Here is a 44,355-nt window from a genome sequence, read left to right as displayed (position 1 = left end):
TTAAGACCGTTTATACCGGCTTTTGCGGGCGTGGCCTGCAAAAGCCGGCGTTTTAATAATTGAGTAAGGTATAAGCAATGAAAAAAACACAATTGAACCAAGGAATGCTCGTTGGGTTATTATTGGCGGCCTCGGCCGTTAATGCGCAGGATTATCCCGCTGCCGATTTCCAGCCGAAAGTGTTGTTCAGGGATGAGTCGGTTGTCGTTGAATCAGCGGTACCGGCCAACAGTGCGGCAGTTCCTTGTGTCAGTCAGGCTGATACAGCGAAGCAAGATGTTGTAGCGGAAGTAGATCCTAAATATCCGGCTAGCAGTTTTCAGCCAAAAGTGCTTTTTAGCGAAAGCAACTAAGAATAAAAATAAATGATTGTGGCCAGTTTTTGTAATGGGCGCGTTTGGTAATAAAGAAGGTGTAAACAACCCGGTGTTGTTGTGCACGACATTAATTCATTCAGGAGTATTCTCAAATGAAAAAAAACAGTTTGATGAATAGCTTATTTGGCATTTTGCCGCCCTTGTTTTTCGATAAACCGTCAGCGGGCGGTGCAGTCGAAGCAAGAGGCGCCGCTGCCAACGAAGAAGGCGCTCAATTGACTGGCGTTGCCCGCTATCTAAAAAAACTTGAGCAAACAGGCGTTGAACGGTATTTGGCGCAGCTGCAAGCGTTTGAAGATGCCAATAAGCCGGTTATTGAAGGGCCCGAGCCTGAACCCGAGGAAGAAATTCAGGTTGAAGAGGCTGTGTTGGAAGATGTCGAAGAAGACGTCGTCGAAGAGATTATTGAAGAGATTGTCGAGCCCGAAGCGATAATTGAGCCTGAGCCGAGCGGAGTTGAGAAATATCTATCTCAGCAAAGCGAAAACCCTATCACGCGGGTTGCTAAATATTTGTTGAAGCAATCGATTTTATCGCGCGAAATTCCGGTTACCGGCGTTGCTAAATACGTGACCAAGCAAGAATACGAGGGTCATGTGGTGACGGGAGTCGCCAAGTACGTGACCAAGCAAAGCATGCGCGAAAGCGCGTCGCCAGGTGTTACCGGCGTGGCTAAATATGTGCTGAAAAATGAATTGCAGGCAAAGGATGCGCCTCTAGCGACGGGTGTCGCCAAGTATGTCAGCAAACAAACCTTGCTTGCCAAGGATGCGCCAAAAGTTACCGGTGTGGCCAATTATATAAAATCGCTGGAAAAAATGGAGCAAGAACGGGTGCCGGCTACAGGGGTGGCCAAATTTGTAGCGCAGCAGGCTCTAGCGGCTAAAAAAGCTGCGGCGGCAGCGTTGGTGGCGCGTTATCGGGAACAGGAAGCCGGCATGCAAGCGGAACGAGCATTGCAACAAGCCGAGCAAGCCGAAAAGACACGGGATTTAGACGATCCTACCGAGGAGGTCTTTGAAGGCTCGCGTGTTGCTCAATATATAGCCAGACAAGCCGCCTCCGATGTTGCCAAGCCAACCGGAGTGGCTAGATATTTGGCCAAGCAGATTCAATTGCAAAGCCAGTTGGAACCCATGAGCGGTGTTGCCAAGTATCTGGCGAAGCAAGCAACTTTGGCCAGGCAACAGGCACCTCAAACCGGGGTGAGTAAATATTTGGCCAAGCGGATTCTGGTTGCCAAGCCGGTTGTGTCCGTTAGTTCTGTCAGCAAGTATTTGTTGCGCCAGGAGTTGCAAGATAAGGAAAGCGCTGAACTAACCGGCGTGGCCAGATACATGTCTAAGCAGAGTTTATTGGCTAAGGATGCCTCGCCCGTTTCCGGTGTTGAACGCTATGTAGTTAAGCATGCTCATGCCGACGATGCGGGGTTCGTTAGAACCACCGGCGTGGAAAAATATCTGCGTAAACAAAGCTGATATTCGCGGTAGTGATATTGAAAAAACCAATGCTCTGCGGAGAGCGTTGGTTTTTTTTTGCGATCAAAAAGATGGTAAATCCGCTTTAGAACCTGTTGCCATTCTCAAACTGGTTTATTATGTGTTTTCAATAAGACTTATCCAGGGATTCGAATGTTTCGCCAGTACGTGTTGAGTTTGCTATTTGTTGTGCCGGGCCTGGTCTGGGCGCAGCAGACGCTGGAAGAGCCGCCGGCCGTGCCCGAGCCGCCGGAGTTGCCTCCGCGCATTCAATCCGGAGAGGAAATGGAGCCGGATATTACTATCATACGTAAAGGCAAGGACACCATTCAGGAGTACCGCAGGAATGGAAAATTGTACATGATTAAAGTGCAGCCCCAAGTCGGGCCGCCTTATTATCTATTGGACAAAAACGGCGACGGCGTCATGGATGTGAAGAAAAACGATCTGGATAAAGGTACCGAGATCAATCAATGGCTGCTGTTTGAGTGGGATTGAATAGTCCTCGGCCTTTGGTCCTGAGTGCTATCGTATCAGGGCTGGCCGTGTAAAGCGGCTTTATTCGGATACTTTCAACAGCCAGCCGCCCTCGGTGTCGCATTTGCTGAATTTGGATTTAAGCGAGACCGAAATGCGCACCACGGTATTTTTAATCTCTGCCGGCAGTCTGCCTTTCACCAGATAAAAGGTGTCTTTATCTTCAAGCGTAACTTCGATGGGGTGTTGCTTGATGCTGACATGAATATGGCCGGGGCCGTTACTGCCGGAAGCCGCAAATGAGAATTCCGAACCCGGTGCCACGGTGGCTAAATGCTCAGGCGCGTTTCTGCTTATTTTGGCTTTTATGCAATCCGTACCGCTACCTCCGCCGCTGCCGCCATGGCCGCCGTGGCCTCCCGTTGATTGCGCCATGCCGATGCCGCTAAAGCTAACAGCGTACAGCGTCACTAAAATTTTGATAATTCGCACGAGGGCCTCCTGATGGTTTTTCTTTTAATAGTCCGGCCATTATAGGGTTTGGCCGGCCAACTTTGAAGCCTGTAAACGGTAACGAAAGAAGCTGTTGGTTCGGGTTTCTCGGCATTCCGGCAGGGATAAGTTTCGCAAGTATCAGGAATAGTTGATGTTTTTAGGTAATTTGATTACATTGGCCAAGCGGTGAAATCTTGCCGTATTCACAATAATAAAAACGGGATGGGTTTATGTTGTTTCTGGCTAAATTATTTGGAATTCTTACTTTGGTCTGGTTTTATCTGACGGCCAAGAATCATAATGCGCCTTTGATCAATTGGTCCGTAATCGGCTTGATCGGTTACTGGCTGACGTGGTGGTTGGCGAAAATGTTATTGGTGGTGCCCTTGGCGGATTTGGTGCCTAAGCACTCGGTCATGGAGTTTTTGTTAACGCAAATGCCTGTTGTTTGCGCGGTGGCTGCGTGTTACCTGATCAGAAAAAAGCTGATTGCCAGTTTGCCGAGCGCGGGATAAGCCCTAAAAATAATGCCTAAAATTGCGTTGGTTACCGGAGCGGCGAAGCGGATAGGCGCGGCCTGCGCACGCTTGTTGCACGCGCATGGTTACAATATAGTTTTGCATTGCCACAGGTCGGTTCACGAGGCAAGCCAATTGGTTGAGGAATTAAATGGCTTGCGAGCGGAGTCGGCTTATTTGGTGGCGGCAGACTTATTGCTGCTGGAGCAGGTTCATGCATTAGCCGAGAAAGCGCTATATGCATGGGGCAATGTGGATGTATTAATTAATAACGCTTCCTTGTTTTATTCCGGCTCATTGGGCGATATTGCCGAGCGCGATTGGGACGATTTGTTGGGCGGCAATCTTAAGGCGCCTTTTTTTTTATCCCAGGCCTTGGCGCCGTCCTTACGTCGGCGGCGGGGTTGCATTATCAATATTACCGACATACATGCGGAAAAAGGTTTGCCGGGGTTTCCTGTTTATAGTATTGCCAAAGCGGGACTGGTGGCGATGACAAAATGTTTGGCCAAGGAATTGGCGCCCGACGTCAGGGTCAACGCCGTGGCTCCGGGGGCTATTTTATGGCCGGATCGCGGCATTAGCGCTGAACAAAAGGCAGAGATCCTGCAAAAGGTGGCATTGCAGCGTTGCGGGGAAGTTGACGATATTGCCCGAGCGGTCGGGTATTTGAGCGATGATGCGCCCTATATGACCGGGCAGGTTTTGACGGTGGACGGCGGTAGAATGCTGTATACCTAGTGCCGGGTCGATTCGATTTTGGTTTGTTTCGCTTGGGATTTGTCGAAACGCCGCCAAAGGTCGGCATAGGTTTCGCCGGTAATGGGATGCTTTTCGTTGCCGGCTATTTCAGCGAGCGGTTCCAGCACGAAGGCATAGCGTTCAATTTCATCGCGAGGGATTCGCAGGCGGCCATCGTTAATGACTTGATCTCCGTACAGGATCAAATCCAAATCCAATGTGCGGGCCGAGAATTTTTGCGATTCCCGTGCGCGGCCGTGGTCCAGCTCAATTTGCCGCAATGTTTTTGCGATTTCCTTGGCGCTAAGGTCGGATTCGAAGCGCGCAATCAGGTTATAAAAACTATCGCCGACAAAGCCCACGGGTTCGGTTTCGTAAATGCTGGATAACACCAGTTTACCGAGCGCTTTCTCCAATGCTTTTAGGCTGGAGGGGATGTGGCTTTCTTTGTCGATGTTGCTGCCGATGCTGATATAACCTGTTGGCATGTTATTTTTGCCCGCGTTCTATGATGATGCCGACGTCGCGTGCCCGGCTAATAGCGCCTTTTTTATTCAGAACGATTTTTACCCACGGTACGGAAAATTCGTTCAGCAAAATTTTGGCGATTTCTTCGATCAGGGTTTCTACTAGATAAAACTCGCTGGCCTCTACAAAAGCGACAATGCGGTCGGAAACGGTTTTGTAATCCAACGTGTAGGCGATGTCGTCCGTGGCGGCGGCTTTCCGAATATCGAAAGCCATTTCAATGTCTAGGATAATTTTTTGTTTGATGCTGCGTTCCCAGTCGTAGATACCTATCACGGTGTCAATTTCAAGGCCGCCTAAAAAAATGATGTCCATTAGTGCTTTCCGGTTATTATATTTTTGTTATATCAGTATCGAGTAAATAGCTCGACTGTACAAGTCCCGATGAGAGAGGTTGATTGAATGTTGGAATGGTTGCTCGTGCCCTTGGCTTATTTAACCGGTTCGGTTTCCAGTGCGATTATTGTGTGTCGAATGATGGGATTGGCCGATCCAAGGGAGAACGGTTCGGGCAACCCCGGCGCGACGAATGTGATGCGCATCGGCGGTAAAAAAGCCGCGGCCATTACCTTGGCGGGCGATGCATTGAAAGGTTTGATCCCGGTCTTGTTGGCGAAGGTGTTGGGTGTGGATAGTTTGGTGTTGTCTTTTGTGGTATTCGCTGCGTTTTTGGGGCATCTGTATCCGCTGTTTTTTGATTTTAAGGGCGGCAAAGGCGTTGCAACATCTTTGGGTGTGACGCTTGGCGTGGCGTGGCCGCTGGGTTTAGCGGTCGCGGCAACTTGGTTTGTGGTTTACAAAGTCAGCAAGATTTCATCGTTGTCCGCGTTGGTGGCGGCAACATTGGCGCCGCTGTACGTGTGGCTGATTGTAGGCGATATTAATTTGATCGTAGTGTTTGCATTGATATCGCTGATATTGTTATGGCGGCATAAGGGCAATATTCAGCGGTTGTTGGCGGGCAATGAATCTTGAACTATGCGTTCAGCAATTCATTCATGGGCCAGCGGGGGCGGGCGAAAATATTCAGATCTTGAGTTTGGCCGGCCTGTAGCCGTCGGCAGCCGGCATAGGCAATCATGGCGCCGTTATCGGTACAAAACTCCGGGCGCGGAAAAAAAATATCCGCTCCAGCTTTTTCGCTCATCCGCTCTAGCTGGCGGCGAATTTCCTGATTGGCGCTAACGCCGCCCGCCACGACCAACCGGCTTAAGCCGGTTTGTTGTAACGCGCGTTTGCATTTGATGGTAAGCGTTTCGGCTATGGCCTGTTGAAATGCAAAGGCAATGTCGGCTTTGTCCTGTAGTGATCGATTGCTGGTATTGTAGGTGTTCAGGGTAAAGGTTTTCAGGCCGCTAAAGCTAAAATCCAGTCCCGGCCTGTCGGTCATGGGGCGCGGGAATTTAAAGCGCGGGTTGCCCTGTCGGGCCAAGTTGGACAAGGCTGGGCCGCCGGGGTAATCGAGCCCAAGCAGTTTGGCGGTTTTATCGAAGGCTTCTCCGGCGGCATCATCCAGCGATTCGCCTAACAAGCAATAACGGCCCATGCCGGATACTTCGATCAGTAAGGTGTGGCCGCCCGAGATTAGCAGCGCAACAAAAGGAAATCGTGGCGGTTGTTCTTCCAGCATGGGAGCGAGCAGGTGACCTTCCATGTGATGCACGGCAATCGCCGGTATTTGCCAGGTCCATGCCAAACTGCGAGCGGTGGCGGCGCCGACGAGTAAAGCGCCCATCAATCCCGGTCCGGCGGTGTAGGCAATGCCGTTAATATCGGTCGAACCCAATCGGCTGTCCCGTAAGACCCGGTTGATGAGCGGGATTAATTTTCGCACGTGGTCGCGGGACGCAAGCTCCGGCACGACGCCGCCGTATTCGTTGTGCGTCAGTATCTGGCTGTGCAGGGTGTGAGCTATTAAGCCTTTTTCGGCGTGGTAAATGGCAACGGCGGTTTCGTCGCAAGATGTTTCTATGCCTAAAACGTACATTAATTTTTTTGAATAAAAGTATTTTGTGGGTATAATCCGTCGGTTTTACAGGGCTGGTTTTTGCCTGACGATTTTTTAAGATACTAACATAATTCGGATTTTTGATAATGCCATCAGTTAAAGTTAAAGAAAACGAACATTTCGATATCGCTATTCGCCGTTTTAAACGCGCTTGCGAAAAAGCCGGCGTGTTGGCGGAAGTGCGTCGCCGCGAGTTTTATGAAAAACCAACTACGGAACGTAAACGTAAAGGTGCTGCGGCCGTTAAACGTCATTTGAAAAAATTGGCGCGCGAGCGTTATGCGCTGAAAAACCTGCGCCGCGGCCGTCCGCAAACTTAAGGCTGTCTGGAATGGATTTGTTAAAGGAGCGTATCAAGGATGATATGAAGGCCTCAATGAAAAATGGCGACAAAGCCAGGTTGGGCGTGATACGCATGATGCTGGCGGCCATTAAGCAGGTTGAGGTCGACGAGCGTGTTGAGTTGGGCGACGATCGGGTGCTGGTTGTGCTCGATAAAATGCTAAAGCAGCGCCGCGAGTCCATAAAGCAGTTTCGTGATGCCAATCGTATCGATTTGGCGGAAATAGAAGAAGCTGAGGTTCGGGTAATTCAGGATTTTCTGCCGCAGGCCTTAACCGAGGCGGAGATAGATGTCATGGTGGCTAACGCTATTGCCGAAGTCGGGGCGACATCGATTAAGGATATGGGGGCTGTCATGGCTATCCTGAAGCCGCAAATGCAAGGCCGTGCGGATATGGCTGTTGTCAGCGGAAGAATCAAGGCTGGCTTTTCAGCGTAAGCCTTCGTCTTTTGTCGGTTATATGTCCGGCAGAATCCCCAAGCAGTTCATCGATGATTTATTGGTGCGGGTCGATATCGTCGATCTGATCGATTCGCACGTGCCGCTCAAAAAAAACGGCAGCAACTATGTTGCCCGTTGTCCTTTTCATAACGAAAAAACCCCTAGCTTTTCCGTCAGCCGCAATCGGCAGATGTATCATTGTTTCGGTTGCGGGGTCAGTGGCAATGCCATTAGCTTTGTGATGGAGTACAGCCATTTGGGGTTTGTTGAGGCCGTGGAGGATTTGGCGGCATTTGTCGGTGTCGAGGTGCCGAGGGAAGATGGACATGATTCTGGCGGCGCGGATAAGCAAAGTGTGTCGCGGATCTATAGTGTGCTCGAACAAGTGGCTGCATTTTACGCGGAGCAGTTGTTCGGCGTCGAAGGTGAAAAAGCGCTCGACTACCTTAGGGCGCGGGGTGTGAGCGGCGAAGTGGCGAGGGATTTCGGTTTGGGGTTTGCGCCTCGAGGTTGGGACGGCTTGCTTGGGCGGTTTGATCGGCAGGCTTTGACCGATGCGGGCATGTTGGTCGTGCGGGATGACGGTAAGGTGTATGACCGGTTTCGCGGCCGGTTGATGTTTCCGATTCGCGATAAGCGCAAGCGCGTGGTCGGTTTTGGCGGACGAGTTCTGGACGATGGCTTGCCGAAATACCTCAATTCGCCGGAAACGCCGGTTTTTTCCAAAAGCAAAGAGCTTTACGGCTTGAATGAGCTGCTGCAAAAGAACAGTCGTCCGGGGCGTATTTTGGTCGTGGAAGGCTATATGGATGTGATTGCGTTGGCGCAATACGGTATTGGCAATGCGGTGGCGGCCTTGGGTACCGCGACATCCAAGGCGCAGGTCGATTTGCTGTTCCGATTTGCCGCGGAATTGGTGTTCTGCTTTGATGGCGATAACGCCGGGCGGCAGGCGGCGTGGAAGGCTACGGAGTCGGCCTTGCCGGCGCTGAAAGACGGCAGGCAAATTAAGATCATGCTGTTGCCGCAAGGTCATGACCCGGATTCGCTGGTTAGGGCGGAAGGGGTGTCCGGTTTTCAGGCAAGAATAAACGATGCGACGGTGTTGTCGGATTATTTTTTTGAGGCTGTGGCCGGTCAGTTGGATTTGTCGACTATTGAAGGGCGGTCGCAATTAATGGCCGCGGCCAAGCCGCAGCTGGAAAAGATTCCTTCCGGTTTTTTTAGGGACATGATGTGGCGGCGATTGGGCGAAATGACGGCCTCAAGGTTGGTGGATGTTCCTGAAAATACGGCTACACTTAGGCCACGGAACATGGGGATAGTGAATGGGTCGAATCAAAAGAGACCCAGTTTGGTGCGGCGGGTTTTGGCGTTGTTGATACAGCATCCTAATTTACGGCATGTGGCCGTAAGGCAGGATTTAAGTCTTGATGGCTTGCAATATGCCGGTCAGGAAGTGTTGGAGGATGTTTTACACAAAATTGCCCTTGAAAAACCGGAAAATGGCGCAATCTTGTTGGAAGCTTATCGCGGATCGTCTTATGAAAAAACGGTCACGGCTTTGGCGGGTATGGAGCTTAACGTGCCCGAGGGTGGCGAAGAAGCCGAATTTTCCGGCGCTTTGACCCAGTTGCGAAGACGAGCTAGGCAGGAAAAATTGAGCGAGTTGTTGGCGAAGGAGGGCCGTGACGGACTGACTATAGAAGAAAAGCAGGCATTGCGGACATTGCTGAAAGAAAGTTTGTAGATGATTGTGTTGTCATTTACTGTTAAAATGCCCTGTTCTGCGGTGCCTGGTGCTGAAACGTATTGTGAGTAAAGAATGAATCAAGAACAACAGCAATCCCAACTGAAACAGCTGATAGCAAAAGGTAAGGCGCAAGGTTATTTGACCTACGCCGAGGTTAACGACCATTTACCTAGCGACATCATCGATCCCGAGCAGATTGACGATATTATCGGCATGATCAATGACATGGGTATTCAGGTGTATGAAGTTGCGCCTGACGACGACGATTCCCTGATTACTGCCGATACGGTTGTTTCCGCCGACGACGACGAAGAGGTGGCCGAAGTGGCCGCACTGGCTTCCGTCGATAGCGAGTTCGGCCGAACAACTGATCCGGTGCGTCTATATATGCGCGAGATGGGGTCTGTTGAGTTGCTGACGCGCGAGCAAGAGCTGAAAATTGCTAAACGCATTGAAGAAGGCCAGCGGCAAGTGGTAGCGGCCATTGCTCGATCCGGATTCATTGTGGACGCGTTTATCGAAGCCTTTTCCAATGTAGCCGACGAGGAGTCGAGCACGCGTCTGGGGGACTTGGTGCAAGGTTTTGTCGACTACAGCGACATCGATGATGTCGAAGTTGATGAAATTGAAATAGAAACACCCGCGGAAGAGGCTGACGACGAAGAAGTTAAGGTCATCGATTATAATGAAGTCAAGGAAAAAGTCGATTTGCTGAAAAAGGCTTTAAAGACTGCGGTGGCGGCCGTGAAAAAACACGGCTACGGCCATGATAAGTCGGAAAAGGCTTTCGATGCGCTGAGCGAGATTTTTTCCCAGTTCAAATGGACGCCGCAATATTTAAAAAGAATGACGTCTATTGCCGACGAATTGATAGCGGCAATTCGCGAGCAGGAAAAGCAGGTGATGGATGCTTGCGTAAAAAAAACCAAAATACCGCGCCGGGATTTTATTAATGCCTTCACCGAAAATGAAGCGCAATTGAATTGGCTGGATCAGTTTATTCAGGACAACCCTAAATATGCCGATGCGCTGAACGCCAACCGGGAAAAAATCCAATCCGCCCAGCAGAGGTTGGCCGACATTGAAGCGCGGCACGGGCTGAGCATTGCGAATTTGAAAAATATTTGCCGCAATATTTCGCTGGGCGAAGCCAAGGCCAGACGCGCCAAAAAAGAAATGATCGAGGCCAACCTGCGTTTGGTGATATCCATTGCCAAAAAATACACCAATCGAGGTCTTCAATTCCTGGATTTGATCCAGGAGGGCAATATCGGTTTGATGAAGGCGGTGGATAAGTTCGAATACCGCCGAGGGTATAAGTTTTCGACTTATGCGACTTGGTGGATTCGGCAGGCCATCACGCGTTCGATTGCGGATCAAGCCAGGACCATCCGGATTCCGGTGCACATGATAGAAACCATCAACAAGCTGAATCGCGTCTCCAGACAGATTTTGCAAGAGATGGGCCGGGAAGCGACGCCGGAAGAATTGGCCGAGCGCATGGAAATGCCGGAGGATAAAATCCGTAAGGTTCTGAAAATCGCCAAAGAGCCGATTTCCATGGAAACCCCGATCGGCGACGATGAAGACTCGCATCTGGGGGATTTTATCGAAGATTCCAAGATGCTATCGCCGGTGGAATCTGCTACAATCGCCGGCCTTCGCGAATCGACTCAGAATGTGTTGGCGGGTTTGACTGCTCGGGAAGCGAAAGTGTTACGCATGCGTTTTGGCATCAACATGAATACCGACCATACTCTTGAAGAGGTGGGTAAGCAATTTGACGTTACCCGGGAAAGGATTCGTCAGATCGAGGCCAAAGCGCTTAGAAAGTTACGCCATCCGTCAAGGTCGGAGCAATTGCGCTGTTTCCTGGATGGCGAATAAACGCCGGGCCCTTAGCTCAGTTGGTTAGAGCTTCCGACTCATAATCGGCAGGTCGTAGGTTCAAGTCCTACAGGGCCCACCATAATACCCAAGGCCGTTTAAAGCGGCCTTTTCTATATTCACACTATTTAATCGCGAGGTGTGTCACCGTGAATAATAACTATCTTTTTACCTCTGAATCCGTATCCGAAGGTCATCCCGATAAAGTGGCCGACCAAATTTCCGATGCTGTTGTCGATGCATTGCTGGCGCAAGACCCGCGTTCCAGAGTCGCGTGCGAAACCTTGGTAAAAACCGGTATGGTGATCCTGGCCGGCGAGATTACCACCGATGCCTGGGTGGACACCGAAGAACTGGTCAGAAAAGTCGTTTGTGAAATCGGTTACGATCACGGCGACATCGGTTTCGATGGTAACAGTTGCGCGGTGTTGAATGCTATAGGCAAACAATCGGCGGATATCGCCATGGGTGTGGATGAGTCCGACAATCACGAACAAGGCGCTGGCGACCAAGGTTTGATGTTCGGCTATGCCAGCAATGAAACCGACGTGTTCATGCCGGCTCCGATTACTTACGCTCATCGATTAGTAGAAAGACAGGCGCAATTGCGTAAAAACAAAACTCTGCCCTGGTTGCGTCCGGACGCCAAAAGCCAGGTGACTTTCCGCTACGAGAACAATAAGCCGGTCGCGATCGATGCCGTGGTTCTGTCGACTCAGCATGCCCCCGAAGTTGGCGGCAAACTGTTGGAAGAAGCGGTGATGGACGAAATCATTCTGCCAACCCTGCCGGCGGAATGGCTGCATAAAGACACCAAATATTTCATCAACCCGACCGGCCAGTTCATTATCGGCGGCCCGGTGGGCGACTGCGGCTTGACCGGCCGTAAAATTATCGTCGATACCTACGGCGGTATGGCCAGACACGGTGGCGGCGCATTCTCCGGTAAGGATCCGTCCAAAGTGGATAGATCGGCTGCCTATATGGCCCGCTATGTAGCCAAAAACATCGTCGCCGCCGGTTTGGCGGAACGTTGCGAGATACAAGTGTCTTATGCGATCGGCGTGGCCGAGCCAACTTCCATCACCGTTGAAACTTTTGGTACCGGTAAAGTCGAAGAAGCGCGTTTGGTCGAAATCATCCGCGAGCATTTCGATTTGAGACCGAAAGGCTTGATCGCGCAATTGGGCTTGTTGAAACCGATTTACCGCCCAACAGCGGCCTATGGACATTTCGGGCGTAACGAAGCCAGCTTTAGCTGGGAAAAAACCGATAAAGCCGAAGCGTTAAAAGACGCCGCCGGCATTTAATATTTAGGGAGCAATAGAATGAGTCAAACCGATTACAAAGTCGCCGACATTAGCCTGGCGGACTGGGGACGGAAAGAAATCAACATCGCCGAAACCGAAATGCCGGGTCTGATGGCTTTGCGCGCGGAATTCGGTGCGCAACAGCCGCTAAAAGGCGCGCGTATCGCCGGTTGCTTGCACATGACCATCCAAACCGCGGTGCTGATCGAAACCCTGACTGCACTGGGCGCCGAAGTGCGCTGGTCGTCCTGCAACATCTTCTCGACTCAGGATCATGCGGCGGCGGCGATTGCGGCGGCCGGTGTTCCGGTGTTTGCCTGGAAAGGCGAAACCGAGGCCGAAGCCGAATGGTGTATAGAGCAAACCATCCTGGGTTCGAACGGCTGGCGTCCGAATATGATTCTGGACGACGGCGGCGATTTGACCAATATGATGCACGACAACTTCCCGGAATTGATGGCCGAGGTGAAAGGTTTATCGGAAGAAACCACTACCGGCGTGCTGCGCTTGACCGAGCGGGTTGCCAAAGGCACGCTGAAAGTGCCTGCCTTCAACGTCAACGACTCGGTTACCAAATCCAAATTCGATAACCTGTACGGTTGCCGCGAATCCCTGGTCGACGGTATCAAACGCGCCACCGACGTCATGGTGGCGGGTAAGATCGCCGTGGTATGCGGTTACGGCGACGTGGGTAAAGGCTGCGCGCAATCGTTGCGCGGCTTGGGCGCCACCGTGCTGATTACCGAAATCGACCCGATCTGCGCCCTGCAGGCGGCCATGGAAGGCTACCGCGTAGTAACCATGGACGAAGCGGCACCTCTCGCCAATATCTTCGTTACCGCGACCGGCAATGTGGGCGTCATTACGCATGAACACATGAAAGCCATGCGCGACCAAGCCATCGTCTGCAATATCGGCCACTTCGATTCCGAAATCGAAATTGCCGCGATTCGCCAGTACACCTGGGAAAACATCAAGCCGCAAGTCGATCATGTGATCTTCCCCGACGGCAAGCGCATCATCGTGTTGGCGGAAGGCCGCTTGGTGAATTTGGGTTGCGCTACCGGCCACCCTAGCTTCGTGATGTCCAACTCTTTCTGTAACCAAGTGTTGGCCCAAATCGAATTGTGGACCAACGCAGGCGGCTACGAAAACAAGGTCTATGTATTGCCGAAAAAACTGGATGAAAAAGTGGCCCGCGCGCATTTGGCGCAAATCGGCGTCAAATTGACCCAGTTGAGCCCCGAACAGGCGGCGTATATTAATGTACCGGTCGAAGGCCCTTATAAACCGGACCATTATCGTTACTAAGCGTTTATTTGACTCAATACAAAGGGGCTGAAAAGCCCCTTTTTCAGTTTTGACCGATGAATAATCAAACTCTTGTTAAACGCGATTTGGCCGTGCTCTGGCATCCCTGCAGCCAGATGAAGGATCATGAGCAACTGCCGCTGATTCCGATCAAATCCGGCCAGGGTGTGTGGTTGGAGGATTTCGACGGCAAGCGTTATTTGGATGCCGTCAGCTCCTGGTGGGTGAATCTGTTCGGGCATTGTAATCCCGTTATCAATCATGCCGTAAAAGCCCAGCTGGATACGTTGGAGCATGTGATCCTGGGCGGCTTTACCCATCAGGCAGCGGTCGAGCTGGCTGAAAAGCTGGTGGAAATTACGCCGCCGGGTTTGAACAAATGCTTTTACGCCGATAACGGCTCGTCGGCGATTGAAATCGCGCTGAAGATGAGTTTCCATTATTGGCGCAATCTGGGCCAAAGCCGGAAAACCAAATTCGTTACCCTGGAAAATAGTTACCACGGCGAAACCTTGGGGGCGCTGGCGGTGGGTAATGTGGCCTTATATAAAGACACTTACGGGCCGTTGCTGATGGATGTGATCAGCGTAGCCAGTCCGGATTGTTATAACCGGGAAGCCGGTGAAAGTTGGCGAGATTATTCCATCCGCCGATTTGCCGATATGGAGCAAACTTTGGCGCGTCATGCGGACACGGTGAGCGCGGTGATTGTCGAGCCGCTGGTGCAATGCGCCGGCGGCATGCGCATGTACGATCCGGTTTATTTGACGTTATTGCGGGAAGCTTGCGACAAATATCGCGTGCATTTGATCGCCGATGAAATTGCGGTTGGTTTTGGTCGTACCAGCACACTGTTTGCTTGCGAGCAGGCGAACATCAGCCCGGATTTCATGTGCTTGTCCAAAGGGCTGACCGGCGGTTATTTGCCGTTGTCGGCGGTATTGACCACCGATACCGTCTATCAGGCGTTTTACGACGATTATCAAAATCTGACGGCGTTTTTGCATTCGCATAGTTACACCGGAAATGCCTTGGGCTGCCGGGCGGCGTTGGCGACCATCGGCTTGTTTCAAAGTCAGGATGTGCTGGGTAATAACCGCCGATTGGCCGCCGCGATGGCCAGAGCGGCGGAACGCTTTAAGCAGCATCCGCATGTTGCCGAAGTTCGCCAAACCGGCATGATTCTCGCCATTGAGTTGGTCAAAAACCGGCTGACTCGCGAAGCGTATCCCTGGCAGCAACGCCGTGGATTAAAAGTGTACCAGTACGCATTATCGCAAGGTGTGTTGTTGCGTCCGCTGGGCAATGTCATTTATTTTATGCCGCCCTATGTAATTACCGAGCAGGAGATAGAACTGATGGTCGAAGTGGCATGGCATGGCATCCAGTTGGCGACCCAAGACTGATGCGCGTTTCCCGTTTATATGTCAGCGCGCCGCTCAATGTCGGCAGCCGTATCGAGCTGGACGAAGACGCGGCGCATTATGTGCGCAGCGTGTTACGGCTCAAGCAGGATCAGGCCATTGTATTGTTCAATGGCCAGGGCGGTGAGTACCGGAGCCGCTTCAGCGAAGTCAGCCGCAAATGCGTGCGGGTGGAAATCGAACAATTCTCGGATCGCGACGTGGAGTCGCCATTGGCGGTGACGCTGGGCATGGGGATTTCCCGTGGCGACCGCATGGACTGGGCCGTACAAAAAGCGGTGGAGTTGGGCGTAGCCCAATTAACGCCATTGTTCACCGAACGTTGCGTGGCAAAGCTTAATGACGACAAAAAACAGCAGCGCCTGCAGCATTGGCGGCATATTGTTCAGCATGCCGCCGAACAGTCAGGCCGTACCCGTGTGCCGGTCATGGACGAGATTGCCGAGTTAGCGGAATGGGTGAGCAGGCAGCAGGGCTTACGGGTGTTTTTAGATCCTTATGCTGCTCAAACCCTGGCGGATTGCCGACCGGAAAACAATCACATTACCCTGTTATCCGGCCCGGAAGGCGGTTTCAGCGACAGTGAAAGGCAATTTGCCAAAGCGGCCGGGTTTATCCCGGTCAGGCTGGGGGGCCGAATTTTACGTACCGAAACCGCCGTGTTATCGGCATTGAGCGCGGTGCAAACCCTGTGGGGAGATTTTTGCTGATGGGCCGGCTGACGATGATGTTTGCGCCGTTGGCGATAATCGTGGGGTTGTCGGCGGTGGCCAGTCTGTTGGGTTTCGGTTTGCTGCGCTTGGCGGGCGACGTGCTGCCATTACACAAAGTCATTAGCAAATTGACCTTGATCCTGTTGCTGCTGAGTATTTTTCCGTTACGAAACATGCTGCGGCTGAGTTGGGCGGAACTGGGCTTTACACCGGCGCCGAGATTTTTCAAGCAAATGGGGCAAGGCCTGTTATTTGCCGTGCTGACCTTGGCGCCGGTGCTGCTGTTGCTGTATGCCTTGGATGTGCATGTCTGGGACTCATCAAGGGTCTGGACGCCCGGCAAAGTGCTGGAAAAAACCGCCTTATCCTTATTTTTGGCCTTGTTGATCGGTGTCGGCGAGGAGATGCTGTTTCGCGGCTTGCTGTTAAGCGCCTTGCGGCGCCGGTTGCCGCTGCTTGCCGCCATGGGCGTCAGTGCGTTTTATTATGCGGCGCTGCATTTTTTAAAAAGCAAAACCCAGATTCCTCATGCCGAACAAACGCTTGGTAGCGGGTTCCGGTTAATGGCGGAAGCCTTCGTCAATTGGCTGGACCCCCGCTATTTAACCGCTTTGCTGGCCCTGTTTGTAGTCGGAGTGTTTTTGGCGGTGCTCAGAACCCGCGTACCGCAAAGCCTGGCTTTGTGTATCGGCTGCCATGCCGGTTGGGTCTGGCAGATCAAAATCAGCAAGGATTTGTGTAACGTTAACCTGCAGTCCGATTATCTGTATCTGGTCAATACTGCTTATGATGGCGTGGTGGGGCCGTTGGTCGGCGTCTGGTTAACTATAGCGGTATGGGCCTGGCTAAAAATCGGGCAACTACCGAAACCGGAAAACTAATCGCCGGCAAAAAACGATGAGTCCTTGGCGATATTTGTTGTTTTTGCTGTATTAGCAGTGTTTAATATTGATATGGGTAATCCAAATAAAAATATTGTGGTACACCGCCCGAAAGACTTATCGGTAAAATGGGCGCAACGTATCGTTAACCGCTTCGCGCCCGACGCCAGAGTGTTTGGCGTCGACGTTTATTCGGTCGATGTAGGTACATCCACTCGTTTGCGGGCTGAAGTACACCATGATGCCAATGGCGCCGTGCCCGCGCGCTGGTTTATCAAAACCCCGTCATTGGCGCTGAAACCGCGCTTAATTACGGCCGTACCGCGTTTTCTGCATAAAGAGGTGAGTTTTTACCGTTCGCTTTCCGCCGGCATTCCGCTTAAATTGCCGCGCATTTTGGCGGCGGAAAGCCGTTTCGGACGGGGCTCCACGCTGGTAATGAGCGATTTGGCCGAGTATGATTTTAGACCGGGAATGGCCGCCGATGCGTTGACTTACGATCAGGCCAGCCGGGTGATTACCCATTTGGCGCAACTGCATGGCCATTATCGAAACAAGCCCAGCCTGTTGCACGGGCACCGCTGGTTAAACGGTTTCTCTCACCAAATGGAAAACCATATGGGTACGCTGATGGCTTACCCTTTTATGAAACGCGGCTTGCATCAAGCCGGCGGTTTGATCGGGAAAAAACTCCACCGGCCGGCCCTGAATTATGCGGTCAACCGGCGCGCTATCAAACAATTATTGAACACGGATGCCAAAACGCTGGTGCACTACGACTGCCATCCCGGCAATATTTTTTGGGCCGGCGCGGAACCGGGTTTTTTGGACTGGCAACTGGTGCGCATCGGCGAAGGGATCGGCGATGTGGCGTATTTTTTGGCGACGGCGTTGGAGCCGCAGCTGCGGCGTAAACACGAAAAGAGTCTATTGGATCAGTATGTCGAGCAATTGGCCAATACCGGGGCGGCCGGGCTGGATGAGGATAATCTGCTGCGGCGTTATCGGATGCATCTGGTCTATCCGTTCGAGGCCATGGTGGTGACGTTGGCGATAGGGGGTATGATGCAGCACGAAACCAATCTTGAATTGATCAGAAGAGCCGCTGCCGCAGTGGAAGATCACGACAGTTTCGCCATGATCAAAGCATAAGATTCAGGCAAGCTCGATAAAGTTAAAAAGGCCGGATTGTTCCGGCCTTTTTGATGTTGGACTTATCTCAGCAAGTCAAAAGCTTTTTCGGTAGCCTTTTGGCTGGCTTTATTTTTGACGGCCTCGGCAGCCTCGCCGGTGGATTTAGGCGCGGCATCCATCACGGCTTTACCTGATTTTACGGTATCTACCGCTTGTGTCGCTTCAGCGGGGACAGCTGCTTTCACTTTTTCTTCGGCGGCACTTTTCACGGTTTCCGTGGCTTGATCGGTTACTACTTCGGGCGCTGTTTCAACTGCCGCTTTAGCCGCTTTGGCACTGTCGACCGCCTGGCCGGCGGCTTCAACTTTTTCGACCGCGCCCGGCGCCACCGCCGTTGCTTTATCTTTAATTAATTGTTTGCCCGCCGCTTCGAGTAAGGAAGTTTCGGCAAATGCAGTGCTGGATGCAAATAACAATGAGCCGATGATAATTATTTTATTATTCATGAATGATTCCTCGTGTTATGAATGTAACGCGGCGACAGCATACTACAGGTATTCTTAACTGAGCATTAAGCGGCGTATTGCCTGGAAATGCCGTGCAGCGTCAGGTTTACCAGGTCCCGTGCCCGTGGCATGTTATCGCTTTCCGCATAACAACGTAACTCTGGCGCATTGCCGGAGGGGCGTAAATGGACGATTTCGCCGTTGGTGAACGTCAAGCGCAGGCCGTCGGTTAAATCGCGCTGTGCGACCGAGCCCAATGCCTTCCCCCAAAGACTTGCACACGCGGTATCGTCCTGTTGCAATTGCGCCAGCAAAACTTGGCTGTTGGCCGTTGGAAAATCCTGCAGCCGATCGCTGGCGGTGTAGCGTTGCGGCAGGTTGGCGGTTAAGGCCGATAATTTGCAATGCTGCCGTTTAGCCATGGCCAATAACACCAAAGCCGGTAACAGCGCATCGCGGGTAGGCAGCGCGGCTAGCATGCGGCCGGCAACTTGTAAGCCATTGCCCGCCAAAAAGCCGCCGTTGGCTTCGAAGCCGGCCACGCTGGGGCTGCCTTCGGCCTCGGCCTGTTCCATGCCGGCGATCACGTACGGCGAGCCGATGCGGGTGCGAAGCACCTGTTTGAATGCGCCGGACGCCTCGATGGCGGTATTACAACTCACCGGAGTGACTACCGTGTCCGCGCCTAAAAACCGCGCGCACAGCAAGCCGACGATGTCGCCGCGCAGCCAGTTTCCGGTTTCATCGGCAATCAGCGGCCGGTCGCCGTCGCCGTCGGTGGAAATGATGGCGTCCAGGCCATATTCCTTGGCCCAGTCCAGCCCGCGTTGACGGTCTGTCTCGCTGACGGCTTCGGTATCGATGGGCACGAAGGTGTCGGTCCGGGCCAGGCTAATCACCTCGGCGCTCAACCCGGACAAAATATCGCGCAAACAATCCCGCGCCACGCTGGAATGTTCGTAAATGCCAATCCGCCAGCCGGTCAGCAAATCTCGCTCGAACAAGTCGGTATAACGCTGCTTGTATAATTCCAGCGCCCCGGAATCAACCGCCGGCATCTTATCCTCGCCAAAGCCGGCGACTTCGACCACGGCCTGAGTAATGGCTGCCTCGTCGGCTTTGCTGATTTCGCCTTCGGCCCGGTAAAACTTGATACCGTTACGGTCGAAAGGAATATGACTGCCGGTCACCATGATGGCCGGAATATGTTGCGACATCGCGTAAAAGGCCAGGGCCGGGGTCGGCAATGCGCCGCAGAAAATCGTTTCGCAGCCTGCCTGTTTAATCGCCGCCGCGCAGGCCTGGACGATGCCGGGGCTGGACGGGCGCAAATCCATGCCCAAGGCGATTTTCTGGCCCGGTTCGGCCAGATTCAAGCCCTGCAAAAATGCCAAGGTATAGGCCGCGCAAACCTGGTCGGTCATTTGGCTGACCAAGCCGCGGGCGCCGCTGGTGCCGAACGCCACGCCGCTGTCGGCCATCATTTGTTGAATATTTATTGTGGTCATAACAGAGTCGAATCGGGTTTGTAATTTAAGAGGTTTTCTGCGGAACGGAAAGTGTTTCGAAGTATGAAATTAGTTGATGCAGACGAGTGCTGGGATTCATTTCGCCGCTGTCAATGGCTTGGATTAATGCGTTAGATGCAAATCGGTGCGCATCCGCAAGTCGATCAATCAAGAGAATAAAAATATTTTGATCTTTACCTTTATCGTAGTTTTCAAAGCCTGGGTAAGCTCGTAAGTCTTTGATTAGTAGCTCGGCCGCGGAATATTTTCCGACAGAGGTATAAGGTTTTCGGCTGAAACCGAAATGCAGCAAAAGCCAAAATTCGAAGCAGGGATAAGAGGTAATTGTTTCAACCTTTTTCGAGGTTTTAGCTAAACTTAGTGCTTCAATGAAGTTTGCATGAGTATCGCGGTCTATTACACAAAATACGCGATCGAATTTGCCTTGCCGGCTAAGTGCTTCTTTGACGATATTCAATGGGTCGGTTTTGCCGCAATGGGTGATTTCCACTTGAACCTTCACTCGGAAATGTACGCTGGCATCTTCCAGATAACGTTTGCCGGATTTGCTATCCTCGCAAATCACTAGCACTGTCGGCTGTGGAAGAAAACGCGGTTTAGATCGCTTGAATGAGGCTGCGTTACGGGCCATATTATCTTTTACGTAGAACCGGTAATGCCCTGTAACGGCCTTCGTAATAGCGTTTTTCCAGGTCTTCGCCTTCTCTACCTTCAAAATCGTGTATGGAGCGGAGTTGAGTCGCTCCATTTGCATCACGCTCTGTCAACCAGAATTGGTCACGACGTAAAAGTTTTGTATCCATTAAGTGGGTGTCGTGGGTGGTGAATATGAGTTGGGCTGGTAAGTCAGATTTGATATGTTTTGCAACCAAAGAGGCAACAATTTCAGGATGCAGGCTGCTGTCAAGCTCGTCTACAATCAACGCGGTGCTTTGGGTTACAAGCTTCGTTTCTGAATGCAAGTTCCATGGTAAGTAAAATCCAATCAAGTTTTTAGTTCCTTCTGATTCGTCTTGAAGGTTAAATTCGGCCTCCCCTAGCGCTGTTCTATGGGTTAATACGGTTTTGCTTTTAGGTTTTGTACCCGGTGACTGAAGTAAATTCCAAGAGTCTGGTTCTGCCTTTTCAAAGCGGATATCAGTAATAGGAGTATCGACATCTTGAAGAAACCTTGAAAGCTCTTTGGTAAAAGATATATCCGATTCTGCCCGAATTTGACTTATCTCTGTAAGAGCCATCATGCTTCCACTTAAAAAGACCATAAATCCAGCTTTCAACCAAATAAACGGGTTTCTTAATTGAGTTAAATCTTCACTGCTGTTAGCGGCAGCTTGGGCAATGAACAATACTTGCGGACCGGTCAATTTTTTCCATAATTCATGCAAATCCGCTCCACCTTCTAATAGTTTGCCAAAGTGGTAAATATCACCTGATGTTTCATGTTTACGTTCGTATAAAAGAGATTCCTTTCCATTTGGAAAAGAAGTTAAGCGTTCTTCGGCGATACGATTTTGAGTTAAAGACAGTTCAAACTGGTATCTCATTTCAGCATAAACAAAATGCAATTCTATTCGGCTAGGTTGATTCACCAATTGCGCATCGAAACGAAAAGGTGAAACAGGTAGCGGTATCGGTTGAGCACTAGGTTGGCGACTTGCAACCTCTCGGACAACGTCCAGTGCCTTAATCAAATTGCTCTTACCCGATGCATTAGGACCATAAATTGCGGCAACCTTTAATAAATCCGGTAACTTTTCCCCTTTGATTACTGGCTTAAAGGTATTTTCCCGTTTCTTTAATCTAGGTGCGGCAACCATGGAAAAGGTTTGTTTCTCACGGAAAGAACGGAAATTGCTGACGGAAAATTCGATTAACATGCGAAAAACTTACACTTAAATGACTTTATAATCATATTAATATAGTCAATTTCTGTTTTATCTGCAGATTTTCTGCATTTAATCGCCTATTGGCGAATTTAACGTTTGCGCCCGCCGCCCAGCAGGGAGCCCAACACGCCGCGTATCAATTGCTTACCCACTTCCCGGCCGATGGTGCTGGCGGCGCTTTTGGCGGCGGATTCCAGTACGCCTTGGCGTCTGCCGCCGCGCGGGCCGGTGCTGCCCAACAATATATCGGCCAAACCGAAGCCGCTGTCGGCAGCCGTTGATTTCTGCGCGGGCGCGGCGATCTGCTCGGCGCGGCCTTTCAAGATTTCGTAGGCCGACTCCCTATCGATCTGTTTTTCGTAGTGGCCGTATATCAGAGACTTTTCGACGGTTTGCCGGCGTTCATTGTCATTGACGGGGCCGATGCGGGATTGGGGCGGTTTGATCAGGGCGCGTTCGACCGGTAGCGGCGTGCCTTTTTCATCCAGAAACGATACCAGCGCTTCGCCGACCCCCAGTTCGGTGATGGCGGTTGCCACATCCAGGCCCGGATTGCTCCTGAAGGTTTCCGCCGCCGCCTTGACGGCTTTCTGGTCGCGCGGAGTAAAGGCGCGCAAGGCGTGTTGCACCCGGTTGCCGAGTTGGCCGAGGATCACATCCGGAATGTCCAGCGGATTCTGGCTGACGAAATACACGCCGACCGCCTTGGAACGAATCAGCCGCACCACTTGTTCGATTTTTTGCAGCAAGGCCGGTGGGGCGTCGTTGAACAATAAATGCGCTTCGTCGAAAAAGAATACCAGCTTGGGTTTGTCCAAATCGCCGGCTTCCGGCAGATTTTCGAACAGTTCGGACAATAGCCACAATAACAGCGTGGCGTATACGCGCGGAGAGTTGTACAAGGTGTCGGCGGCCAAAATATTGATCACGCCTCGGCCATTGTCGGTTTGCAGCAAATCGTTAAAATCCAGGGCCGGCTCGCCGAACAAGTTTTCGCCGCCCTCGTGTTCCAGTTGCAGCAAGCCGCGCTGAATGGCGCCGACGCTGGCGGCGGAAATGCTGCCGTATTCGCCGCGCAGTTCCGAGGCGTTGTCGGCGGCAAACTGCAGCATGGCCCGTAAATCCTTCAAATCCAATAATAGCCAGCCGTTATCGTCGGCGATTTTAAAGGCGGCGGTTAACACGCCGGCCTGCGTGTCGTTGAGATTCAACATGCGCGACAGCAGCAACGGCCCCATTTCCGAGATGGTGGAGCGCAAGGGATGGCCCTTCTCTCCGAATACGTCCCAGAACATGGTCGGTGCCGCCCGATAAACAAAATCCTTCAGCCCCAATTCCCTGGCGCGGGTTTCAACTTTGTTGTTGCCGCCGCCTTCCCGGCAGATGCCGGACAAATCGCCTTTCACGTCGGCCATGAACACCGGTACGCCGATGTCGGCAAAACTTTCCGCCAGGGTTTGCAAGGTGATGGTTTTGCCGGTGCCGGTGGCGCCGGCGATCAAACCGTGGCGGTTAGCCATGGCGGGCAACATGCAACAGTCGCCGGAAGGCGATTTGGCGATAAGAAGCGGCTCGGTCATAACGATGTCCCTGGAAAAGCTAAAAATTAAGCGGTGCTAACCATATCATGCTTGCGCCGCCGAGGCATCCCGTAGCGCGAGAAATCCGAGTTCTTGCTACCGGCTATCCTTAGGCCTGGCGATTGGTTTGGAGCCGTAAACCTGCATGGCTGACAGCGGTCATGCAGGCCGGAAACCCTCGATGTATTTTTGCCGGTTAATTCGCGGGTCTTGAATCTCGAAGACATGATGATGTGTCGAGGTGGTTTGGCTGGTTGTCATTGTTCGGCGCGATTGCCCTATATTCATAACTTCGTTAATAGAGTTTCAAAGCAGACACCGATCTGCGTGGGCACAGGGAGTTGGCTAGTTTTCGCTGGCCTGTCGGGTTCTTTTCGGCCGGATTATGTTTAACCGCGCGCCATCGGAACCACTCAGGCCGCGGACCGGTTGGATAAACTGTATAGCTTGTACTCGGCGCGTTCCGCCGGACGCTCCGGTGCGGCGGGATCGATTTCGAATACGCTTTCAATATGGGTTAGGTCGATGCGGAAATTCTTGGCGTAAAGAGCTGTAATCTCTTCGCCAATCGCGAGCGATTCGCTCAGCGTTTCGTTTTCCGCGGCATCCTCGGTGGTCAGCAGAAAAATTCGGCTGGTTTCCGGTGCGATTGTGCGCAAATGGGATACATACCGCCGGCGTATGTCCTCCGGCAGCGCGGTCAGTGCCGCTCTGTCGTATACCGTTTCAATTTCTCCCAAGTCGGATGGCTTAAGCGCGAAATAATCCCCGCAGAGTATGCTGATTCTGCCGTGTTGCCACAGCATGAATTGACCGACCCGCCGGCGGCTGGGTCTTAAACCGTTCTCCCGGAAAAACTCCGCCACCGCGATGGGGCTCAACTCCACGCCGACGACGTGGTGGCCCCGTTCGGCAAGCCAGATCATGTCCAGGCTTTTGCCGCACAGCGGGACGAAAACGCGGCTGCCCAAGGCCAGATCGAGACCGGGCCAGAAGCGGGTCAGGAAATGATTGACTGTTGGCTGGTGAAAATCGAGTTGGCGGTCGCGCCAGCATTGTAGCCAAAGTACGTTGTCGCGGCTGCTCATGAGGTTTCCTGTTGGTTTGGCCGGCAAAGCCGATCCTTAAAGACCGCTGTTTTCAATGCGGCCGGGCACAAAACTTTCAGAGCAGGGCTGGTGGGCAGAAAGGGCCGCAGCCTCGAGTGGGTTTGGTGGAATGTGTCGAAGAGTAACACGCCGGACTCGGCGGCGGCCAGGAAATAAAAGTTCGGTTTAAGGGGACGGATAACCGGTACTTGGAGCGCACTCTACGGCTGCGGAAGCTGGGAGCAACACTGGAGCGGTTGCCGAGCATTATGGAAACCATGGCTTGGAATTGTCGCCTATCCACTTGCGGCAAGCGGCCCGAGTGCCTCGCGAAGCCTTATTCGTTGGCCGCAAAGCCTTTTTGTAAAACGCCGTCGCGGTAATATTGACGAATATCGATAGCGTAATCCTGCGCTTTGACTATACCTTTTATCGTCATCAGCTTGCCGCGCTCGTCCAAGGGCATATCCGCTAAATTGGTTACTTTTTCCGGCACGGGCTGCTCGTCCGCGTCCAGCAAAACGATGATTTTGGGGCGCAATTTAGCCGACTCGTTGACTTCCACCACAATGGCGACGGCGCCGTTGGTTAGCATGACCGCACAGCCGGGCGGGTAAACGCCCAAGGATTCGATAAATTTGGTGACCAGCCGTTCCTCCAGATTTTCGCCGCTCATGTCGGCCATGATGCTGGTTGCTTCCAGATGGGTGCGGCCTTTTTGATAAACCCGGTCGCTGGTCATGGCATCGTAAATATCGGCGATGGTCACCATGCGGGTAAACAGCGGAATATCCCGGTGGATCAGTTGGTTCGGGTAACCTTTGCCGTTTAACATTTCGTGATGCATCAGCGCGGTCTTGATGGCGCCGGGATACATATTCTCGCTGGATTTCAACAAGTCGTAACCCTGGGTGGTGTGGCTGCGCATGATCTCCATTTCATCCGGATCCAGCCGGCCGGGCTTGTTCAAAATGTGGTCCGGAACCAGCATTTTGCCCATATCGTGCATCAGGCCGCACAAGCCGACATTATGCAGGTTCGCATCGGACAGGTTGATGTGCCGGCCCAGCACGATGGATAGCACGCAGACGTTCAAACTATGCTGGGCGGTATATTCGTCGCTATTTTTCAGCTGAATCAGCCATAAGAAAGCATCCGGGGATTGCAAAATACTGGCGACGCATTCGGCAACCGCCGCCTTGGCCGTTTGGGTGTCGATGGACCCGCCATAACTGACGCGCTGCATGGTTTCGGTCACAAACCGGCCGACCTGCCGATAAACGGCTTCCGCGCGGCCGATTTCGCTTTCGAAACTACCGAGTTTGGGCGGTGGGGTGCCGTAATCCGACAGGGTATCGATCGGCGGCCCGTTATGGGAGGCGAACTTTCCCAATCGGCGTTTACGCTTGATGGTGGTATCGATGTAGACGTACTCGCAACAGCCTCTTAATTGCAAGATTTCATTATGGTTTTGAATTTCAAAGCCTTGAAACAAAAACGGGCTGTCCAGCCAGGGCCGGTCCAGCTCGATAACATACATGCCGATTTCCAGCAGGCCTACAGGTGTGTAAACCCGCTCCGGTACGCTGTATTCGACAGCAGTGCCGACAGGTTTTTTCTTCTTGTTCCGAAACGGCCAGAGTTTTCGTAAAGGCATTAATTCGGCTTTGTTTCGACAAAATGAGCCATAAAATAGCTTAGTTGAACGGCCATGCCGGGCAGAATAAACCAAAAGCCGGTGACGACGTTGAAAAATAGTGGCCGATAGTTCGCATGCTTAGGCCTTTTGGCTGGAAAGCACCGGCGCGGATTCCGTGGTTTGCGGCACCGCAACCACCTGGGCAAAGCCGCCGCCCGGGGTGCGGAAGTTGGTGGTTTGGCCTTGATAGAGGCGGGCGCAAACGGTCTGAGTTTGGCCTTGGTAGACGTAATGGCGTAAGTCCAGTTTCAATTCGACTGCGTGATCGCCGATTTGCAATTGCCGTTCGCTGGGTTGCACCAGCGCTTGGGCTACGTAATCGGTTTGCAGAATTTCGCCGAATACCCGCCGGGTCAGTTTGTCGCCGCGATAGGCGGCTTTGCTGCCGTAACCCTTGGCCGGTTTGAAAAACAACTGTTTGCGTTGTTGCCAGAGAGCGTCGGCCTGTTGTTCCTCAACCCGGATGGTATTAGCGATGCCTTGCAAGAGGACGGTTTGGGTGGCGCTGTCGATGCCCATGGCCCGCAACGCAACGGGGTCGGTCAGCACGGCCAGGTTGCGTTTGTCGGCATATAAGGCGTGGTTTCTGGGGTGCGGCGTCACAACGGCGGCACCGGCCAGATAGGCTTGCAATAGCGCCTGTTGCGCCGGCAGTTCCAGGGCGAAATCGGTCAGGCGGTTGTAGACCAGATCGATAACGGTTTGGCCGTGCCAAAGCCCGCCGTCGCGGAATGCCAGCTCGCCGGGGTCGCAAATCAGCGCGTTGATGCCATGCTTGGCGAACAGATTTTGAAACAGCAGAAACTCCGGCAGCATGTATTGTCGGTCGGGGGCCGCGTCGACGATGGCAACGTTCCGCAAGGTTTGCGCCCGGCCTTCCAGTCGCCATTCGGCTTGAAACATACCGATGATGGCTTGTTCGGCATCCAGCGCACTGTTTGGAAAATCCAGTTGACAAGGGCAGCTTTCGCAGGCCTTGTGGGCCTTGGTCAGCAATAGATTGATCAAGGCGCCGCCGGCATTGGTGTTGATTTCGATTAATTTCGGCCCCTCGTCGTCCAGATGGAAATCGTAACCCAGGAAGACGCCGCGGGCCTTGGGTTGAAAGCGTGCCGATGGCGGCGCGTATGCCAGTACCCGCTGTTGATACGCCGGCAAGGCGATCACCTGCTCGATGGCGGCTATGATGTCGCGCTGTTTTTGCAGGCTGGCTTCGGCGACGAACACGGCAGCATCGGAAATCAAATGCGGACGCTCTTCGCAGATCATCCGGCACAGGCTGTCGCCGTGCGGTTGCGCCGCCAGCTCCCGCCGCAATTGCCGCCGGTCCAGCGACAGGCAATGGCAATCGCGATTGAGTTGTTTGGCCCGCTGCAGCCCCAGGTGGTTATCGAAAACAGTCATGCAAAGTTGAAAAGTGCGGTTAGGCGGAATAAACCCGGTGGCGTGGTGATTGCCGCGCCGCCGGTAATAATGGATTGGGAATGCGTTAATCGCGAAAGTTATTGAATTGCAGCGGCTGGCCCAGGTCTTCGCCGCGCAGCATTTGTATAGCCTCCTGTAAGTCGTCGCGTTTTTTGCCGGTAACGCGCAGTTTGTCGCCGTTGATGGCGGTTTGCACTTTCAGCTTTTTGTCCTTGATGATTTTGACGATTTTTTTCGCCAGATCGCTCTCTATGCCTTGTTTCAAGGCGATGGACTGCTGGGCGGTTTTGCCGGTGTCCTGAATTTTGCCGCTTTCCAGGCAGGCGATGTCGATGCCGCGCTTGCCCATTTTGGCGTACAGAATCGGCAGCATTTGCTGCAGTTGAAAAGTAGATTCGGCTTTCATGACGATGCTGTCGTCCTGTTGCTCAAAGCAGGCATTGCTGCCCTTGAAATCGAAGCGGGTGGCGACTTCTTTGTTGGCCTGATCAACGGCGTTGGTCACTTCGTGGCTGTCCAGTTCGGAAACGATATCGAATGATGGCATAGTGTTGATTTGCAAGTGGAAAAAAGGCGGGTCACTATAAAGGCGATAGCTGGCGAATTCAACCTCTATCTGCCCGCCGGCAATGCCGGGCGGATTGGGCTACACTGATTCGGCAATATTATAAACAGTATGACAGGGGGGATAATGATGAAGCCAACATTTAAGCGGATTTTGCTGGCGGTATGCCTAAGCTGCGCCGGCGGCGGGACGCTGACCGGTTGCGATTCCAAGCCGCAGCCAACGGTTGCCGGCAAAACCGGCGTGGAAAAATATGCCGGTAACAAAACCTTGCAAGGGTTGGTAACCAATGACGACGGGCCGGTGAAAACCGGTATTGTCAAGGCGTTGACCGAGTCGGGGCAGGTTTTAGCGGAAATCGAGCTGAGCGACGGTCCGCATTACAGTATCGAAGTGCCGGCCGGCACCGTGTTGCCGATAATACTGGCCTATTACCCGTCGGCGGCGGCCGGCGACGAGCAGCGCATGGTTTCGGTGGTGGTGCATGCGGCGGCTAGTAAGTTCGATATTAACCAACTCAGTACCCGGATTGCCCGGCAGGCCAAGGCGTTGGGCGGTTACACGCATAAGAATCTGGTGAGTGCGGCGGAAAGTAGCGGTACGGTGCCGGCCAGCAATAAAACCACCGCCGGATTTCGCGGCGATCCCACCACCCAATACGGCGGCTGGCATTAAAACTTGCACTTCAAATGGTACTTCTGCACCCGGTAGCGCAAAGTTTCCCGGGTGGTGCCCAGCATGCGGGCCGCGGCGGTAACGTTGGCGTCGGTGCGGTTCAAGGCTTCCTGGATGATGAATTTTTCCATTTCGTGCAAACTCAGGCTGCCGTCCAGCGGAATGAACAAGCCTTCCCGATCGGTGCGCGGCATGGCTTGTGCCGAAACCAGCCGAGGGGTTTGCAGTTGCAGCCATTCGGTGGACAAGGTTTGGTCGCTGGCCAATAACACGCAACGTTCCAGCACGTTACGTAATTCACGGATATTGCCGGGCCAGTCGTAGGCTTTGATGGCCTGCCAGGTGGCTTCCGGAATAGTGCAGACGTTTTTTGCCGATTTACGGTTGCAGGCGGCGATAAACTGCGGCACCAGTTGCTCCAAATCTTGCTTATGCTCCCGCAGCGAGGGCACGCGAATGTTGATGACATTCAGGCGATGGTAAAGGTCGCGGCGGAATTGGCCGGCGGCCACTTTTTCCACCAGATCCAGATTGGTGGCGGCGATGATTTGCACGTCCACGCTGATTTCGGTTTCGCTGCCCAGCCGGCGGATGCGCAAATCTTCCACCGCTTTTAATAACTTGCTCTGTAAATCCAGATCCATCTCGCCGATTTCGTCCAGAAACAAGGTGCCGGTGTGGGCCTGTTCGAACATGCCGCGATGGCGTTTCTTGGCGCCGGTGAACGAGCCGGCTTCGTAACCGAATAACTCCGCCTCCAGCAATTCCCGCGGTAGGGCGGCGCAGTTGATTTCCACCAAGGGAGCATTGGCGCGCACGCCGGAATAATGCAGAATTCGCGCGATCATGCCTTTGCCTGTGCCGGTTTCGCCGCTGATAATCAGGCTGGAAAACGGTACATTCACCACTTGTCTCAGCATGCCGCGCAAGGTCGCCATGGCCGGGCTGGAGCCGAGCAGGCTGTCGATACTGTACTGGCTGTTTTGGGCGGCGGTTTGCAGTTGCACCCGCCGCTGGGCGCGAGCGCTGCGGGCGGCGCCTTCCACCAGCAGGTTGAGCCTGTCCAGCGAGCAGGGCTTTTCGATGAAATCGTAGGCGCCCAGCCGCACCGCCCGCACCGAATCGGCCACGCTGCCGTAACCGGTCAAGAATATCCATTCGCTGCTGTCGATCTCGGGTTTGAGTTTTTCCAGTAAGTCCAGGGCGTTGCCGTCCGGCAGGTTCATGTCCGACAGCACTACCAGCGGGTCGAGGTTTTGTTCGCGCAAATGGTTTTCGGCTTTTTGCACCGAATCCACCACACTGACTTCCCAATCGGCCTTTTTAAAATAGCGTGCCAGTTCGGCGCCCAGCAGGGCTTCGTCTTCAATGATCAGCAGTGTATTCGTCATCATGGCGGTTTCTCGTGGTGGTTTCGCGCTGTCGGGCTAGGCGGCGGGAGTCAGCGGCAGCGACAGCGTGACGCAGGCGTGTCCGTCCGGATTGTTGGCCAGCCTGAGTTGGCCGTGTAAATCGCGGGCAAAACGTTGCACCATTGCCAAGCCCAGGCCGCTGCCTTTTTCCTTCAAACTGACGAAGGGGCGTATGCCTTGTTGTAATAGTTCAGTGTTGAAGCCGCCGCCGCTGTCGGTGACGCTAACCTGTAATTGTTGCTCTGTCCGGCCGACATCGACGCGCACCGTGCCGGGGCTATCGCCGATGGCTTGCACGGCATTTTGCAACAAGTTTAACAACACTTGCCGAAACTCGGTTTCGGGCAGTACCGCGACGATATCGTTGTCGGCGTGTAGATCGAAACGGATGCTGTCCGCCGCCTGATAGCTGAGTAGGGTGATCAATTCCTGAATCACGTTGTTGACAGGGAGGGCTTGGGCGGTCTCGCTGCTGTTGCGGGCGTTACTGAGCAAATCGTTGAGATGCTTGGTCAGCCGGTGTACTTCCCTGTGCAACAGGCCTATGCGCTCGCGGAACTCGGGGTCGGCGGATTCGGCTTGCATGTTCTCCAGTGCCGCTTGAATCACGGCCAGCGGATTGCGTAACTCGTGCGCGGTACTGGCCGCCATTTCGGTCAAGGCCGCCAAACGCTCGGCCTTGGCCAGGCGCTGGCTTTGTTCGAGTAATTTGTGACTGGTCTGGCGCACTTGGCTTTCCAGGCGGCTGGTGTAATTGAGGTGGGTTTGCTCCAATTCGATTAAATGTTCGACCAAATGGTTGTAGCGTTCGAACAAGTCGTTAATGATGGGATCGGGGCTGCTGAGCTGTATGGGTTGTTTGACGCCCTCCGCCAGACCGGACAATAACACCCGTAGGGCTTCCAAGGGTTCCAGCACGTTATTGCGGAAAAAATACTGGCCTATCCAGATCAGCAGCAGCGGCAGGATCACCGCCAGCTGCAGTTCCAGCTGGCTGTCGTTTTCCACGCCGATTAAGAGTTTTTCCTCTTCGTCGGTTTGTTGGTCCAATAAATCCTGAATCAGGTCGACGGTATCGATCATGGCGCGGGCGTCGCCGTTGATGGCTTGGCTGAATTTATTTTGCAGGTTCTGTAAGTCCAGCGGCACGCTGAACTCGCTGCTGTCGTGGTGTTCCAGTAAATCCATCAGGTGCGATTGCAGTTCCTGAATCTGCTCCGCCGTTACCGCCGGATCGTTTTGGTGTATGGCTATTTTCGATTGCAATTGCAGCAATTCGAAAATGGTTTCCTGCAGCCGGTGACCCTTGCCTATGTCGGTTTGGATGGTTTGGATGCGTTGATGGTTTTGCCAGGTCAGGCGGCCGATAGCCATTAATTCTCCCAACACCAGCAGACTCATGATGAGGGTGACGAAGATGATGGGTCTGAGCAGAAGTTGGCGCATGGTCGGCGGTTGGGGGTCATGGATGAAAGGGTTCCAATTCTACTGGGTAGACGGAAATAAGTATCCCCGCAACCGTGGGCCGAAACTTAAAACCCCGTCATCCGGCACGGCGCTAGCCGGTTGGGGCGGTCCTCCTGATGTTCGGCTTCGGCCGGGCCATGCGCTGTTTGGGGCACGGTTGCGGTCAGTTGGCCGTCTTGCGGCGCGCGGCCAAATGATGGTCGGAGAATGTTTCGTGCCCATCCAGCCCGACGATTTCGCATTGGCCGCCGGCGTGGTTGTATTCTTCGGTAAAGTGATGAATGAATTCCATCACGGTGTGGTCGATCAATTCGGCCTCGCTCAAATCGAAATATACCTTTTTTTGTTTGGGAAAGTCCGCCAACAGGCTTTTCAAGCTGATGAAGTTTGAGAATACCGCCGAGCCGCTGACGGCGATATGGTAAGTGTCGGCGGCGGTACGATCGACATGGTAGGCGATGGAAAAGATATGGTTCGGTTTCAGGCCGCGCGCCAAATGGATCAATAGTTCCGCCACGATGCCGATGGCCACGCCGATTAGCAAGTCGGTCGCCAGTACGCCGATGATGGTGATGACGAATACCGCAAAATTGTCCAGGCCGACCGCCAGGGTTTTGGCGAATTCCTTCGGCGAGGCTAGGCGAAAGCCGGTAAACACCAGCAAGGCTGCCAGGGAGGATAACGGTATTTCGTGTATCAGGCGCGGAAACAGGGCGACGAAGATCAACAAAAAGGCGCCGTGGAAAAAATTGGCCCAGCCGGTTTTGGCGCCGTTATTGATGTTGGCCGAACTACGTACAATCTCCGCGATCATCGGCAAGCCGCCGATCAGGCCGGCAACGATGTTGCCAACCCCGACCGCCGCCAAGTCCCGGTTTAGGTTGGAGTCGCGTTTATAGGGGTCCAGTTTGTCGACCGCCGCGGCGCTCAATAAGCTTTCCAGGCTGCCGACCAACCAGATGGTGACGACGGCAAGCCAGAACTCGTAACTGGCGATCAGGGAAAAGTCCGGAAAATAAAAGCCGGACAAAAAGTTTTCCGGCACGGCCACCAAAAAGGCCGGGCCCACGGAAAATTCGTGGTGCGGCAGCATTTTCGCATCCGGTAAAAACAGGTATTTGTGGATATGGTCCAAATCGAAATATTGGCCCAGCACCAAGCCCAGCAAGACCACCAGAATGGGGGCGGGGACCATTTTCAAGACCGGGTTTTTGATCAGCGCCCAAGCTATTAATAACCCCAAACCGCACAAGCCGATAATGCAGACTTCCGGGTTCATTTCGATGAGCGAATGCGGAATTTCGGCTATGGTGCCGAGCAAGGATTTGGCTTCCGGTTTCACTCCCAGCAAGGTATGAATCTGTTTGGCCATGATGATGATGCCGATGGCGGCCAGCATGCCGTGCACCACGGAAGACGGGAAAAACGCGCTCAATTTGCCGGCTTTGCAGACGCCCAGTAACACCTGTAACACGCTGGCGACCACGATGGCGGCCAAGGTGTAACGGTAACCGGCCATGGCGTCGCCGTGGCCCAGGGACTGAACGGCATCCAAAATTACCACGATCAGGCCGGCGGCGGGGCCATTGATCGTCACATAGGAACCGCTGATGCGCGATACCACCAAGCCGCCGATAATGGCGGAAATGATGCCGGCCATGGGCGGAAAGCCGGAAGCCATTGCGATACCCAGGCAAAGCGGCAAGGCAATCAGAAATACCAAAAAACCGGATAATAAATCGCTGCGCCAGTTTTCCGCGAGTCCGGCCAGGCCGGTTTTGGGGACTATGACAAGTGAAGGATGCTGCATGACATGTCTCGAAAATGGAAAACTTATAAGCAAGCGATAACCATGCCAGTTTTTTAGTTTTTCCCGTAGCGGAGCTGAAAGGTGCGTGTAATCTGAATCTGTCGCCGGAGGCGGCATCTACAGCGTGCCAAATTACCCTGGTTATTTTAAGCCGGTGGCGCAATTGCACAATTCGAATGGTTTATTTGAACCGTTCGGGAGATTTTGCTTGGTTGTTTAGACGCGTTTTGTGTCGGCTAAGGTGTAATAAGTGACGGCGGCCTGCTAGACTAGGCCCGTTTCTAACACATGGAATTCGCTAATGGACGCCGCGCAACCGTCGTTGGCCCGCTATGGTTGGTTATCCATCTTTGCCGCCGTATCCACCATCGCGCTGAAAAGTTATGCCTATTGGCTGACCGATTCGGTCGGCTTGCTGTCGGATGCGCTGGAGTCGGTGATCAATCTGGTGGCCGCGATTATCGTGCTGTTCGTGCTCAGCATCGCGGCGCGGCCGCCGGATGAAAACCATGCCTACGGGCACGACAAGATAGAATATTTTTCCAGCGGCGCCGAAGGCATCATGATCTTGTTGGCGGCCTTTAGTATTGCCTATACCGCCTGGGAGCGGCTGTGGCACCCGATGCCGTTGCAAAAACTGGATTTGGGTATCGCCGTTTCCGTGTTTGCTTCGCTGATTAATTTAATCGTGGCGCGGATTTTGATTAGCGTGGGCCGCAGCCGGCAATCCATTACCCTGGAGGCCGACGGCAAGCATTTGATGACCGATGTGTGGACCACGATCGGGATTTTATTCGGGATAGGCATCATCGCCGTGGCCAATCGTTTTGATACCGGCTTGAATCTGGCCCGACACCTGGGGATCGGCGGCTGGGAAATTCTCGATCCCATCATCGCCATTTTGGTGGCGGTCAATATCGTTCTGGCCGGGTTGCATCTGATTCGCCGCACCATATCCGGTTTAATGGATGCTGCGCTGCCGGAAGACGAGTTGGCTGTCATTACCGAAGTGCTGGATAAGTTTGCCGCTTCGGATCATATTACCTACCACGCCCTGCGTACCCGTTATGCCGGCGCCCGCCGCTTCATGTCGGTACATGTATTGGTGCCCGGAGATTGGTCGGTGCAACAGGGGCACGATTTACTGGAAACGATAGAACAACAAATCATGGACAAGTTCGACAGCATCGATATCGATACCCATCTCGAGCCGATAGAGGATATCGCCTCCTGGCAGCATTTGGCGGCCGATCCGGTCGATCAGGCCTGTTCGATTAACCTCAAGGGAAATTCCTCCACCTGATTGCCGGCAATTTTGAAAGCGCGCATTTCCAGTACGCCTTTGGTATTCAAGGAGATGATCAAATGCAAGGCATCAGGATAACCGGCTTGCTCGATGTCGGTGGCCGATGGTTCGGCCGGCGCGGTCGGATGCGAATGATAAATGGCGAACAGGGTTTGGCCTTTTTCGCGCATTTGTTTCATGGCAGCGATTTGTTGGCTCGGTTCCAGCGAAAAGCGGATTTGCGGGTTGGCGGCGTTATTGTCGACCGGATAGCAGGCGCTCGGCAGACCGTCTTCGTCCGCGCCGACCAGGCCGCAAACTTCAGTGTCCGGCGATAATTGCGCCAAATGCAGCAACTGGTTGGTGAGTTTGCGAGGTAAACAAATTTCGTGGCTGTTCATGCTGGGTTCCATAGTCCTGACGTCACGCGGGGATTGCCGGACAAGTCCTGGTGGGTGACGACTTGCCGGTAGTTTAGCTGTTTTAAAATGGATCGAACTTGCTGGGCCTGATTGTAACCGTGTTCGATCAATAGGTGTCCATGCGGTTTGAGGTGGTGTCCGGCTTGTGCCGCCAGCAAACGGATATCTTTCAGGCCTGCTTCGCCGCTGATCAAGGCTGTTTCAGGCTCGAAACGCACATCGCCTTGTTGTAAATGCGGGTCGTCGCCGGCAATGTAGGGCGGGTTGCTGACGACCAGATCGAAATCGCTATCGGGTACGGCATCGAACCAATGCGACTCGACAAAGCGCACATTGCCGGCAGCGAGTTGCTCGGCGTTTTGCCGGGCGACGGCCAGAGCGGCGGTGCTGATGTCGGTCGCCACGACCTCGGCCAAAGGACGTTCCGCCGCCAGCGTGATGGCCAAAATCCCCGATCCCGTGCCCAGGTCTATGATTTTGTAGGCTTGATTGTCGGGTAGCATGGATAGGCTCAATTCTATCAATAATTCGCTGTCCGGCCGGGGAATCAATACATCAGGGGTGACTTTGAACGTCCGCGACCAGAACTCCCGCTCGCCGGTTAAATAGGCGATGGGCCGGCCTTGTCGGCGTTGTTCCAGCAAATGCCGAAATTGCTCCGCTTGCGCGGCATCGAGTTGCCGCTCCGGCCAGGCGCGCAGAAATGAACGTTGCTTTCCCAGGCAATGGCAAAGCAAGACTTCCGCATCCAGCCGCGCGGAATCGGAGACACGGCCTAAAACCGTGCAAGCTCGTTCCAGCACCTCTTGTATGGAGCGGCCGTCTTGGCTGTTTAACTCAGGCATTGCCGAGCTGGGTCAACAAGTCCGCCTGATGTTCGTGGATCAGGGGTTGAATCACATGCTCCAGTCCGCCTTCCATGATTTCTTCCAGCTTGTACAAAGTCAGATTGACGCGGTGGTCGGTCAAGCGGCCTTGCGGATAATTGTAAGTGCGGATGCGCTCGGAGCGGTCGCCGCTGCCGACTTGCAAGCGGCGGTTTTCCGATTGTTCCGCATGTTGCTTTTCCTGCGCGGCGGACAGCAGGCGGGCCTGCAGTACCGACATGGCGCGTGCGCGGTTTTTGTGTTGCGAGCGTTCGTCCTGGCATTCCACCACCACCCCGGAAGGAATGTGGGTGATGCGGATCGCCGAATCGGTACGGTTGACGTGTTGGCCGCCGGCGCCGGAGGCACGGTAGGTGTCTATACGCAGATCGGCGGGGTTGATGTCGATTTCGTCCACGGCATCCACCTCCGGCATGATGGCCACCGTGCAGGCCGAGGTATGCACGCGGCCTTGCGATTCGGTTTCCGGCACCCGCTGCACCCGGTGGGTGCCGGATTCGAATTTGAGTTGGGAATAGACATTTTGGCCGCTGACGCGCAGGATGATTTCCTTGTAGCCGCCGTGTTCGCCGCGATTTTCGTTGATGATTTCCGTGCTCCAGCCTTGCCTTTCCGCATAGCGTTGATACATCCGGGCCAGATCGCCGGCGAAGATGGCGGCTTCGTCGCCGCCGGTGCCGGCGCGAACCTCCAAAAACACGTTGCGGTTATCGTTGGGGTCTTTCGGCAGCAGCAGTATTTGCAGTTCCTGTTCCAATGCTTCGCGTTTGCTTTCGGCTTCGGCGATTTCATCCCTAGCCATTTCCCGCAACTCCGGGTCGCTGTCCTTGGCCATTTCCCGGGCCGATTCCAGATTGGCTTCGTTATCCAGATAGGTTTTGTAACAAGCCACCAGCGGTTCTATTTGCGCATATTCCTGGCTGAGGCTGCGAAACTGGTTTTGATTGCTTTGTACTTCGGGTTGCGAAAGCAGGGCGGTGATTTCTTCGAAGCGTTCGCCCAGGTTTTCGAGTTTGGTTTGTATCGAGGGTTTCATTAGGGAGGGTTATCTCAATTTAAAAATTTCGCGCGAGGCGGCAATCAAGTCGTGGCGTTCGTTGGCGCCGGCGTCGCGCAATTGCGCGCATGGGGTATGGATCAGTTTGTTGGTCAGGGTATGCGCCAGGCGTTGCAATACTTCTTCCGATGGAATACCGTTGTTGAGTTGCGACAGCGCTTTTTGCAATGCTTCATCGCGGGTCATCTCGGCTTGCAGGCGAAAGTCGCGAATGGTTTCCTGCGCGCCTTGTGAGCGCAGCCAGGCCAAAAAGTGCTCGACCTGGGTATCGATGATTTCCTCGGCTTGCTCGGCGGCGCGGCGGCGCGAGTCCATGTTTTGGTTGACGGTGTTTTGCAAATCGTCAACGGTGTATAAATATACGTCGCGCAGTTGTTCCACTTCTGCCTCGATGTCGCGGGGTACCGCCAAATCCACCATAAACATGGGTTTATGTTTACGTTTTTTGATGGCGCTTTCCACCCGGCCCTTACCCAAAATCGGCAGTTGGCTGGCCGTGGAGGAGACCACGATGTCGGCTTCCGCCAAATGGCTGGGCAGTTCCGACAGGGCGATGGCGTAGCCGTTAAATTGCGCGGCCAGGGCATGGGCCTTATCATATGTTCGGTTGGCGATAATGATGCGGCCTATGCCATGTTGGTAAAGATGGCGGGCTGTCAGTTCTATGGTTTCGCCCGCCCCGATCAATAGGGCGGTTTGTTCGGAGAGTTTGTCGAAAATTTGTTGCGCCAGTTGCACGGCGGCAAAAGCCACTGAAACAGGGCTGGAGCCTATCGCCGTATCGGTACGGACTTTTTTGGCGGCGGAAAAAGTGTGTTGAAACAGCTTGCTGAGGTTTTTGCCCAGGGTACCGGCCTGCGACGCCGCGTGATAGGCGGTTTTCATTTGGCCGAGTATTTGCGGTTCGCCGAGTATCATCGAATCCAGTCCGCAGGCTACCCTGAACATGTGACGGATGGATTGGCTATCCTTGTAGCTGTATAAATACGGCGTGAAATCGGCCGGTTCGATGATTTTGGTATCGGCGATCCACGTAATCAAGGGGGTTTGGTCTTCGCTATCGGTTTGGCAATAAAATTCCGTCCGGTTACAGGTGGATAAAATGGCCGCCTCGGAAATGTCCCGGACGTTGCGCAAATTTTTTAAGGTATTGTCCAGTATTTCCGCCGGGAAAGCCAAGCGTTCGCGTACGGCAACCGGCGCGGTGTTGTAATTTATCCCTACGGCAAGTAGTGTCATTAGCTGTAATGTAGGCCTTTTAAAAGTAGGTCATTTTAAGGAATGCGCTGTTTTTGTCCAAATAGAATGATAGGTTAAGCTGAACTAATGGGTTTTTCTGATAATCTATGTTTACAATTTATCGAAATCAGGTCATTTGAATTGCATGAATAAATGGATAGGTATTGCAATAATTTTTTCTTTGTCGGGCTGCGCGGTTTCTCCTGACGCGACGCCGGATACTGAAACCAAAATTACCCCGCAAGAAGCCTTGGCGCCTAGGGCCAGTCACAATACCGTGATAGACGAGGAGGTGTTGTATCTGCTGATGGCGGCGGAACTGGCCGGGCAGCGTAACCAGTACGATTTGGCTCTGGATGCTTACCTACAGGCGGCGAAACGGGTTGATGATGCGCGGATTGCCGAGCGGGCCGTCAAAATCGGCATGTTTTTAAAAGACGAAAGACGCACGCGCGAGGCGTTAGAGATTTGGATGTCCAAGGATCCGGATAATCTGCCGGCCAAAAAATTTGCGGTGTTGATGGCGATCAAGAAATTGGATCGCAAGGCGGCGGTGGAAAACTTGGATGCCATCTTCCGGGAAGACCCGGCCGGCTTCGAGGGCGGAATGCTGGAAATGATCAAGGCGCTGGAAAAGGAGGGACGGTCTCAATTTATCTACGATGCACTGGAAGATTTGAATGGGTTGCATCCCGAGCAACCGAATCTGCTGTTTCTACAGGCTGTATTGGCTTCCGTTTTGCATGATAATGCCTTGGCGCAACAAAAAATCGGCCAGGTATTGGAATTGCAGCCGGATTGGAATAAAGCCATCATTTTTCAGGCGCAGCTGGCGGGCCGTTCCGGCGATATGGAAAAAACGCGGGAGTTTCTGGAAAAAGCGGTTAAGCAAGCGCCGGACGATAAGCAGTTGAGAAAAATGCTGTTGGAAGTGTTGGTTAAAACCGGTGCTTACGACGATGCGATCAAGCTTTATCAGTCGGTATTGGATGAAAATCCCGATGACGGCGAGGCGCTGTTTACATTGGCATTGATTTACATGCAGCAAAATCAACTGGACAAGGCCGAAGGATATTTTGAAAAGGCCCTAAATAAGCCGGAATGGGAAGGTCAGGCTAGTTTTTATTTGGGAAAAATCGAGCTGGACAGGCAGAATCCCGGTAAGGCCTTGGTTTGGTTCGATCGCGCGGAAGCGAATGGCTATGGCTTTGAGGCCGATATGGCTGCCGTGTCGCTGTTATTGGGTCAAAAGGAGTTGAGCAAGGCGGAAGCCCGGATCAAGACGATGGATGGCAAATATCCCGAGCAGCATTTGCGCATTCTGATGATGAAAGCCGAGCTTTATAACCAATGGAGTAAGTATCAGGAAGCATACGATGTATTGAGTTTGGCGTTGAATGATGCGCCCGACAGTAGGGATGTGTTGTATGCGCGGGCGCTGATCGCCGAGCGATTGGACAAGTTGGACGTTTTGGAAGCGGATTTGCTGAAGATTTTGGAAAAAAATCCGGATGATGTGGGAGCGCTGAACGCTTTGGGGTATACGCTGACCGATAGGACCCAGCGTTTCGATGATGCCGAAAAATATCTGCGGAAAGCCATTCAATTGCAACCCGACGAAGCGGTCATTATTGATAGTTATGGTTGGCTGCAATTCAAGCGGGGCAAGTATGACTTGGCTTTGGAGTATTTAAGGAAGGCCTATGAAAAACAGCAGGAAAATGAGATCGCCGCGCATATAGCGGAAGTGTTATGGGCGACCGGTAAGGAAAAAGAAGCCAAGGAATTTTTTGAGCCGATTTTTAAAAAATTTCCCGAAGATGAGTATTTGTTGAAATTTAAGAAACGCTTCTTACCAGACGAGCGATGAAAGGCCGCTTTATAGTTTATATTGCGCTGGTTGGGTGGCTCGGTGGTTGTTCGGTTGCTCCGCAAAAGCCGGCCGATGAATATCGGCTGGCAAGCATGCAGTATTTGCAGAGGCAAAAAAACTGGGTGTTGGAAGGTCGGTTGGCCTTGGTGGATGAAAAAGATTCCGTCTCCGTGTCTATCAGCTGGCGGCATAACGAATTACAGGACGATATCGAGCTTGTGGGGCCGTTGGCTCAAGGCAGGGTAAGAATATCCGTTACGCCCGGTCAGGTGACGGTGGATGACGGCGAGAATCTCAAGGTTTTTTATGGGGCGGTTGACGAAGTGCTTTCCCAGCAGTTAGGTGTGGATTTGCCGGTCGATTCATTGAAATTTTGGGTGCTGGGAGTGAACGATCCAAGGCAGGCTTATATTGAACAGCCGGGCGGGTTTTATCAAGGCAATTGGCTGGTCAGGTATAAAGAGATGCAAACGGTCAATGCGGGCACGCTGCCTAAAAGAATAACGGCCGAAAAAGATAAGGCGAGAATCAAATTAATTGTGGATCAATGGGTTTTATTGTGACAGAAGGTATGGAATTCATTTCGGGGTGGGGCGGGAAATGGCCGGCCCCGGCAAAATTGAATTTAATGTTGAGAATTACCGGGCGGCGAGAGGATGGCTATCATCTGCTGCAGACTGTTTTCCAAATGCTTGATTTGTGCGATTGGTTGGCTTTTCGTCCGGTCGCCGATGGCAGTGTCTCGTTACTAAGTCCAATCCCCGGCGTGCCTGAGCAAGAGGATCTGACTGTGCGCGCGGCGAATTTGCTTAAGTTGCATACAGGGTGCGAGGCAGGAGTTTGCATAGAGATCGAAAAAAAATTGCCTATGGGCGGCGGTTTGGGTGGTGGCAGCTCGGATGCGGCCACTACTTTGGTTGTATTGAATCGCCTTTGGGGTTTAAGGCTTCCCAAGCAAGAATTGATGGCATTGGGCTTGCGATTGGGAGCCGATGTGCCGGTTTTTGTGTTTGGGCATGCCGCTTGGGGAGAAGGGGTTGGTGAAGAATTGCAGCCGATCATGCTTCCTGAACAATGGTTTGTGATTATCAAGCCGGATTGCCATGTGAATACCAAAGAAATTTTTTGCTCAGAAGGGTTGACAAGAGATAGTAAAGTCATCAAAATGAGCGACTTTCTTGCAGGGGAAGAAAGTAACGATTGCACTGAAGAAGTTTGCAAGATGTACCCGCGGGTAAGGGATGCAATGAATGCTTTGTCTGTTTATGCGGGGGCAAGATTGACGGGCACTGGGGCGTGTGTTTTTGCACAATTTCCCAGTAAGGAAGAGGCGGAAGTAGTGTTTCAAGCGTTAAAAAATGAATGGCTGGTTTTCTTGGCAAAAGGCTTGAATGAATCACCGCTCTACAAGAAGTTAGAACAAGAATAAGTCAAATCAGTTATTGGGCTGTCGCCAAGCGGTAAGGCACGGGGTTTTGATCTCCGCATACCTAGGTTCGAATCCTAGCAGCCCAGCCATATCTCCATTATAAAACAATTCCTCGGGAGTCCTTGAATGCGTGATGCTTCAATAATGGTATTTTCGGGTAATGCCAACAAGGCGTTGTCCGAGGGTATTGTGAGGAAGCTCAACATGCGCCTCGGGATGGCGTCGGTTGGACGCTTCAGTGATGGTGAGATATTTGTAGAGATTGAGGAAAATGTAAGGGGTCGCGATGTGTTCGTGGTTCAGCCGACATGCTCTCCTACAAATGAAAATCTCATGGAATTATTGGTTATGATCGATGCATTGAGAAGGGCGTCGGCGGCAAGAATAACGGCGGTCATTCCTTACTATGGCTATGCGCGCCAAGACAGGCGTTCCAGATCCGCCAGGGTGCCGATAACGGCTCGGCTGGTTGCCGATATGATTGGGCATGCGGGGGCGGATAGAGCGCTTACCGTGGATTTGCATGCCGATCAGATACAGGGGTTCTTCGGGATTCCGGTGGATAATGTGTACGCGTCCCCAATTCTATTGGGGGATGTTTGGCGCCAGGAATATGAGAATCTAATCGTTGTCTCGCCCGATGTGGGTGGGGTTGTCCGGGCTAGAGCATTGGCAAAAAGGTTGGGTGATGCGGATCTAGCGATTATTGATAAGCGCAGGCCGCGGGCCAATGTATCGGAAATCATGCACATCATAGGTGATGTGGCTGGTAGGACTTGCGTAATGGTGGATGATCTGGTGGATACGGCTGGGACGCTGTGTCACGCAGCCTCGGCGTTAAAAAAGAATGGCGCTGTTAAAGTTGTTGCTTATTGTACGCATCCGGTTTTATCGGGTGCGGCGGCGGAAAATGTCAGAAATTCGGTTTTGGATGAGTTGGTTGTCACCGATACGATTCCTCTCACTGATGAGTTAAAGGCTATAGGCAAGATCAGGCAGTTGAGCGTTGCCGAAATGTTGGCTGAAACGATTCGGCGAATAGCTGTGGGCGAGTCTGTTAGCTCGCTTTATGTGGATTAGTTTAATAACTATTAAGAAGTGCTTGTAGAGCAGGCTTTGGAGAAAATAATGGCTAACGTGTTTGAATTTATTGCGGAAGCTCGCAGTGAGACTGGTAGTAGTGCGGCGAAAGTTACTCGCCGTAAAGGTAAGGTGCCGGCGGTAATCTACGGTGGCAGCGATGCTCCGGAGATGCTGGTTTTGGATCATAACGATTTGTTGAAGCACCTTGCTCACGAAGCTGTTTACTCGCATGTGCTTGATGTTAAGGTTGACGGTAAAACCGAGAAGGCTGTTTTAAAGCATATTCAGCGTCATCCGGCCAAGCCGCAAATTCTGCATGTTGACTTTTTGAGGGTCGAGAAAGATCATAAACTAAAAGCGCATGTGCCTCTGCATTTCATTAATGAAGAAGTTTCGGTCGGTGTCAAAAAAGGCGGGGTCGTTAATCATTCAATGACTGATGTTGAAGTTGTTTGTTTGCCGCAAAATTTGCCTGAGTTTATCGAGGTGGATATGGCGTCTGTCGACGTGGGTTCCGCTCTGCATCTTTCGGATTTGGTGTTGCCTGCCGGTGTTGAGATTCCGGAGTTGCATCAGGGTGTGGAACATAATCATCCTATCGTCCAGGTTGTTAAGCCTAAGACGGCTGAAGAGCCTTCGGCCGAATAGCTTTATGGATTAATGATTAAGTTAATAGTGGGGCTTGGGAATCCTGGGTCGCAGTATGAAAAAACCCGGCATAATGCCGGGTTTCTTTTTATAGATCATCTGGCTGCTTCGCGCGGCGCTGGTTGGTCGAGCAATGCGCAGTTCCAGGCTGATGTGGCAAGTTGTTCGGGTGGAGCGGACAAGTTAATGCTGCTTAAGCCGATGACGTTCATGAATAAAAGCGGGCTTTCTGTTGGCAAGATGTTGCGTTATCACAAGCTGAAGCCGGATGAATTGCTGGTTGTGCATGACGAGTTAGAGCTGCCGGAAGGGGCTGTCAGGATGAAGCGAGATGGTGGTCATGCGGGACATAACGGCTTGCGCGACATCATTTCGCATATCGATTCTCGAGATTTCTATCGGTTGAGGTTGGGTGTCGGCCGACCGGAGGCTCCGGGGGCGAATATTGCGAACTACGTTTTATCCAGGCCTTCGGTTGCTACGCTTGGGATTTTTGAAAGTGTTTTCAGCAAAATAGAAGCCCGGTTGGATTTGGTTTTGGCGGGGGACTTGACGGATTTCAATGCGCTGTTTTTTTGATGGGAAGAATTGGTTGCATTGCATGAATTAAAAAAGGTTGACCAAGCTGGCTTGTTTATGGATAATAGCCAGATTAAATGAAGGAGGGGTTCCCGAGCGGCCAAAGGGATCAGACTGTAAATCTGCCGGTTCTACCTTCGGAGGTTCGAATCCTCCCCCCTCCACCATCAAATTTGAATTGGATCTGCGGGTGTAGTTCAATGGTAGAACTCCAGCCTTCCAAGCTGATTGCGTGGGTTCGATTCCCATCACCCGCTCCATTTTTGGCTATGGTAACGTCGCTCATATAGCTCAGTAGGTAGAGCACTTCCTTGGTAAGGAAGAGGTCACCGGTTCAAATCCGGTTATGAGCTCCAGTTTTGATTAATTGATCTTTTAGGGTATTTTCGTAA

General features: G+C 52.8%; 44 protein-coding genes and 5 tRNA genes. 29 read left to right on the top strand and 20 right to left on the bottom strand.

What is annotated here, in order from left to right:
* The first annotated feature begins 77 nt into the window (after positions 1–77).
* The 3 genes from NP596_RS06405 (at position 78) to NP596_RS06395 (ending at position 2,353) form a co-directional block, all read left to right on the top strand.
* Entirely contained in the window at positions 78–353 is a 276-nt protein-coding gene (locus tag NP596_RS06405; RefSeq protein ID WP_256614449.1) for a hypothetical protein, read from the top strand.
* A gap of 116 nt (positions 354–469) precedes the next feature.
* On the top strand, positions 470–1,855 hold the full coding sequence (locus NP596_RS06400; protein WP_256614448.1) for a hypothetical protein: 1,386 nt from the start codon (positions 470–472) through the stop codon (positions 1,853–1,855).
* Positions 1,856–2,008: 153 nt separating this feature from the next.
* Positions 2,009–2,353 carry a DUF2782 domain-containing protein gene (locus NP596_RS06395; RefSeq protein WP_256614447.1) on the top strand — a complete coding sequence of 115 codons (345 nt, stop codon included), beginning with the start codon at positions 2,009–2,011 and terminating at the stop codon, positions 2,351–2,353.
* Positions 2,354–2,413: 60 nt separating this feature from the next.
* On the opposite strand, the gene NP596_RS06390 is transcribed toward NP596_RS06395, so the two are convergent.
* Positions 2,414–2,824, bottom strand: a complete 411-nt coding sequence (locus NP596_RS06390; protein WP_256614446.1) for a hypothetical protein — start codon at positions 2,822–2,824, stop codon at positions 2,414–2,416.
* A gap of 233 nt (positions 2,825–3,057) precedes the next feature.
* Here NP596_RS06390 and NP596_RS06385 point away from each other — a divergent pair, with 233 nt between their 5' ends.
* The gene (locus NP596_RS06385) at positions 3,058–3,342 is read left to right on the top strand and encodes a hypothetical protein (protein WP_256614445.1); all 285 of its coding nucleotides are present in this window, start codon (positions 3,058–3,060) and stop codon (positions 3,340–3,342) included.
* A gap of 12 nt (positions 3,343–3,354) precedes the next feature.
* Entirely contained in the window at positions 3,355–4,086 is a 732-nt protein-coding gene (locus NP596_RS06380) for a pteridine reductase (protein ID WP_256614444.1), read from the top strand.
* Here the strand turns inward: NP596_RS06380 and folK are convergent.
* Entirely contained in the window at positions 4,083–4,574 is a 492-nt protein-coding gene (gene folK, locus NP596_RS06375; protein WP_256614443.1) for a 2-amino-4-hydroxy-6-hydroxymethyldihydropteridine diphosphokinase, read from the bottom strand. The genes NP596_RS06380 and folK overlap by 4 nt on opposite strands.
* A 1-nt stretch (position 4,575) precedes the next feature.
* Positions 4,576–4,929 (bottom strand): dihydroneopterin aldolase, encoded by a 354-nt coding sequence (folB, locus tag NP596_RS06370; protein ID WP_256614442.1) that lies wholly within the window; start codon positions 4,927–4,929, stop codon positions 4,576–4,578.
* 87 nt (positions 4,930–5,016) lie between these two features.
* Here folB and plsY point away from each other — a divergent pair, with 87 nt between their 5' ends.
* On the top strand, positions 5,017–5,589 hold the full coding sequence (plsY, locus tag NP596_RS06365) for a glycerol-3-phosphate 1-O-acyltransferase PlsY (protein ID WP_256614441.1): 573 nt from the start codon (positions 5,017–5,019) through the stop codon (positions 5,587–5,589).
* A 1-nt stretch (position 5,590) separates the two neighbouring features.
* On the opposite strand, the gene tsaD is transcribed toward plsY, so the two are convergent.
* Entirely contained in the window at positions 5,591–6,601 is a 1,011-nt protein-coding gene (gene tsaD / locus NP596_RS06360) for a tRNA (adenosine(37)-N6)-threonylcarbamoyltransferase complex transferase subunit TsaD (RefSeq protein WP_256614440.1), read from the bottom strand.
* A 107-nt stretch (positions 6,602–6,708) separates the two neighbouring features.
* Between tsaD and rpsU the strand changes: the two genes are divergently transcribed.
* The 11 genes from rpsU (at position 6,709) to NP596_RS06305 (ending at position 17,837) form a co-directional block, all read left to right on the top strand.
* A complete protein-coding gene (gene rpsU / locus NP596_RS06355) occupies positions 6,709–6,942 on the top strand; it encodes a 30S ribosomal protein S21 (protein ID WP_013817466.1) in 234 nt (77 codons plus the stop codon).
* Between the two features lie 11 nt (positions 6,943–6,953).
* The gene (locus NP596_RS06350) at positions 6,954–7,403 is read left to right on the top strand and encodes a GatB/YqeY domain-containing protein (RefSeq protein ID WP_256614439.1); all 450 of its coding nucleotides are present in this window, start codon (positions 6,954–6,956) and stop codon (positions 7,401–7,403) included.
* A 22-nt stretch (positions 7,404–7,425) separates the two neighbouring features.
* Positions 7,426–9,156: a DNA primase gene (gene dnaG, locus NP596_RS06345; protein ID WP_256614452.1), complete on the top strand. Its 1,731-nt coding sequence runs from the start codon at positions 7,426–7,428 to the stop codon at positions 9,154–9,156.
* A gap of 75 nt (positions 9,157–9,231) precedes the next feature.
* Positions 9,232–11,046, top strand: a complete 1,815-nt coding sequence (gene rpoD / locus NP596_RS06340; RefSeq protein ID WP_256614438.1) for an RNA polymerase sigma factor RpoD — start codon at positions 9,232–9,234, stop codon at positions 11,044–11,046.
* A gap of 5 nt (positions 11,047–11,051) precedes the next feature.
* Positions 11,052–11,128, top strand: a tRNA-Ile gene (locus NP596_RS06335).
* A 67-nt stretch (positions 11,129–11,195) separates the two neighbouring features.
* Positions 11,196–12,356 carry a methionine adenosyltransferase gene (metK, locus tag NP596_RS06330; RefSeq protein WP_256614437.1) on the top strand — a complete coding sequence of 387 codons (1,161 nt, stop codon included), beginning with the start codon at positions 11,196–11,198 and terminating at the stop codon, positions 12,354–12,356.
* Between the two features lie 18 nt (positions 12,357–12,374).
* On the top strand, positions 12,375–13,667 hold the full coding sequence (ahcY, locus tag NP596_RS06325; protein ID WP_256614436.1) for an adenosylhomocysteinase: 1,293 nt from the start codon (positions 12,375–12,377) through the stop codon (positions 13,665–13,667).
* A gap of 56 nt (positions 13,668–13,723) precedes the next feature.
* The gene (locus NP596_RS06320) at positions 13,724–15,073 is read left to right on the top strand and encodes an adenosylmethionine--8-amino-7-oxononanoate transaminase (RefSeq protein WP_256614435.1); all 1,350 of its coding nucleotides are present in this window, start codon (positions 13,724–13,726) and stop codon (positions 15,071–15,073) included.
* On the top strand, positions 15,073–15,801 hold the full coding sequence (locus NP596_RS06315; RefSeq protein WP_256614434.1) for a 16S rRNA (uracil(1498)-N(3))-methyltransferase: 729 nt from the start codon (positions 15,073–15,075) through the stop codon (positions 15,799–15,801). Before NP596_RS06320 ends, NP596_RS06315 begins: the two co-directional genes overlap by 1 nt.
* Complete coding sequence (locus NP596_RS06310; RefSeq protein ID WP_256614433.1) at positions 15,783–16,685, top strand: CPBP family glutamic-type intramembrane protease; 903 nt, start codon at positions 15,783–15,785, stop codon at positions 16,683–16,685. Before NP596_RS06315 ends, NP596_RS06310 begins: the two co-directional genes overlap by 19 nt.
* A 72-nt stretch (positions 16,686–16,757) precedes the next feature.
* A complete protein-coding gene (locus tag NP596_RS06305; protein ID WP_256614431.1) occupies positions 16,758–17,837 on the top strand; it encodes a phosphotransferase in 1,080 nt (359 codons plus the stop codon).
* A 62-nt stretch (positions 17,838–17,899) separates the two neighbouring features.
* Here the strand turns inward: NP596_RS06305 and NP596_RS06300 are convergent, their stop codons facing one another.
* The 9 genes from NP596_RS06300 to NP596_RS06260 form a co-directional block, all read right to left on the bottom strand.
* The gene (locus NP596_RS06300) at positions 17,900–18,325 is read right to left on the bottom strand and encodes a hypothetical protein (protein WP_256614430.1); all 426 of its coding nucleotides are present in this window, start codon (positions 18,323–18,325) and stop codon (positions 17,900–17,902) included.
* Positions 18,326–18,390: 65 nt separating this feature from the next.
* A complete protein-coding gene (locus tag NP596_RS06295) occupies positions 18,391–19,833 on the bottom strand; it encodes a phosphomannomutase (RefSeq protein WP_256614429.1) in 1,443 nt (480 codons plus the stop codon).
* 25 nt (positions 19,834–19,858) lie between these two features.
* Positions 19,859–20,485 carry an RloB family protein gene (locus NP596_RS06290; protein WP_256614428.1) on the bottom strand — a complete coding sequence of 209 codons (627 nt, stop codon included), beginning with the start codon at positions 20,483–20,485 and terminating at the stop codon, positions 19,859–19,861.
* A gap of 1 nt (position 20,486) precedes the next feature.
* Positions 20,487–21,731 (bottom strand): AAA family ATPase, encoded by a 1,245-nt coding sequence (locus tag NP596_RS06285; RefSeq protein ID WP_256614427.1) that lies wholly within the window; start codon positions 21,729–21,731, stop codon positions 20,487–20,489.
* Between the two features lie 98 nt (positions 21,732–21,829).
* The gene (locus tag NP596_RS06280; protein ID WP_256614426.1) at positions 21,830–23,320 is read right to left on the bottom strand and encodes a helicase HerA-like domain-containing protein; all 1,491 of its coding nucleotides are present in this window, start codon (positions 23,318–23,320) and stop codon (positions 21,830–21,832) included.
* 413 nt (positions 23,321–23,733) lie between these two features.
* Positions 23,734–24,408, bottom strand: a complete 675-nt coding sequence (locus tag NP596_RS06275; protein ID WP_256614425.1) for a thiopurine S-methyltransferase — start codon at positions 24,406–24,408, stop codon at positions 23,734–23,736.
* A gap of 337 nt (positions 24,409–24,745) precedes the next feature.
* Entirely contained in the window at positions 24,746–26,065 is a 1,320-nt protein-coding gene (locus NP596_RS06270; RefSeq protein WP_256614423.1) for a cyclic di-GMP phosphodiesterase, read from the bottom strand.
* A gap of 120 nt (positions 26,066–26,185) precedes the next feature.
* Complete coding sequence (locus tag NP596_RS06265; protein ID WP_256614422.1) at positions 26,186–27,511, bottom strand: hypothetical protein; 1,326 nt, start codon at positions 27,509–27,511, stop codon at positions 26,186–26,188.
* Between the two features lie 85 nt (positions 27,512–27,596).
* Complete coding sequence (locus NP596_RS06260) at positions 27,597–28,079, bottom strand: YajQ family cyclic di-GMP-binding protein (protein WP_256614421.1); 483 nt, start codon at positions 28,077–28,079, stop codon at positions 27,597–27,599.
* Between the two features lie 147 nt (positions 28,080–28,226).
* Between NP596_RS06260 and NP596_RS06255 the strand changes: the two genes are divergently transcribed.
* Entirely contained in the window at positions 28,227–28,772 is a 546-nt protein-coding gene (locus NP596_RS06255) for a hypothetical protein (RefSeq protein ID WP_256614420.1), read from the top strand.
* Here the strand turns inward: NP596_RS06255 and NP596_RS06250 are convergent.
* The 3 genes from NP596_RS06250 to NP596_RS06240 form a co-directional block, all read right to left on the bottom strand.
* Entirely contained in the window at positions 28,769–30,163 is a 1,395-nt protein-coding gene (locus NP596_RS06250; RefSeq protein ID WP_256614451.1) for a sigma-54-dependent transcriptional regulator, read from the bottom strand. The genes NP596_RS06255 and NP596_RS06250 overlap by 4 nt on opposite strands.
* Before the next feature lie 36 nt (positions 30,164–30,199).
* Positions 30,200–31,630, bottom strand: coding sequence for a sensor histidine kinase (locus tag NP596_RS06245; protein ID WP_256614419.1), 1,431 nt, complete (start codon positions 31,628–31,630; stop codon positions 30,200–30,202).
* Between the two features lie 184 nt (positions 31,631–31,814).
* Complete coding sequence (locus tag NP596_RS06240; protein ID WP_256614418.1) at positions 31,815–33,461, bottom strand: SulP family inorganic anion transporter; 1,647 nt, start codon at positions 33,459–33,461, stop codon at positions 31,815–31,817.
* A gap of 301 nt (positions 33,462–33,762) precedes the next feature.
* Here NP596_RS06240 and NP596_RS06235 point away from each other — a divergent pair, with 301 nt between their 5' ends.
* The gene (locus tag NP596_RS06235) at positions 33,763–34,764 is read left to right on the top strand and encodes a cation diffusion facilitator family transporter (protein ID WP_256614417.1); all 1,002 of its coding nucleotides are present in this window, start codon (positions 33,763–33,765) and stop codon (positions 34,762–34,764) included.
* Here the strand turns inward: NP596_RS06235 and NP596_RS06230 are convergent.
* From NP596_RS06230 to hemA, 4 genes are read right to left on the bottom strand one after another with little or no spacing between them, the layout of a single operon-like run.
* Positions 34,722–35,147 (bottom strand): M67 family metallopeptidase, encoded by a 426-nt coding sequence (locus NP596_RS06230; RefSeq protein ID WP_256614416.1) that lies wholly within the window; start codon positions 35,145–35,147, stop codon positions 34,722–34,724. The genes NP596_RS06235 and NP596_RS06230 overlap by 43 nt on opposite strands.
* Positions 35,144–36,013, bottom strand: a complete 870-nt coding sequence (gene prmC, locus NP596_RS06225; RefSeq protein ID WP_256614415.1) for a peptide chain release factor N(5)-glutamine methyltransferase — start codon at positions 36,011–36,013, stop codon at positions 35,144–35,146. Before prmC ends, NP596_RS06230 begins: the two co-directional genes overlap by 4 nt.
* Positions 36,006–37,091 carry a peptide chain release factor 1 gene (gene prfA / locus NP596_RS06220; RefSeq protein ID WP_256614414.1) on the bottom strand — a complete coding sequence of 362 codons (1,086 nt, stop codon included), beginning with the start codon at positions 37,089–37,091 and terminating at the stop codon, positions 36,006–36,008. The genes prmC and prfA overlap by 8 nt, the downstream gene beginning before the upstream one ends.
* A gap of 9 nt (positions 37,092–37,100) precedes the next feature.
* Positions 37,101–38,351 carry a glutamyl-tRNA reductase gene (hemA, locus tag NP596_RS06215; RefSeq protein WP_256614413.1) on the bottom strand — a complete coding sequence of 417 codons (1,251 nt, stop codon included), beginning with the start codon at positions 38,349–38,351 and terminating at the stop codon, positions 37,101–37,103.
* Between the two features lie 145 nt (positions 38,352–38,496).
* Here hemA and NP596_RS06210 point away from each other — a divergent pair, with 145 nt between their 5' ends.
* The 10 genes from NP596_RS06210 to NP596_RS06165 all read left to right on the top strand — a co-directional run bounded on the left by NP596_RS06210 (position 38,497) and on the right by NP596_RS06165 (position 44,319).
* A complete protein-coding gene (locus NP596_RS06210) occupies positions 38,497–40,221 on the top strand; it encodes a tetratricopeptide repeat protein (RefSeq protein ID WP_256614412.1) in 1,725 nt (574 codons plus the stop codon).
* A complete protein-coding gene (lolB, locus tag NP596_RS06205) occupies positions 40,218–40,787 on the top strand; it encodes a lipoprotein insertase outer membrane protein LolB (protein ID WP_256614411.1) in 570 nt (189 codons plus the stop codon). Before NP596_RS06210 ends, lolB begins: the two co-directional genes overlap by 4 nt.
* Complete coding sequence (ispE, locus tag NP596_RS06200) at positions 40,772–41,653, top strand: 4-(cytidine 5'-diphospho)-2-C-methyl-D-erythritol kinase (protein WP_256614410.1); 882 nt, start codon at positions 40,772–40,774, stop codon at positions 41,651–41,653. Before lolB ends, ispE begins: the two co-directional genes overlap by 16 nt.
* Before the next feature lie 14 nt (positions 41,654–41,667).
* Positions 41,668–41,742 (top strand) — tRNA-Gln (locus tag NP596_RS06195).
* 37 nt (positions 41,743–41,779) lie between these two features.
* A complete protein-coding gene (locus tag NP596_RS06190; RefSeq protein WP_256614409.1) occupies positions 41,780–42,733 on the top strand; it encodes a ribose-phosphate diphosphokinase in 954 nt (317 codons plus the stop codon).
* Positions 42,734–42,781: 48 nt separating this feature from the next.
* Positions 42,782–43,384 carry a 50S ribosomal protein L25/general stress protein Ctc gene (locus NP596_RS06185; RefSeq protein WP_256614408.1) on the top strand — a complete coding sequence of 201 codons (603 nt, stop codon included), beginning with the start codon at positions 42,782–42,784 and terminating at the stop codon, positions 43,382–43,384.
* 12 nt (positions 43,385–43,396) lie between these two features.
* Complete coding sequence (gene pth, locus NP596_RS06180) at positions 43,397–43,963, top strand: aminoacyl-tRNA hydrolase (RefSeq protein WP_256614407.1); 567 nt, start codon at positions 43,397–43,399, stop codon at positions 43,961–43,963.
* Between the two features lie 82 nt (positions 43,964–44,045).
* A tRNA-Tyr gene (locus NP596_RS06175) sits at positions 44,046–44,130 on the top strand.
* A 19-nt stretch (positions 44,131–44,149) separates the two neighbouring features.
* A tRNA-Gly gene (locus NP596_RS06170) sits at positions 44,150–44,223 on the top strand.
* Between the two features lie 20 nt (positions 44,224–44,243).
* Positions 44,244–44,319: transfer RNA gene (locus NP596_RS06165), tRNA-Thr, on the top strand.
* Positions 44,320–44,355: the final 36 nt, after the last annotated feature.

The organism is Methylomonas rivi (assembly GCF_024505165.1).
Lineage (GTDB): Bacteria > Pseudomonadota > Gammaproteobacteria > Methylococcales > Methylomonadaceae > Methylomonas > Methylomonas rivi.
This window is presented reverse-complemented; position numbering and strand designations above follow the sequence as displayed.

Excerpts from the sequence above, each read along its gene's own strand:
- NP596_RS06405 (WP_256614449.1), top strand. The coding sequence starts at position 78 with ATGAAAAAAACACAATTGAACCAAGGAATGCTCGTTGGGTTATTATTG.
- NP596_RS06400 (WP_256614448.1), top strand. The coding sequence starts at position 470 with ATGAAAAAAAACAGTTTGATGAATAGCTTATTTGGCATTTTGCCGCCC.
- NP596_RS06395 (WP_256614447.1), top strand. The coding sequence starts at position 2,009 with ATGTTTCGCCAGTACGTGTTGAGTTTGCTATTTGTTGTGCCGGGCCTG.
- NP596_RS06385 (WP_256614445.1), top strand. The coding sequence starts at position 3,058 with ATGTTGTTTCTGGCTAAATTATTTGGAATTCTTACTTTGGTCTGGTTT.
- NP596_RS06380 (WP_256614444.1), top strand. The coding sequence starts at position 3,355 with ATGCCTAAAATTGCGTTGGTTACCGGAGCGGCGAAGCGGATAGGCGCG.
- folK (WP_256614443.1), bottom strand. The coding sequence starts at position 4,574 with ATGCCAACAGGTTATATCAGCATCGGCAGCAACATCGACAAAGAAAGC.
- folB (WP_256614442.1), bottom strand. The coding sequence starts at position 4,929 with ATGGACATCATTTTTTTAGGCGGCCTTGAAATTGACACCGTGATAGGT.
- plsY (WP_256614441.1), top strand. The coding sequence starts at position 5,017 with ATGTTGGAATGGTTGCTCGTGCCCTTGGCTTATTTAACCGGTTCGGTT.
- tsaD (WP_256614440.1), bottom strand. The coding sequence starts at position 6,601 with ATGTACGTTTTAGGCATAGAAACATCTTGCGACGAAACCGCCGTTGCC.
- rpsU (WP_013817466.1), top strand. The coding sequence starts at position 6,709 with ATGCCATCAGTTAAAGTTAAAGAAAACGAACATTTCGATATCGCTATT.
- NP596_RS06350 (WP_256614439.1), top strand. The coding sequence starts at position 6,954 with ATGGATTTGTTAAAGGAGCGTATCAAGGATGATATGAAGGCCTCAATG.
- dnaG (WP_256614452.1), top strand. The coding sequence starts at position 7,426 with ATGTCCGGCAGAATCCCCAAGCAGTTCATCGATGATTTATTGGTGCGG.
- rpoD (WP_256614438.1), top strand. The coding sequence starts at position 9,232 with ATGAATCAAGAACAACAGCAATCCCAACTGAAACAGCTGATAGCAAAA.
- ahcY (WP_256614436.1), top strand. The coding sequence starts at position 12,375 with ATGAGTCAAACCGATTACAAAGTCGCCGACATTAGCCTGGCGGACTGG.
- NP596_RS06320 (WP_256614435.1), top strand. The coding sequence starts at position 13,724 with ATGAATAATCAAACTCTTGTTAAACGCGATTTGGCCGTGCTCTGGCAT.
- NP596_RS06315 (WP_256614434.1), top strand. The coding sequence starts at position 15,073 with ATGCGCGTTTCCCGTTTATATGTCAGCGCGCCGCTCAATGTCGGCAGC.
- NP596_RS06305 (WP_256614431.1), top strand. The coding sequence starts at position 16,758 with ATGGGTAATCCAAATAAAAATATTGTGGTACACCGCCCGAAAGACTTA.
- NP596_RS06300 (WP_256614430.1), bottom strand. The coding sequence starts at position 18,325 with ATGAATAATAAAATAATTATCATCGGCTCATTGTTATTTGCATCCAGC.
- NP596_RS06295 (WP_256614429.1), bottom strand. The coding sequence starts at position 19,833 with ATGACCACAATAAATATTCAACAAATGATGGCCGACAGCGGCGTGGCG.
- NP596_RS06290 (WP_256614428.1), bottom strand. The coding sequence starts at position 20,485 with ATGGCCCGTAACGCAGCCTCATTCAAGCGATCTAAACCGCGTTTTCTT.
- NP596_RS06285 (WP_256614427.1), bottom strand. The coding sequence starts at position 21,731 with ATGTTAATCGAATTTTCCGTCAGCAATTTCCGTTCTTTCCGTGAGAAA.
- NP596_RS06280 (WP_256614426.1), bottom strand. The coding sequence starts at position 23,320 with ATGACCGAGCCGCTTCTTATCGCCAAATCGCCTTCCGGCGACTGTTGC.
- NP596_RS06275 (WP_256614425.1), bottom strand. The coding sequence starts at position 24,408 with ATGAGCAGCCGCGACAACGTACTTTGGCTACAATGCTGGCGCGACCGC.
- NP596_RS06270 (WP_256614423.1), bottom strand. The coding sequence starts at position 26,065 with ATGCCTTTACGAAAACTCTGGCCGTTTCGGAACAAGAAGAAAAAACCT.
- NP596_RS06265 (WP_256614422.1), bottom strand. The coding sequence starts at position 27,511 with ATGACTGTTTTCGATAACCACCTGGGGCTGCAGCGGGCCAAACAACTC.
- NP596_RS06260 (WP_256614421.1), bottom strand. The coding sequence starts at position 28,079 with ATGCCATCATTCGATATCGTTTCCGAACTGGACAGCCACGAAGTGACC.
- NP596_RS06255 (WP_256614420.1), top strand. The coding sequence starts at position 28,227 with ATGAAGCCAACATTTAAGCGGATTTTGCTGGCGGTATGCCTAAGCTGC.
- NP596_RS06250 (WP_256614451.1), bottom strand. The coding sequence starts at position 30,163 with ATGACGAATACACTGCTGATCATTGAAGACGAAGCCCTGCTGGGCGCC.
- NP596_RS06245 (WP_256614419.1), bottom strand. The coding sequence starts at position 31,630 with ATGCGCCAACTTCTGCTCAGACCCATCATCTTCGTCACCCTCATCATG.
- NP596_RS06240 (WP_256614418.1), bottom strand. The coding sequence starts at position 33,461 with ATGCAGCATCCTTCACTTGTCATAGTCCCCAAAACCGGCCTGGCCGGA.
- NP596_RS06235 (WP_256614417.1), top strand. The coding sequence starts at position 33,763 with ATGGACGCCGCGCAACCGTCGTTGGCCCGCTATGGTTGGTTATCCATC.
- NP596_RS06230 (WP_256614416.1), bottom strand. The coding sequence starts at position 35,147 with ATGAACAGCCACGAAATTTGTTTACCTCGCAAACTCACCAACCAGTTG.
- prmC (WP_256614415.1), bottom strand. The coding sequence starts at position 36,013 with ATGCCTGAGTTAAACAGCCAAGACGGCCGCTCCATACAAGAGGTGCTG.
- prfA (WP_256614414.1), bottom strand. The coding sequence starts at position 37,091 with ATGAAACCCTCGATACAAACCAAACTCGAAAACCTGGGCGAACGCTTC.
- hemA (WP_256614413.1), bottom strand. The coding sequence starts at position 38,351 with ATGACACTACTTGCCGTAGGGATAAATTACAACACCGCGCCGGTTGCC.
- NP596_RS06210 (WP_256614412.1), top strand. The coding sequence starts at position 38,497 with ATGAATAAATGGATAGGTATTGCAATAATTTTTTCTTTGTCGGGCTGC.
- lolB (WP_256614411.1), top strand. The coding sequence starts at position 40,218 with ATGAAAGGCCGCTTTATAGTTTATATTGCGCTGGTTGGGTGGCTCGGT.
- ispE (WP_256614410.1), top strand. The coding sequence starts at position 40,772 with ATGGGTTTTATTGTGACAGAAGGTATGGAATTCATTTCGGGGTGGGGC.
- NP596_RS06190 (WP_256614409.1), top strand. The coding sequence starts at position 41,780 with ATGCGTGATGCTTCAATAATGGTATTTTCGGGTAATGCCAACAAGGCG.
- NP596_RS06185 (WP_256614408.1), top strand. The coding sequence starts at position 42,782 with ATGGCTAACGTGTTTGAATTTATTGCGGAAGCTCGCAGTGAGACTGGT.
- pth (WP_256614407.1), top strand. The coding sequence starts at position 43,397 with ATGATTAAGTTAATAGTGGGGCTTGGGAATCCTGGGTCGCAGTATGAA.